General features: G+C 61.3%; 59 protein-coding genes and 1 tRNA gene (1 of these 60 only partly in view). 31 read left to right on the top strand and 29 right to left on the bottom strand.

The features are described from left to right. The first annotated feature begins 481 nt into the window (after window positions 1-481). From FHX11_RS09595 to FHX11_RS09615, 5 genes are all read left to right on the top strand, one after another. Entirely contained in the window at window positions 482-1795 is a 1314-nt protein-coding gene (locus tag FHX11_RS09595) for a L,D-transpeptidase family protein (RefSeq protein ID WP_184357327.1), read from the top strand. Between the two features lie 176 nt (window positions 1796-1971). After that, window positions 1972-3270, top strand: a complete 1299-nt coding sequence (gene glyA / locus FHX11_RS09600; protein ID WP_184357329.1) for a serine hydroxymethyltransferase — start codon at window positions 1972-1974, stop codon at window positions 3268-3270. 9 nt (window positions 3271-3279) lie between these two features. Beyond that, window positions 3280-3756, top strand: a complete 477-nt coding sequence (nrdR, locus tag FHX11_RS09605; protein ID WP_184357331.1) for a transcriptional regulator NrdR — start codon at window positions 3280-3282, stop codon at window positions 3754-3756. A gap of 2 nt (window positions 3757-3758) precedes the next feature. Next, entirely contained in the window at window positions 3759-4868 is a 1110-nt protein-coding gene (gene ribD / locus FHX11_RS09610) for a bifunctional diaminohydroxyphosphoribosylaminopyrimidine deaminase/5-amino-6-(5-phosphoribosylamino)uracil reductase RibD (RefSeq protein WP_184357333.1), read from the top strand. Continuing rightward, complete coding sequence (locus tag FHX11_RS09615; protein ID WP_184357335.1) at window positions 4868-5488, top strand: riboflavin synthase; 621 nt, start codon at window positions 4868-4870, stop codon at window positions 5486-5488. The genes ribD and FHX11_RS09615 overlap by 1 nt, the downstream gene beginning before the upstream one ends. A 56-nt stretch (window positions 5489-5544) precedes the next feature. Here the strand turns inward: FHX11_RS09615 and FHX11_RS09620 are convergent, their stop codons facing one another. Genes FHX11_RS09620 through FHX11_RS09630 form a run of 3 tightly spaced genes read right to left on the bottom strand, consistent with a single transcriptional unit; the run spans window position 5545 to window position 7134 of the window. Continuing rightward, on the bottom strand, window positions 5545-6024 hold the full coding sequence (locus tag FHX11_RS09620) for a GNAT family N-acetyltransferase (RefSeq protein ID WP_184357337.1): 480 nt from the start codon (window positions 6022-6024) through the stop codon (window positions 5545-5547). A gap of 32 nt (window positions 6025-6056) precedes the next feature. Further along, a complete protein-coding gene (locus tag FHX11_RS09625) occupies window positions 6057-6581 on the bottom strand; it encodes a GNAT family N-acetyltransferase (protein WP_184357339.1) in 525 nt (174 codons plus the stop codon). A 52-nt stretch (window positions 6582-6633) separates the two neighbouring features. Continuing rightward, the gene (locus FHX11_RS09630; RefSeq protein WP_184357341.1) at window positions 6634-7134 is read right to left on the bottom strand and encodes a cupin domain-containing protein; all 501 of its coding nucleotides are present in this window, start codon (window positions 7132-7134) and stop codon (window positions 6634-6636) included. Window positions 7135-7334: 200 nt separating this feature from the next. On the opposite strand from FHX11_RS09630, the gene ribH reads away from it, so the two are divergent. From ribH to FHX11_RS09645, 3 genes are all read left to right on the top strand, one after another. Next, window positions 7335-7790, top strand: coding sequence for a 6,7-dimethyl-8-ribityllumazine synthase (gene ribH / locus FHX11_RS09635; RefSeq protein ID WP_184357343.1), 456 nt, complete (start codon window positions 7335-7337; stop codon window positions 7788-7790). A 4-nt stretch (window positions 7791-7794) separates the two neighbouring features. Beyond that, complete coding sequence (nusB, locus tag FHX11_RS09640) at window positions 7795-8277, top strand: transcription antitermination factor NusB (protein ID WP_184357345.1); 483 nt, start codon at window positions 7795-7797, stop codon at window positions 8275-8277. Between the two features lie 247 nt (window positions 8278-8524). After that, window positions 8525-10663, top strand: a complete 2139-nt coding sequence (locus FHX11_RS09645; RefSeq protein WP_184357347.1) for a sodium-translocating pyrophosphatase — start codon at window positions 8525-8527, stop codon at window positions 10661-10663. Window positions 10664-10735: 72 nt separating this feature from the next. On the opposite strand, the gene FHX11_RS09650 is transcribed toward FHX11_RS09645, so the two are convergent. Continuing rightward, on the bottom strand, window positions 10736-11245 hold the full coding sequence (locus FHX11_RS09650) for an outer membrane protein assembly factor BamE (protein ID WP_184357349.1): 510 nt from the start codon (window positions 11243-11245) through the stop codon (window positions 10736-10738). A gap of 222 nt (window positions 11246-11467) precedes the next feature. Between FHX11_RS09650 and FHX11_RS09655 the strand changes: the two genes are divergently transcribed. The 6 genes from FHX11_RS09655 to FHX11_RS09680 all read left to right on the top strand — a co-directional run bounded on the left by FHX11_RS09655 (window position 11468) and on the right by FHX11_RS09680 (window position 16009). Beyond that, window positions 11468-12082 (top strand): ubiquinol-cytochrome C chaperone family protein, encoded by a 615-nt coding sequence (locus FHX11_RS09655; protein WP_184357539.1) that lies wholly within the window; start codon window positions 11468-11470, stop codon window positions 12080-12082. A gap of 9 nt (window positions 12083-12091) precedes the next feature. Next, window positions 12092-12649 (top strand): DUF177 domain-containing protein, encoded by a 558-nt coding sequence (locus tag FHX11_RS09660; RefSeq protein WP_184357351.1) that lies wholly within the window; start codon window positions 12092-12094, stop codon window positions 12647-12649. A 102-nt stretch (window positions 12650-12751) separates the two neighbouring features. After that, entirely contained in the window at window positions 12752-13798 is a 1047-nt protein-coding gene (plsX, locus tag FHX11_RS09665; RefSeq protein ID WP_184357352.1) for a phosphate acyltransferase PlsX, read from the top strand. Between the two features lie 19 nt (window positions 13799-13817). Next, the gene (locus FHX11_RS09670) at window positions 13818-14789 is read left to right on the top strand and encodes a beta-ketoacyl-ACP synthase III (protein ID WP_184357353.1); all 972 of its coding nucleotides are present in this window, start codon (window positions 13818-13820) and stop codon (window positions 14787-14789) included. Window positions 14790-14896: 107 nt separating this feature from the next. Continuing rightward, window positions 14897-15235, top strand: coding sequence for an integration host factor subunit alpha (locus tag FHX11_RS09675; protein ID WP_007692773.1), 339 nt, complete (start codon window positions 14897-14899; stop codon window positions 15233-15235). A gap of 225 nt (window positions 15236-15460) precedes the next feature. Beyond that, complete coding sequence (locus FHX11_RS09680; RefSeq protein WP_184357354.1) at window positions 15461-16009, top strand: MerR family transcriptional regulator; 549 nt, start codon at window positions 15461-15463, stop codon at window positions 16007-16009. Window positions 16010-16110: 101 nt separating this feature from the next. Here FHX11_RS09680 and FHX11_RS09685 read toward each other — a convergent pair whose 3' ends face one another. Further along, window positions 16111-16395, bottom strand: a complete 285-nt coding sequence (locus FHX11_RS09685; protein ID WP_184357355.1) for a hypothetical protein — start codon at window positions 16393-16395, stop codon at window positions 16111-16113. Between the two features lie 399 nt (window positions 16396-16794). Here FHX11_RS09685 and FHX11_RS09690 point away from each other — a divergent pair, with 399 nt between their 5' ends. Both FHX11_RS09690 and FHX11_RS09695 read left to right on the top strand, forming a co-directional pair. Continuing rightward, window positions 16795-17898, top strand: a complete 1104-nt coding sequence (locus FHX11_RS09690; RefSeq protein ID WP_184357356.1) for a porin — start codon at window positions 16795-16797, stop codon at window positions 17896-17898. 233 nt (window positions 17899-18131) lie between these two features. Further along, the gene (locus FHX11_RS09695; RefSeq protein WP_184357357.1) at window positions 18132-18455 is read left to right on the top strand and encodes a hypothetical protein; all 324 of its coding nucleotides are present in this window, start codon (window positions 18132-18134) and stop codon (window positions 18453-18455) included. 83 nt (window positions 18456-18538) lie between these two features. Here the strand turns inward: FHX11_RS09695 and FHX11_RS09700 are convergent, their stop codons facing one another. Then, window positions 18539-18799: a hypothetical protein gene (locus FHX11_RS09700; protein WP_184357358.1), complete on the bottom strand. Its 261-nt coding sequence runs from the start codon at window positions 18797-18799 to the stop codon at window positions 18539-18541. Window positions 18800-18972: 173 nt separating this feature from the next. On the opposite strand from FHX11_RS09700, the gene FHX11_RS09705 reads away from it, so the two are divergent. Together FHX11_RS09705 and FHX11_RS09710 are read left to right on the top strand one after the other, a co-directional pair. Further along, window positions 18973-19377 (top strand): BA14K family protein, encoded by a 405-nt coding sequence (locus FHX11_RS09705; RefSeq protein ID WP_184357360.1) that lies wholly within the window; start codon window positions 18973-18975, stop codon window positions 19375-19377. Between the two features lie 113 nt (window positions 19378-19490). Continuing rightward, window positions 19491-19567, top strand: a tRNA-Pro gene (locus FHX11_RS09710). Between the two features lie 36 nt (window positions 19568-19603). Here FHX11_RS09710 and FHX11_RS09715 read toward each other — a convergent pair. Beyond that, on the bottom strand, window positions 19604-20323 hold the full coding sequence (locus FHX11_RS09715; protein WP_184357362.1) for a thermonuclease family protein: 720 nt from the start codon (window positions 20321-20323) through the stop codon (window positions 19604-19606). Between the two features lie 92 nt (window positions 20324-20415). Next, window positions 20416-20808, bottom strand: a complete 393-nt coding sequence (locus FHX11_RS09720; RefSeq protein ID WP_184357364.1) for a hypothetical protein — start codon at window positions 20806-20808, stop codon at window positions 20416-20418. A 239-nt stretch (window positions 20809-21047) separates the two neighbouring features. On the opposite strand from FHX11_RS09720, the gene FHX11_RS09725 reads away from it, so the two are divergent. Beyond that, window positions 21048-21260: a hypothetical protein gene (locus FHX11_RS09725; protein ID WP_184357540.1), complete on the top strand. Its 213-nt coding sequence runs from the start codon at window positions 21048-21050 to the stop codon at window positions 21258-21260. Window positions 21261-21479: 219 nt separating this feature from the next. Continuing rightward, window positions 21480-22499, top strand: a complete 1020-nt coding sequence (locus FHX11_RS09730) for a PHB depolymerase family esterase (RefSeq protein WP_246780932.1) — start codon at window positions 21480-21482, stop codon at window positions 22497-22499. An 18-nt stretch (window positions 22500-22517) separates the two neighbouring features. Here the strand turns inward: FHX11_RS09730 and FHX11_RS09735 are convergent, their stop codons facing one another. From FHX11_RS09735 to FHX11_RS09770, 8 genes are all read right to left on the bottom strand, one after another. Continuing rightward, window positions 22518-22949 (bottom strand): type II toxin-antitoxin system VapC family toxin, encoded by a 432-nt coding sequence (locus tag FHX11_RS09735; protein ID WP_184357366.1) that lies wholly within the window; start codon window positions 22947-22949, stop codon window positions 22518-22520. Further along, window positions 22949-23194: a type II toxin-antitoxin system VapB family antitoxin gene (locus tag FHX11_RS09740; protein WP_184357368.1), complete on the bottom strand. Its 246-nt coding sequence runs from the start codon at window positions 23192-23194 to the stop codon at window positions 22949-22951. The genes FHX11_RS09735 and FHX11_RS09740 overlap by 1 nt, the downstream gene beginning before the upstream one ends. Before the next feature lie 69 nt (window positions 23195-23263). Further along, the gene (locus FHX11_RS09745) at window positions 23264-23554 is read right to left on the bottom strand and encodes a DNA-binding protein (RefSeq protein WP_184357369.1); all 291 of its coding nucleotides are present in this window, start codon (window positions 23552-23554) and stop codon (window positions 23264-23266) included. 94 nt (window positions 23555-23648) lie between these two features. Next, window positions 23649-24854, bottom strand: coding sequence for a glycosyltransferase family 4 protein (locus FHX11_RS09750; RefSeq protein ID WP_184357370.1), 1206 nt, complete (start codon window positions 24852-24854; stop codon window positions 23649-23651). Continuing rightward, a complete protein-coding gene (locus FHX11_RS09755; RefSeq protein ID WP_184357371.1) occupies window positions 24851-26113 on the bottom strand; it encodes an O-antigen ligase family protein in 1263 nt (420 codons plus the stop codon). Before FHX11_RS09755 ends, FHX11_RS09750 begins: the two co-directional genes overlap by 4 nt. Further along, window positions 26110-27672, bottom strand: coding sequence for an undecaprenyl-phosphate glucose phosphotransferase (locus FHX11_RS09760; protein ID WP_184357372.1), 1563 nt, complete (start codon window positions 27670-27672; stop codon window positions 26110-26112). Before FHX11_RS09760 ends, FHX11_RS09755 begins: the two co-directional genes overlap by 4 nt. A gap of 76 nt (window positions 27673-27748) precedes the next feature. Continuing rightward, a complete protein-coding gene (locus FHX11_RS09765; protein WP_184357373.1) occupies window positions 27749-28894 on the bottom strand; it encodes a glycosyltransferase in 1146 nt (381 codons plus the stop codon). 12 nt (window positions 28895-28906) lie between these two features. Next, on the bottom strand, window positions 28907-29482 hold the full coding sequence (locus tag FHX11_RS09770) for a polysaccharide biosynthesis/export family protein (protein WP_184357374.1): 576 nt from the start codon (window positions 29480-29482) through the stop codon (window positions 28907-28909). A gap of 193 nt (window positions 29483-29675) precedes the next feature. Here FHX11_RS09770 and FHX11_RS09775 point away from each other — a divergent pair, with 193 nt between their 5' ends. Beyond that, window positions 29676-31892, top strand: coding sequence for an exopolysaccharide transport family protein (locus FHX11_RS09775; protein WP_184357376.1), 2217 nt, complete (start codon window positions 29676-29678; stop codon window positions 31890-31892). Here FHX11_RS09775 and FHX11_RS09780 read toward each other — a convergent pair whose 3' ends face one another. Both FHX11_RS09780 and FHX11_RS09785 read right to left on the bottom strand, forming a co-directional pair. Continuing rightward, window positions 31893-33140 carry a GNAT family N-acetyltransferase gene (locus FHX11_RS09780; RefSeq protein ID WP_184357378.1) on the bottom strand — a complete coding sequence of 416 codons (1248 nt, stop codon included), beginning with the start codon at window positions 33138-33140 and terminating at the stop codon, window positions 31893-31895. Between the two features lie 135 nt (window positions 33141-33275). Further along, window positions 33276-33485 (bottom strand): DUF2842 domain-containing protein, encoded by a 210-nt coding sequence (locus FHX11_RS09785; protein ID WP_184357379.1) that lies wholly within the window; start codon window positions 33483-33485, stop codon window positions 33276-33278. Between the two features lie 113 nt (window positions 33486-33598). Here FHX11_RS09785 and FHX11_RS09790 point away from each other — a divergent pair, with 113 nt between their 5' ends. Then, window positions 33599-34702 carry a COX15/CtaA family protein gene (locus FHX11_RS09790; protein ID WP_184357381.1) on the top strand — a complete coding sequence of 368 codons (1104 nt, stop codon included), beginning with the start codon at window positions 33599-33601 and terminating at the stop codon, window positions 34700-34702. A 29-nt stretch (window positions 34703-34731) separates the two neighbouring features. On the opposite strand, the gene FHX11_RS09795 is transcribed toward FHX11_RS09790, so the two are convergent. The 9 genes from FHX11_RS09795 to FHX11_RS09835 all read right to left on the bottom strand — a co-directional run bounded on the left by FHX11_RS09795 (window position 34732) and on the right by FHX11_RS09835 (window position 43518). Further along, window positions 34732-36000, bottom strand: coding sequence for a DUF2778 domain-containing protein (locus FHX11_RS09795; RefSeq protein WP_184357383.1), 1269 nt, complete (start codon window positions 35998-36000; stop codon window positions 34732-34734). 377 nt (window positions 36001-36377) lie between these two features. After that, window positions 36378-37310, bottom strand: a complete 933-nt coding sequence (argC, locus tag FHX11_RS09800) for an N-acetyl-gamma-glutamyl-phosphate reductase (protein ID WP_184357385.1) — start codon at window positions 37308-37310, stop codon at window positions 36378-36380. A gap of 82 nt (window positions 37311-37392) precedes the next feature. Further along, complete coding sequence (speB, locus tag FHX11_RS09805; RefSeq protein WP_184357387.1) at window positions 37393-38346, bottom strand: agmatinase; 954 nt, start codon at window positions 38344-38346, stop codon at window positions 37393-37395. A gap of 90 nt (window positions 38347-38436) precedes the next feature. Then, entirely contained in the window at window positions 38437-38589 is a 153-nt protein-coding gene (locus FHX11_RS30120; RefSeq protein WP_348649693.1) for a hypothetical protein, read from the bottom strand. Window positions 38590-38842: 253 nt separating this feature from the next. After that, window positions 38843-40030 (bottom strand): CmlA/FloR family chloramphenicol efflux MFS transporter, encoded by a 1188-nt coding sequence (cml, locus tag FHX11_RS09815; protein WP_184357389.1) that lies wholly within the window; start codon window positions 40028-40030, stop codon window positions 38843-38845. A gap of 269 nt (window positions 40031-40299) precedes the next feature. Next, window positions 40300-40767, bottom strand: coding sequence for a 30S ribosomal protein S9 (gene rpsI / locus FHX11_RS09820; protein ID WP_184357390.1), 468 nt, complete (start codon window positions 40765-40767; stop codon window positions 40300-40302). Window positions 40768-40769: 2 nt separating this feature from the next. Further along, window positions 40770-41234, bottom strand: a complete 465-nt coding sequence (gene rplM, locus FHX11_RS09825; RefSeq protein WP_028753977.1) for a 50S ribosomal protein L13 — start codon at window positions 41232-41234, stop codon at window positions 40770-40772. Window positions 41235-41469: 235 nt separating this feature from the next. Further along, window positions 41470-42306, bottom strand: coding sequence for a DMT family transporter (locus FHX11_RS09830; protein ID WP_184357391.1), 837 nt, complete (start codon window positions 42304-42306; stop codon window positions 41470-41472). An 882-nt stretch (window positions 42307-43188) separates the two neighbouring features. Continuing rightward, window positions 43189-43518, bottom strand: coding sequence for a hypothetical protein (locus tag FHX11_RS09835; RefSeq protein WP_184357392.1), 330 nt, complete (start codon window positions 43516-43518; stop codon window positions 43189-43191). Between the two features lie 113 nt (window positions 43519-43631). Here FHX11_RS09835 and FHX11_RS09840 point away from each other — a divergent pair, with 113 nt between their 5' ends. From FHX11_RS09840 to pstB, 7 genes are all read left to right on the top strand, one after another. Continuing rightward, window positions 43632-44060: a CoA-binding protein gene (locus tag FHX11_RS09840; protein ID WP_184357393.1), complete on the top strand. Its 429-nt coding sequence runs from the start codon at window positions 43632-43634 to the stop codon at window positions 44058-44060. A gap of 157 nt (window positions 44061-44217) precedes the next feature. Beyond that, a complete protein-coding gene (locus FHX11_RS09845) occupies window positions 44218-45501 on the top strand; it encodes an O-acetylhomoserine aminocarboxypropyltransferase (RefSeq protein WP_184357394.1) in 1284 nt (427 codons plus the stop codon). 34 nt (window positions 45502-45535) lie between these two features. After that, the gene (locus FHX11_RS09850) at window positions 45536-45880 is read left to right on the top strand and encodes a cupin domain-containing protein (protein ID WP_184357395.1); all 345 of its coding nucleotides are present in this window, start codon (window positions 45536-45538) and stop codon (window positions 45878-45880) included. Between the two features lie 336 nt (window positions 45881-46216). After that, window positions 46217-47188 carry a phosphate ABC transporter substrate-binding protein PstS gene (gene pstS, locus FHX11_RS09855; protein ID WP_246780950.1) on the top strand — a complete coding sequence of 324 codons (972 nt, stop codon included), beginning with the start codon at window positions 46217-46219 and terminating at the stop codon, window positions 47186-47188. Window positions 47189-47263: 75 nt separating this feature from the next. Then, complete coding sequence (gene pstC / locus FHX11_RS09860; protein WP_184357396.1) at window positions 47264-48235, top strand: phosphate ABC transporter permease subunit PstC; 972 nt, start codon at window positions 47264-47266, stop codon at window positions 48233-48235. A 10-nt stretch (window positions 48236-48245) separates the two neighbouring features. Continuing rightward, the gene (pstA, locus tag FHX11_RS09865; protein WP_184357397.1) at window positions 48246-49097 is read left to right on the top strand and encodes a phosphate ABC transporter permease PstA; all 852 of its coding nucleotides are present in this window, start codon (window positions 48246-48248) and stop codon (window positions 49095-49097) included. A gap of 29 nt (window positions 49098-49126) precedes the next feature. Continuing rightward, window positions 49127-49963 (top strand): phosphate ABC transporter ATP-binding protein PstB, encoded by an 837-nt coding sequence (gene pstB / locus FHX11_RS09870; protein ID WP_184357398.1) that lies wholly within the window; start codon window positions 49127-49129, stop codon window positions 49961-49963. Window positions 49964-50075: 112 nt separating this feature from the next. Here the strand turns inward: pstB and FHX11_RS09875 are convergent, their stop codons facing one another. Further along, complete coding sequence (locus FHX11_RS09875; RefSeq protein WP_184357399.1) at window positions 50076-51320, bottom strand: cytochrome P450; 1245 nt, start codon at window positions 51318-51320, stop codon at window positions 50076-50078. A 41-nt stretch (window positions 51321-51361) separates the two neighbouring features. Next, window positions 51362-52615: a GGDEF domain-containing protein gene (locus tag FHX11_RS09880; protein WP_348649694.1), complete on the bottom strand. Its 1254-nt coding sequence runs from the start codon at window positions 52613-52615 to the stop codon at window positions 51362-51364. 411 nt (window positions 52616-53026) lie between these two features. On the opposite strand from FHX11_RS09880, the gene clpP reads away from it, so the two are divergent. Continuing rightward, on the top strand, window positions 53027-53659 hold the full coding sequence (gene clpP, locus FHX11_RS09885; RefSeq protein ID WP_184357400.1) for an ATP-dependent Clp endopeptidase proteolytic subunit ClpP: 633 nt from the start codon (window positions 53027-53029) through the stop codon (window positions 53657-53659). Between the two features lie 306 nt (window positions 53660-53965). Continuing rightward, window positions 53966-54909 carry the 5' portion of an ATP-dependent Clp protease ATP-binding subunit ClpX gene (gene clpX, locus FHX11_RS09890; protein ID WP_184357401.1) on the top strand. 334 nt of this gene lie beyond the right edge of the window, so 944 of the gene's 1278 nt are visible here — the first part of the coding sequence; its start codon is at window positions 53966-53968; its stop codon lies off the right edge, out of view.

Genomic DNA, 54909 nt, shown 5'->3' on the forward strand with positions numbered 1-54909 from the left:
CTCCAGTCTGACAAGCCGGATGCGTTCCCTGCGCATCCGGCCTGCATGCGTTTGAAGCGGGGCCGTCTGTGCGCTTTTTGCCACTCCCCGCCGCGACGTTGCGGTGCACACCGTGTATGCTGCATCTGCGCCTTGACGTTGGATCAACAGCCGCTATGAACCACGTTCATCTGGTGGTATTTTAGCAAATACAATATGCTGGTCTCCCGCGCCGGCAGGCTGAAGCAAGTTTCATGCCTGGCGACACGAATTGGCCATATTGCTATGACAGCGGAAACAAACGGCAAGCGGCGCCTACAAGTCTTGATCTTCACGCCTTGGCGCCTCGGGCTCGCAACATTGTGAAGCTCCGTGGCGAACTTGTGTGATGCGTAAAGATCGCGGCTTGATACTGACTGCGATGCCTGGCGCAAGCTGAGGTATTTACTGCTTCCTCTCTTGGCTGCGGATGAAATCGGTCGCAGCGTCGAACGGTAGGGATATGTCGAAGAAAAACGGAATTGAACCTTTCTCGCGCCGCTCTTTCCTGCGGTCTGCGGCAACTTTTGGCGTGGCCGCTTTGGCAGCCCCGGCTTTTGCACAGGACCAGACGCCTCTCGATGCGCTGATCAACAATCGCGCCCGCGGCAACTGGGATGATCAGTTCGACGCGAAGGCGGCTGCCCGCACCGCGGCGGCGGTCGTTTCCAATACACCGATCCTCGGCCCCGATTCCGTACCGAATATCCAGCAGGCGATCACCCAATATCAGGGCATCGTCGCCAATGGCGGCTGGCCGCAGATCAGCCCCGCCGGCGATCAGCCGTTGCAGCTTGGCGCCACTGCTCCGGCCGTGCAGACGCTGCGCCAGCATCTGATGATAACGGGCGACCTGCCGAAGGAAGCCGGCATGTCTTCCGCCTTCGATTCCTACGTCGACGGCGCGGTCAAGCGCTTTCAGGCTCGCCATGGCCTGCCGGCGGATGGTGTCATCGGCGATTTCACGCTGAAGGCGATGAACATCCCCGCCGATGTCCGCTTGCAGCAGCTCAACACCAACCTCGTTCGTCTGCAGACCTTCCCGTCCGATCTCGGCCGTCGTCACGTCATGGTCAATGTCCCGGCGACCTATGTCGAAGCCGTGGAAGACGGCCAGGTGGCGCTGCGCCACGAGGCGATCGTCGGCCGCATCTCGCGTCCGACGCACCTCATCAATTCGAAGATCTACGAGGTCATCCTCAATCCGTACTGGACGGCGCCTCGTTCCATCATCATCAAGGATATCGTGCCCTTGATGCGCAAGGACCCGACCTATCTGACGAAGAACAACATCCGTCTGTTCGACGGCAAGGGCCAGGAAGTGCCACCGGAATCGGTCGACTGGAATTCGGACAAGGCGCCGAACCTGATGTTCCGTCAGGATCCGGGCAAGACCAACGCCATGGCGTCCACGAAGATCAACTTCCATAACCCCAACAACGAATATATGCACGACACGCCGGAGCAGGGCCTGTTCAACAAGCTGATGCGCTTCGACAGCTCGGGCTGCGTGCGCGTTCAGAACGTGCGCGACCTGACCAACTGGCTGCTCGCCGAAACGCCCGGCTGGCCGCGTCAGCGCATCGAGCAGGTCATCGCCAGCCGCGTCAACACGCCGATCACGCTCGCGACGGAAGTGCCTGTCTATTTCGTCTATATCTCCGCCTGGAGCGCTGCCGACGGTATCGTGCAGTTCCGCGACGATATCTATCAGCTCGACGGCAATCCCGAGCTCGCTCTGGACACGACCCAGGGCATGGAGCAGCCGGTTCAATAATCGGGCCGTCGATCGACGATATGCACAGAAAGCCGCATCTCCGGATGCGGCTTTTTCGTTTGTGGGCGTCGCTCATCGTAGAATGCCCAGCAAATGTCGCTGATCGTATTGCTCTCGGGCGACCCTGACGCTAATACCGTCCCATTGCCGATCCGGCCCGTTCAGGAGCTTCCACCATGACCATTGCTTCCACCGAACCTTTCTTCAATCGCTCGCTCGCCGATACCGATCCGGAAATCTTTGGCGCGATCGGCAAGGAACTGGGTCGCCAGCGGCATGAGATCGAATTGATCGCCTCGGAAAACATCGTTTCCCGCGCCGTGCTGGAAGCGCAGGGCTCGATCATGACGAACAAATATGCCGAGGGTTATCCGGGCAAGCGCTATTATGGCGGCTGCCAGTTCGTCGACATTGCCGAAGAGCTCGCGATCGAACGCGCCAAGAAGCTGTTCGGCGTCAACTTCGCCAACGTCCAGCCGAATTCCGGCTCGCAGATGAACCAGGCCGTCTTCCTGGCGCTGCTGCAGCCGGGTGACACCTTCATGGGCCTCGATCTCAATTCCGGTGGTCACCTGACGCACGGTTCGCCGGTCAACATGTCCGGCAAGTGGTTCAACGTCGTGTCCTACGGTGTGCGCGAAGGCGACAACCTGCTCGACATGGACGAAGTGCAGCGCAAGGCCGAGGAAACCAGGCCGAAGCTGATCATCGCCGGCGGCACCGCCTATTCCCGCATCTGGGACTGGAAGCGCTTCCGCGAGATCGCCGACAGCGTCGGCGCATACCTGATGGTCGACATGGCCCATATCGCCGGCCTGGTTGCCGGTGGCCAGCATCCGTCGCCGTTCCCGCATTGCCATGTCGCCACCACCACGACGCACAAGTCGCTTCGCGGCCCGCGCGGCGGCATGATCCTCACCAATGACGAGGATCTGGCCAAGAAGTTCAATTCGGCCGTCTTCCCCGGCCTGCAGGGCGGTCCGCTGATGCACGTCATCGCCGCCAAGGCCGTTGCCCTCGGCGAAGCGCTGCAGCCGTCCTTCAAGGACTACGCCGCCCAGATCGTCAAGAATGCCAAGGCTCTCGCCGAGACCCTGATCTCCGGCGGCGTCGATGTCGTTTCCGGCGGCACGGACAACCACCTGATGCTGGTCGACCTGCGCAAGAAGAACGCCACCGGCAAGCGCGCCGAGGCGGCTCTCGGCCGCGCCTACGTCACCTGCAACAAGAACGGCATCCCCTTCGACCCGGAAAAGCCCTTCGTCACGTCAGGCGTCCGCCTCGGCACGCCGGCCGGTACGACGCGCGGCTTCAAGGAAGCCGAGTTCCGCGAGATCGGTAACCTCATCATCGAAGTGCTCGATGGTCTGAAGGTTGCCAACTCCGACGAAGGCAATGCCGCCGTCGAGGCTGCCGTACGCGAGAAGGTGGTCAAGCTGACCGACCGTTTCCCGATGTATGGCTACCTGGGCTAAGGAGAGCGCATGCGCTGCCCCTATTGCGGTTCAGAAGATACCCAGGTCAAGGATTCGCGCCCGGCGGAGGACAACACGTCCATCCGCCGTCGGCGCATTTGTCCGGATTGCGGCGGCCGCTTCACCACCTTCGAGCGCGTGCAGCTGCGCGAGCTGATGGTCATCAAGAAGACCGGCCGTAAGGTGCTGTTCGATCGGGACAAGCTGGTGCGCTCTTTCGAGATCGCCCTGCGCAAACGCCCGGTCGATCGCGACCGTATCGAACGCGCCGTTTCCGGCATCGTCCGCCGTCTGGAAAGCTCCGGTGAAACGGAAATCAGCTCGGAACAGATCGGCCTTCAGGTGCTGGAAGCCCTGAAGAGCCTCGATGATGTCGCCTTCGTGCGTTATGCCTCCGTCTATCGCGATTTCTCGCATGCGGAGGATTTCGAGCACGTCATCACCGAGATCAACGCCAAGATCGCTCGCGATCCGCTGGACCCCTGACCATGGCGACGCGGCCTGACGACGAGCGCTTCATGGCCGCGGCTATCCGCCTGTCGCGCAGGCATCTCGGGCTGACCTCCACCAATCCTTCCGTCGGCTGCCTTGTCGTCAAGGACGGCGCCGTCATCGGCAGCGCCGTGACGGCGGTCGGCGGTCGGCCGCATGCCGAACCGCAGGCGCTTGCCGAAGCCGGCGAGGCGGCGAGGGGAGCGACGGCCTATGTCACGCTGGAACCCTGCTCCCATTACGGCAAGACGCCGCCCTGCGCCGAGGCGCTCATCGCCTATGGCGTGGCGCGTGTCGTCATCAGCGTCACCGATCCCGACCAACGTGTTTCCGGGCGTGGCATCGCGCTGCTGCGGGATGCGGGGATCGAGGTCGATACCGGCATTCTGGAGGAGGAGGGCAGGCGCTCGCTTGCCGGCTATCTCATGCGCCAGACGAGAAACCGGCCCTATGTGACTCTCAAGCTTGCCGTTTCCGCCGATGGCATGATCGGTAAGACGGGGGCTGGGCAGGTGCGCATCACCGGCGATATCGCCCGCGCCCAGGTGCAGGTCCTGCGCGCTGAAAGCGATGCCATTCTGGTCGGCATCGGCACGGCCATCGCCGACGATCCGGAACTGACCTGCCGGCTGCCGGGCCTGGAGGAGCGCTCTCCGCTGCGCATCGTCATCGACGACGATCTCCAGCTTCCGCTGGACGGCAAGCTGGTCAGGACGGCGCGGCAATATCCTGTCATCGCGGTTGCCGGCCATCCGCCGTCCTTCGACGAAAATACCGACAAGGCTTTCCTGAGCCGCCGCGCCGCGCTGGATGCTGCCGGCGTCGAGGTGCTGCAATCCGGGACCAGCCAGCCGGGAGAGTTGCTGGAGGCGCTGGGCACGCGCGGCATTTCTTCGCTTCTGGTCGAGGGCGGGGCGCGCACGGCGCAGCGTTTTCTCGAGGCGGATCTGGTTGACCGCATCCTTCTGTTCCAGGGGCCGGATGCGATCGGCGAGGGCGGTATTGAATCGCCGGTCACGAAGACCAATATCCCTGCGAGTTTCAGGCATATCCGCGCGAGCCAGTTCGGCAACGATCGCTGCGACGAATTTGAAAGAGGTTTTTGATGTTCACCGGAATTGTCACCGACATCGGCAAGGTCGAATCCGTGTCTCCTCTCAAAGAGGGCATCAAGCTGCGGGTCGCCACCAATTACGATCCGGCGACTATCGACATGGGCGCCTCGATCTCCCATTCCGGCATCTGCCTGACGGTGACCGGTCTGCCGGAAACGGGAAGCAACGGCCGCTGGTTCGAGGTTGAGGCCTGGGAAGAAGCCCTGCGGCTGACCACCATCGGCACATGGCAGGCCGGCAGCAACATCAATCTCGAACGCTCGCTGAAGATCGGCGATGAACTCGGCGGCCATATCGTCTCCGGCCACGTCGACGGCAAGGCGGAAATCCTTTCGGTGACCGAGGAGGGCGACGCCACCCGCTTTCGCCTGCGCGCGCCCGAACATCTTGCCAAGTTCGTCGCGCCCAAGGGTTCGATCGCCCTCGACGGGACGTCCTTGACGGTCAACGCCGTCGACGGCACCGATTTCGACGTGCTGCTGATCCGCCATACGCTCGAGGTGACGACCTGGGGAGATCGCAAGGCCGGCGATTTCGTCAATTTCGAAGTCGATACCATGGCTCGCTATGCCGCGCGGCTGGCGGAATTCCCGGCCCCCAAGGCGAGCTGACTTGATTTGGGTTAAGCCGGGCGTCGCTGCCCGGCTATAGCCGAAATCCCGGCCCCTCAGGCGAGGTGTTTTTCCATGCGGAAATTCGCAAGCCTCTGCCCACGCTTTTCGACCGTCTGAGCGGCCAGGACGATAAACCCCTTTCGTTCGAAAAAGGGTCGGGCGGTGAGGCTGGCCTCGGTGAAGACCCGCCGGAGCCGTTGTTCTCTGGCAGCCTTTTCCACGGTCGCGAGAAGCAGGCTGGCGACACCCTTGCCCTGATGCTCCGGATGCACGAACATCATGTCCAGACAGCCATCCGGCGTCAGGTCGCTGAAGCCGACGGGTGCGCCATCGCAGATCGCCAGCCAGGTCGGGCGGCTGGCGCGCCACTGCGCCCAGACCCTGGCATCGTCGACCTTCGCCCAGGCATCGATCTGCGCGGGCGTATAGTCCTTCGAGGCGACGTCCCGGATGGCTCTTAGAAAAATATCGATCGTCGTTCCCGCGTCAGCGGGTTCATAGTCTCTTATGCTGAGGCGATGTGGCTGGCTCATGGGCATGACATACCTTCGACGATCGCGCCGTCCTATTTCCAGCGCTCGAGCATGACGTTCGTTGAGCCCTTGTAGAAGGTTTCGCCGATCCGGCGGAAGCCGACCTTTTCGGCGACCCGTAGCGACGGCGTGTTGTCCGGATCGATGATGCAGGTCATGCGCCGGTCGGCGAAGGTGCGGTCGGCCCATGCAATGGCTGCCCGGATGGCTTCCGTTGCATAGCCCTTGCCTTGCAATGACGGCGAGATCGCCCAGCCGGTCTCCAGCGTGCCTTCCGTCGTCGGATTCATGTCGCGATGGGAATCCAGAAAGCCGGCCTCGCCGACGATGCGGCCGCTGCCGCGTTCCTCGATGGCAAAGAAGCCGAAGCCGAGATGATGCCACATGCCGGTGTAGCGCAAAAAACGCGCCCATGTCTGTTCGCGCGTCGGCGGTTCGCCGCCCACGAAGCGCATCAGCTCCGCCTGGTTCCAGAACGCGGCATAATCCTCGAATTCGTCCAGCCGATGGGCGCGCAGGATCAGCCGTTCCGTCGTCAAGGTGGGGATAGTAGTCATGGTGGGAGCGATTTCCTTCCTTCAGGGCATTGCAGCATTCAGGAGCGTCGTGTCATGCGCCCGGTTCACCGTCCCAATAATCCATGGGATCGCCATCGCGGCCGATGAAACGGAAGGGTTTCGAAGCGTCGGTCCGATTGGTCTTGGCCAGGAATTTGCCGGAGTCGGGATATTCGACGATCTCCGTCTTCGCCTTGGTCGATATGACGAGATAGGTCAGTACGCCGGGACCGGTATTGATGAGCTGATGGGCGGTCTCATGGCCGCCGGCCGGTGCTCCGAGCACATCGCCTTTCGTAACGGCAATGCGCTCCGTGCCGAAGCGATATTCGCCGTCGCCGTCGAGGATGACGAAGAGCTCCTCCTCGACATGATGATTATGAAACGGACAGCCCGATTTGCCCGGAGGCACTTCGTTATAGCTGATGCCGAGATCCTTCAAGCCGATCAGCGCGCCGAAGGAGATGTCGCTGCCGGCGAAAAAACGTCCCTGCTGCCAATGGTCGAGCTGGAGTTCGCCGGTGTTGACCGCGAATTTGGTTTTCTCTGTCATCTGGCCCTCCCGCTGCCGGTGGCAAATTATTATCGAAGCGGGAGTGACGGTGGAAGATGCAATTTCCGGCAAAGCCCGTTCGTCCCCAAAACCGGGCCAGAATCGCGGCGGCGGCCGAAAAACACTTGCCAAGCGCGGCCCGCCGTGGTTTGACCCGCCGTTAAACGGTACTGCCCGCCCTCTCATTTCGCAGGTGACGTATGTCCAGCTCCAGCAATGCCCATATCCTGATCGTCGAAGCTCGCTTCTACGACGACATGGCCGATGCCCTTCTCGACGGCGCCAAGACCGCGCTCGAAGAAGCTGGCGCGACCTATGACATCGTGACCGTGCCCGGCGCGCTGGAGATTCCGGCGGCGATTGCCATGGCGCTCGACGGCGGCGACAATGGCGGTATCATCTATGATGGCTATGTCGCCCTCGGCATGGTCATCCGCGGCGAAACCTATCATTTCGATATCGTCGCCAATGAATCCTCGCGTGCGCTGATGGATCTGTCCGTCAGCGAATCCCTCGCGATCGGCAATGGCATTCTGACCGTCGAAAACGACGATCAGGCCTGGGCGCGGGCGCGCCGTTCGGACAAGGACAAGGGTGGCTTTGCCGCCCGCGCAGCGTTGACGATGATCGCGCTGAAACAGAAGTTGGGTGCATAAATTCATGAGCAATCAGGATAACGAGCGGCCGGCAAAGACGGCGAACCAGCGTGGGGCAGCCCGCCTTGCCGCGGTTCAGGCGCTCTATCAGATGGATGTCGGCGGAACCGGCGTATTGGAGGTGGTGGCCGAATATGAGGCGCATCGTCTCGGACAGGAACTGGACGGCGACACCTATCTGAAGGCCGACGCGTCCTGGTTCCGTTCCATCGTCTCGGGTGTCGTGCGCGAGCAGACCCGGCTCGATCCGCTGATCGGCTCGGCCCTGCAGGACGATTGGGCACTGTCGCGCCTGGACAGCACCGTGCGCGCTATCCTGCGTGCCGGCACCTTCGAGCTTCTCGACCGCAAGGATGTGCCGGTGCCGGTCATCGTCACGGAATATGTCGAGATCGCGCATGCCTTCTTCGAAGAGGATGAGCCGAAGCTCGTCAACGCCGTGCTCGACCGAATCGCCAGGCAGGTCCGCGGCGAAGCCAAGAAATAAGCCGCGATAGCGGCGCCGGTAACGGTGCCGCCGGCTTTCGTTTCCTTCGTTCGCGTCTGATTTCATCTACGAATCTTCTTTTGAACCTCCTTCGGGTGTTTTACCCGCGGGCGGTCTTGACGCGACGTTTTCCCAAACGCAATCTCAGTTTGCATGACTGCCGGCCGCCGAGGAGGAGGGGGGCCGCCGTCGTGCAGGCGGCCGGGGGAGGAGTAAACCGCCGGCTTTTTTGGAGGGAAAAAGCGAAATGTCGATTCTTTTAGGAGTTATCGCGTGCGGATTGCTCTCGGTGATCTATGCCGTCTGGGCAACCCGATCGGTCTTGTCGGCCGATCAGGGCAACGCGCGCATGCAGGAGATAGCCGGTTATATTCGCGAAGGCGCGAAGGCCTATCTCGCTCGTCAATATAGAACCATCGCCATTGTCGGCGTCATCGTTTTCATTGCAGCCTGGCTGCTATTGTCCGCCGAAGCCGCTTTCGGTTTCCTGATCGGCGCCATCCTGTCCGGCGCTGCCGGTTTCATCGGCATGCATGTCTCCGTGCGCGCCAATGTCCGCACCGCGCAGGCCTCGTCGCACAGCCTGTCGGCCGGTCTCGACATCGCCTTCAAATCGGGCGCCATCACCGGCATGCTGGTCGCCGGCCTGGCGCTGCTCGGCGTCTCCATCTATTTCTACGTGCTGACCGGCGTTCTCGGCCATGAGCCGGGCTCGCGCGATGTCATCGATGCGCTGGTGTCGCTCGGCTTCGGGGCTTCGCTGATTTCGATCTTCGCCCGTCTCGGCGGCGGCATCTTCACCAAGGGCGCCGATGTCGGCGGCGATCTGGTCGGCAAGGTGGAAGCCGGCATTCCCGAGGACGATCCGCGCAATCCCGCCACCATTGCCGACAACGTCGGCGACAATGTCGGCGATTGCGCCGGCATGGCGGCCGACCTGTTCGAAACCTATGCGGTCTCCGTCGTCGCCACCATGGTTCTGGCCGCGATCTTCTTCGCCGGCGCGCCGATCCTCGCCTCCGCCATGATCTATCCGCTGGCGATTTGCGGCGCCTGCATCATCACCTCGATCATCGGCACCTTCTTCGTCAAGCTCGGCGCCAATGGCTCGATCATGGGCGCGCTCTACAAGGGCCTGATCGCCACCGGCATCCTGTCGATCATCGGGCTCGGGGCCGCCACTTCGCTGACCGTCGGCTGGGGTTCGATCGGAACCGTCGCCGGCTTCGACATTACCGGCGCGAAGCTCTTCACCTGCGGCATCGTCGGCCTGGTCGTCACGGCACTGATCGTCGTCATCACTGAATACTATACCGGCACGAACAAGCGGCCGGTCAACTCCATCGCCCAGGCGTCGGTCACCGGTCATGGCACCAACGTCATTCAGGGTCTCGCCGTTTCGCTTGAATCGACGGCACTGCCGGCGATCGTTATCGTCGGCGGCATTCTTGCCACCTATCAGCTCGGCGGCCTGTTCGGCACCGGCATCGCCGTCACCGCCATGCTCGGCTTGGCCGGCATGATCGTCGCGCTCGATGCTTTCGGCCCGGTCACCGACAACGCCGGCGGCATCGCCGAGATGTCGCATCTTCCGCCGGAAGTGCGCAAGTCGACGGATGCCCTGGACGCGGTCGGCAACACCACCAAGGCCGTGACCAAGGGCTATGCCATCGGTTCGGCCGGTCTTGGCGCGCTGGTGCTGTTCGCCGCCTATTCGAACGACCTGCAATATTTCGCCGCCCATGGCGATCAGTTCCCCTATTTCGCCAATGTCGGAACGATCTCCTTCGAACTCTCCAATCCCTATGTCGTCGCCGGCCTGCTGTTCGGCGGCCTCATTCCCTATCTCTTCGGCGGCATTGCCATGACGGCGGTCGGCCGTGCGGCGGGCTCGATCGTCGAGGAGGTGCGCAAGCAGTTCCGTGAAAAGCCGGGCATCATGCAGGGCACGGAACGTCCCGATTACGGCCGCGCCGTCGATCTTCTGACCAAGGCCGCCATCCGCGAGATGATCATCCCGTCGCTGCTGCCGGTATTGGCGCCGGTCGTCGTCTATTTCGGCGTGCTGCTGATTTCCGGCTCCAAGGCCTCGGCCTTTGCGGCACTCGGGGCTTCGCTGCTGGGGGTCATCATCAACGGCCTGTTCGTCGCCATCTCGATGACGTCGGGCGGTGGTGCCTGGGACAATGCCAAGAAGAGCTTCGAGGACGGCTTCGTTGACAAGGACGGGACGCGCCATCTGAAGGGTTCGGAAGCGCACAAGGCGTCGGTGACGGGCGATACCGTCGGCGACCCTTATAAGGATACCGCCGGTCCGGCGGTCAATCCGGCGATCAAGATCACCAATATCGTCGCGCTGCTGCTGCTTGCCATTCTCGCCGGATAAGGACGAGAGCGTAACCAATGAAAAACCCGCGGGGCTCGCGCCTCGCGGGTTTTTTGATGCGATCTATCCGGCTTATTGGCCCGGATTGAGATTGTTGAGGAAGTTCCTCGCGCCGTTGATGCCGTTGCCGCCGCCCTGCAGGATCTGCTGCAGGAAGGTGATGTCGCGGCCGCCGGTCGGCGTGGTGCGGCTGATCATGTCGAAGACCTTGCCGTCCTTCAGCGTGTAATTGGCTTCCTGCTTCACGATGCCGTCCTTGTCGAAATAGATCGCCAGGATGTTCTGGTCGACCAGCTTCGGCTTCATGAAGGCCACGGCGCGGGTGCGCTTCTGGGAGATATAGTAAAAGACTTCGCCATCGAAGGTTGCCGTCGTCGACGGCGTGCCGAGAGACAGCAGCACCTGCTCGCGGCTCGAACCAACAGGCACGAGATTGAGCGATTGCTGGTCGAAGATGTAGCCGTTGTTCATGACCTCGCTGGTCTTGCAGCCTGTAAGTCCCGCTGTTGCGATCACCAGAGTGATGGCGGCACTGCTGATGAAAGTTCTGTCAGACTTGAAATACCGCCTCGTCAACGACATCTCATCTCCCCTAATGAATCAAACCGATGGCCAAGCGGCCGATATGATCTTGCTGTGCACATCATTGTGGCCTTTCCGCGATGGCGGAAGGTTCAACAATGTTGTTCGGCACTCTTCATCACCAATCATGCACAGCGTGACGACAGGTCGGGGCGGGGCCTTGAAGCGGGCACAAACGGCATTGCAATTCGCGCCTGCTTCGGTAAACCAGCTTTCACATGGATGCAACAAGGCCGAGCGCGACCGGGCTCTCTGAATGAGCCAATTCCGGGAATTTTCATGATTTTTGGGCTCTTCCGAAAAAGAAATCACAATCAGATCATCGTCGTCAGGCAATATGAAACCCTGACCGCGATGGCGCGCCAGCCGGTTTTTTATACCGATTACGACGTGCCGGACACGGTCATGGGGCGTTTCGAGCTGCTGTCGGTGATGATGATCCTGTTTTTTCGGCGGACGCGTTCGTCGGCAACCAGTGGCCAGGAACTGGCGCAGGAAATTGTCGATGCCTTTTTCGAGGATATCGATTATTCGATCCGCGAACTTGGAATCGGCGACAACAGCGTACCGAAACGGATGAAGAAGCTGGCGGGCATGTTCTACGGACGGCTTGAGAGCTATGCTGCCGCCATGGACGCGAGCGATCGCGAGGCACTGGCGGCGGCCCTTCGGCGCAACATCCATCCCAAGGCCGGCGAGGGGGCTCCCACCATGCTCGGCCTGGCGGATTGGATGGTAACCGCGGAAGCGCATCTCGCCGATGTGACCGAGGCCGAGATCGCCACTGGTTCGGCAACTCTGCCTCTGCCCGATGGGTTTGGCAAAGACGTAGCTTAGGAGACAAGAATGAAAAAACACAACTCCGACGAAACACCCTTTTCCTATCCGGTGAAGGTCGGTCACATCTCCGCCAATCCGGTGGAGGTGCATGTCGAGGCCGACAACCGGGAGCTTGCCGGCCTTGCCAAGCTGTGGGACGTCCTTTCGGTGGAGAAGCTTGAGGCGGATCTCAAGATTTCCCGCTGGAAGCGTGATGGCATTCGCCTCAAGGGCAATGTGCGCGCGAAGATCGTCCAGGCCTGCGTCGTGACACTCGATCCTGTGGAATCGCAGATCGACGAGGATTTCGAGCAGATCTTCGTGCCGGAGGATTCCAAGCTGGCCCGCGCACCGTCGACGGATGCCGGCGAAATGGTGCTCGATCCCGACGGTCCCGATCTTCCGGAGACCTTTACCGGAGATACGATCGACGCCGGCGCCGTCGTCGCCGAATTCGCCGCGCTTGCCATCGATCCCTATCCGCGCAAGCCGGGCATCGCGTTTGAAGACCATGTCGAGGACACGGGCGAAGATGACAAGAAACCCTCGCCATTCGCGGTCCTGAAAGACTGGAAAAAGGAATAGACCCCCCTGGCAATTGAACACAATTCAGTTGTAACGCGGGGAGAAACCGGTATTTTGACGCCAAATTCGCCAGGCCCGGCGGACAAGAAGGACCAGGGACGCGTGATCAGAATTTCTCTTGACCTAATGGGTGGCGATTTCGGCCCTGAGGTTGTTATTCCCGGCGCGGCCAAGGCGCTGGAGCGGCATCCCGATATTACCTTTATCATGTACGGCATGAGGGATCGCTGCGAGGCGATCCTCGCAAAATATCCGAAGCTGCGCGACAAATCCGTCTTTCACGAGTGCGACGTCGCCATCAGCATGGACGAGAAGCCGAGCCAGGCGCTGCGCCGCGGCCGCTATGTTTCCAGCATGTGGCGTTCGATCGAGGCGGTGAAGGTCGGGGATGCCGATGTCGTCGTTTCCGCCGGCAATACCGGCGCGCTGATGGCCATGGCCAAGTTCTGCCTGCGCACCATGGCCAATATCGAGCGTCCGGCGATCGCGGCGATCTGGCCGACGCTTCGCGGCGAAAGCATCGTTCTCGATGTCGGCGCGACGATCGGCGCCGATTCGCAGCAATTGCTCGATTTCGCCCTGATGGGCGGCGCCATGGCCCGCGCCCTCTTCGAGATCGAGCGCCCGTCCATCGGTCTTCTCAACGTCGGCGTCGAGGAGATCAAAGGGCAGGAAGACGTCAAGGAGGCCGGCCGCCTGATCCGCGAGGCCAATCTTGAATCGCTCGACTATTTCGGCTTCGTCGAGGGCGACGATATCGGCAAGGGCACGGTCGACGTGGTGGTGACGGAAGGCTTTTCCGGCAATATCGCGCTGAAGGCCGCCGAAGGCACGGCCAAGCAGATCGGTTCCTATCTGCGCGCGGCGATGACGCGCACCCTGCTTGCCCGCATCGGCTACATCCTTGCCAAGGGCGCTTTCGACCTCTTGCGCGAGAAGCTCGATCCCAGCAAGGTCAACGGCGGTGTCTTCCTCGGCCTCAACGGCATCGTCATCAAGAGCCACGGCGGCGCCAATGTCGAAGCTTTCGCGGCCGCCATCGACGTCGGCTACGACATGGCCAAGAATGGCCTGACACAAAAAATCGAAAATGATCTGAAAAAATATCATGCCAGACGGCAGCCGCCGATCGGACCGGAAGCGGCATGAGCGACGGGGTATACTAGGAATGATCCGTTCAGTTGTTCGCGGATTTGGCGCAGCGCTTCCCAAGCGCGTCATGACCAATCGCGATATGGAACAAGTCGTGGACACCAGCGATGATTGGATCGTCCAGCGTACCGGCATCCACCAGCGCCATATTGCCGGCGAAGGGGAAACCACCGCTTCGCTCGGTGAACAGGCGGCGCGGGCAGCCCTTGCCAATGCCGGGCTGACGGCCGACGATCTGGACCTGATCATCGTCGCCACCTCGACGCCGGACAACACCTTCCCGGCAACGGCGGTAAACATCCAGAACCGGCTCGGCATGCATCATGGCTTCGCCTTCGATGTGCAGGCCGTCTGTTCGGGCTTCGTCTATGCGGTGACGACCGCAGACGCCTATATTCGCGGCGGCGTTGCCAGGCGCGTGCTCGTCATCGGCGCCGAAACCTTTTCCCGTATTCTCGACTGGACCGACCGCACGACCTGCGTGCTCTTCGGCGACGGCGCCGGCGCGCTGATCCTCGAAGCGGGCGAGGGCACGGGCGCCAACACCGATCGCGGCGTGCTGACGGCAAGCCTGCGCTCCGATGGCGCCCATAAGGACAAGCTCTATGTCGATGGCGGGCCGTCAACGACCGGCACGGTCGGCGTGCTGCACATGGCGGGCCGCGAAGTGTTCAAGCATGCGGTCGGCATGATCACCGACGTTATTGAAGCGGCTTTCAAGGCCGCCGACGTGACCGCCGACGATCTCGATTGGCTGGTGCCGCATCAGGCCAACCGCCGTATCATCGACGGCTCGGCCAAGAAGCTCGGAATCGCGCCGGAAAAGGTTGTCATAACCGTCGATCTTCACGGCAATACCTCGGCCGCATCGATCCCCCTGGCGCTTGCCGCCGCCGCCGGCGATGGCCGGATCAAGAAGGGCGATCTGGTGATGCTGGAGGCCATGGGCGGCGGTTTCACCTGGGGCGCGGTTCTGCTGCGCTGGTAGGCCAAGTCTCTAAAAGCCGATTCCGAACAAGAGCTTGACCGTTTGGAGCAAGGGCAATAGTCTCTTGCAACTTCAATAGTATTACGCAGCAATTTGGGCGGGGAACCATGACGGGCAAGACAGTGACGCGCGCAGACCTGGCGGAGTCGGTATTCCGGAAAGTCGGCCTCTCCCGAACAGAATCGGCGGAACTCGTGGAGACCGTCATCGATGAAATTTGCAATGCCATCGTGCGTGGCGAAACCGTAAAGCTCTCCTCCTTCGCGACGTTCCAGGTTCGCGACAAGAACGAGCGAATCGGCCGCAATCCGAAGACCGGCGAGGAAGTGCCGATCTCCCCGCGCCGCGTCATGACGTTCAAGGCATCCAACGTGCTGAAGACGCGTATCCTGAAGGCCCATGCCAGCCGCAAGGCCAAGGCTCGACCGGCCAATCCTGCTTCCTGATCTCATTTTCGACGAATATCGGCATGATTTCCGCCGGCGCGGAAATGCCGTTTTCGGGCCTTTCGGGGGCATTTTTCGGCTTGCCTGTGCAACAACCGAAGAGACGACTTGAATTTCTCCCGGCAAACCGTTGAAATATGATGAGTCGTATCGCGCTGAGGCGCGATGCCGATATCCGGTTTTGCATGGCCCGGCCCGCGTGTGCCGGCAGCTTGCTGTAGGAGTATGACGATGGACAAGAGCCCAGACGCATTTCGCACCATCAGCGAAGTCGCTGAGGACCTTGATCTGCCGCAGCATGTCCTGCGCTTCTGGGAGACCCGTTTCCCGCAGATCAAGCCGATGAAGCGGGGCGGGGGCCGGCGTTACTACCGGCCCGAGGACGTCGACCTGCTGAACGGCATCCGCCATCTGCTCTATGATCATGGCTATACGATCAAGGGCGTGCAGAAGCTTCTGAAGACCAATGGCAACAAGTTTGTCATCGCTGTCGGCCATGGCGATCTCGCCAGTGTCGAGGCGCTTGCCGCCGCAGCGCAGGAACCGGCTCCGGCCGAGCCGCGCGTCGCCTCCGGCCATCCCGACGAGGATCAGATCGTCGGCCGTGCCAAGGCGCCGATCAGCCGTCGTTTCTTCAATTTCGTAAGCGGCGAGGACGACATGCCTGATGTGTCCATCGGCAAGTCGAGCGTCGGCAAGGAAGATCGCGCGCTGCTGCAGGAAACGCTCTATGACCTGCTCGAGTGCAAGCGTTTGCTTGACCAGGTGCGGTAAGCGCAGCCTTTCCGTTTAAATTTGTGCGGATGCCGCCGCGTCCAGGGCCAGAAGCTGCTGCACCACAAGACATTGCAGGCCGTGCTTTCGCATTTTGTGAATCAATTGCACTTGCGCGGAACGACCGGATTGGCCTGGCTCGGCGCGACGATCGATTTGCCATCGGCGGAGCGGGGCAGGGTCCAGCAGGCGTTGGGGTCTTTTTCGTCGCTCGTGGCGGCATCACCCCGATCGACAATGGTGCTGCGATAGTTGCCACTGTCTTCCGCGCCTGGGCTGTCGCCCCAGCCACCCCGGTCGCCGCCGCCACGGCCGCCGGAAGAGGCCATGGCCGTCGTGGCCAAGCCCGCGGCGAGGAGACACGCACTCAAGAATTTGAAAGACATGGGCTTTTCCTCCAAAGCAACCCGCCGCCATCGTGTTCGATTGCGGTCCTTTCCTGATCCCGGCCCTTAATTCTATTCATTTATCCCCATCGTTCAATATGACGCGGATGCCGTATCGTCCGGGCGAAAAGCAGCTTGCCGATGCCGTCTTCGGCGATGGCGTTTGGTTGCCGGCAGCGTACGTGATATTTTTGTCACGTCAACAAAGCTAGGTAGTGATGATAATTAGCTTGCTACGTTTATTGGCTTGCAAGCGGCCAACACCAGGTTCAGCTTGCGATGGTGAAGCGTCGCTGCTTCGTTCCCGACACGGGAAGACGTCATATCAGGCAGTGGGGCGGTATGAGATCGTCTACCGTGAAAGCTCCATTCCCTGATGGATATTCGAATGGAGACATCATGAACATCAAGAGCCTTCTTCTCGGCTCCGCCGCCGCTCTGGCAACGGTGAGCGGCGCCCACGCGGCCGATGCCATCGTTGCGGCCGAGCCCGAGCCGCTGGAATATGTCCGCATCTGCGATGCCTACGGCACCGGCTATTTCTTCATTCCGGGCACCGAGACCTGCCTGAAGATCGGCGGAAAGGTTCGTACCGAGGGCGAATGGTACGACGCCTATAATCCGTCGAACAAGGTCGGCACGCTCTGGCATGAACGCGTCGAGCTGAATGTCGACACGGCGACGGATACCGAATACGGCCCCTTGAAAACCAACATGATCCTGCGTTGGGAGTGGAACGACGGAGGCGCCACCGCCGAGAAGCTGCTGTTCGCCAATATCAGCCTCGCCGGCTTTACCGTCGGTAAGCTCGACTCGCAGTATAATCTTTATGCCGGCTATGCTGGCGACGTCATTAACGACGATGCGATCTATGACGGCCCGTACGAACTCAATCAGCTGACCTATAAATATGATCCCGGCAACGGCTTCTCCGCCGTCATCTCGCTGGAAGACAGCAATTCTGGATCGGATTCCGACAGCTATGGTGGCGCCTGGGTCACGTCCAAGGCCGATCATTACGCGCCCAACGTCGTTGCCGGGCTGGGCTATACGACGGACACCTTCGGCTTCAAGGTCGTGGGTGGTTACGACTCCATCGTCGAGGAAGGCGCCATCAAGGCCCGTATCGATGCCAAGTTCGCCGGCGGCGTGGAAGCTTTCCTCATGGGCGGCTGGAACACGGATGGCGACAAGCTCAACCAATATGCCGGCTCCTATCAGGATGAATCCGCCTGCACGACTTCCGATGGCGTCGTCCATGGCGCCAAGTGCGGCTGGGGCGACTGGGCCGTCTGGGGCGGTGTGGGTGTGCCGATCAACGACAAACTGAAGTGGAATCTGCAGCTCGCCTATACCGACTCGAAGATTTTCGAAGCCACGACCAATGTGAAGTTCAACCCGGTCAAGAACCTGCTTATCGAGCCGGAGCTGACCTACATGCATTATGACTTCATCAACGACGACACGGTTGCCGGCATTCTTCGTTTCGAGCGGAATTTCTGATCGGATACGGCTCCGCCGGTCCAGGTGCCGGGTCGGGGTCAGGAGAATGCGAGAGGGGCTGGCGCCGTGCCGGCCCTTTGTCTTCTGTCCGTCTTGCCGGCATATGCCTGCCCGGAATGCATCCATTTTCGGTGTCTTCTTATTAACTAGTTGGTAATGAACGGCTTGCGTTAACTTACCTTTGGCTGTATTCCTCAACTCCGGGACAACACTTTAGATTGCTGGAGAGAATTATGCGCATACGTGCTGCCATGGCGCTTGGCCTTTTTGCTATTTCGACCATTTTGACGAGCTGCCAGACACCGGAACAATCCGCCACGAACGCCGAAATGACCTGCCAATCCCAGGGCTTGCGTCCGGGCACGCAGCGTTACAGCCGTTGCGTCGGCGCCACCTATCAGGCCAATCGCGCTCAGGTGCAGCAGGCTGAGAACCAGGCTGCCGCGGGTATCGCCGCCGGCGTCATCGGCGGTGTTCTGGTCGGCGCCGCCGTCAGCGATCATCACCGCGGCTATTACGGCCGACCCTATTACCGTCGCTGCTATCGCTGCTGGTAAGCCGAGCGATCATTGTACCTGAACGTAAAAACTCCGCCGAGCCCGCGCCGGCGGAGTTTTTCGTTGGAGAGACAGAAGCCGCGCTACAGCGGGCGGGTCATCACCTGCCGGCTGACGAGCCTCAGGCTGCGGTCCGGCTGGACGATATAGGTCTCATAGACATCCTCGCCCCATTGGTTGGTGAAATGATGCGGCAGGCGCGTGCCCGGTGGCGATTGCGTCAGCTTCATCTCGGGCTGCCCGCGATAGGTGATGCTGCCGGGAATTGGTTGTAGAGACTGTTCACTCGTGGTGCACGCGGCAAGCAGCGGCGTACATAGGAGGAGGGCGATCAGGGGCTTCATCGGCCAAACTTTCCAATCACGTCTTGTTCAACGAAAATGCATTTGCAGGGCGGAAAGGCACCTGTGAGCCCGGCGCGAACCTACTATATAAAGCTAATATCGGAACCACCGGCGGCAAGTTCATTCACGCATATGTGCTTGGATTCTCTGCCCTGGATTTGCAGGAGTGACAGATGCGAACGATCTCCAGGTCGATAGCGGTTGCGGGGCTTGGCCTCTTGCTGGCGGTGAGCGCCACCATGCCCGCTGGAGCCATCACCATGCCCGCGCTTTCGGTGCCGCGGCAATCCGACATCAACCGGGCCGACGTCATTCAGGTCCACGATCACGGGCATCGGCACAGCCACAATCGTTGGCGCGGCGGCCATAAGCACCATGGGTTCGATGGCTATTACGATGACGATTCAGACAGCGGCGTGCTGTTCAAATCCTTCGTGACCGGCACCCTGTTCTACAGGCAGCGCGTGCAGGCCTATTATGACGGCCACGCGCGGAACTGCGCCGGCCGCTACAGCTCCTATCGCGCCTCGGACAACAGCTATCAACCAAGCGAGGGGCCGCGCCGGTCCTGCCGTTGAGCTTGGGGCGGACGGTTTTCTCGCTTCATATGCCATTTTTCTGCCGACGGCTTATTTTACCCCTTGCGCTGTCATGTCCGACAGACTAATGCAAACAGGCCTTTTAGGCGGGTCGGGGCGTAGCGCAGCCCGGTAGCGCACTTGACTGGGGGTCAAGGGGTCGTCGGTTCAAATCCGGCCGCCCCGACCATTTAAATCCTTGAACTCCCAATCAAATTTTTCTTGATCAACCGCACCAGGAAGCGGTCTGGCCTGTCCAGCGGCGGGCAAGCCCCTCTGCGACCAATTGATCGCCGATCGAGCGACCGGCACGCATGGCGATGAGAAACTTGCTGCCGTGCTGATCCTCGCCGCGCGCGCTGCCCGAAAGGGCGAAAGTGCCGTCATTGAGTAGGGCCTGCAGCCGCAGCCTGGCCGCCGCTGCCTTTTGCCGGTCGCCGGCGCAACGGGATGGATCGCTGTCCGGCACGTCGATATCCGCAAGGCGAATCTTCACGCCGTTCTGCCAGAAGGTGCTGCCGTCGACGACGCAGTTGGCCCCCGCCGCGCCGCCGCAGAGACCGAATCGGCCGCCGTTCTCGCGTCGCGGCGCCACCGTTGGGGCCGGGGCGAGCGGCTGCACGGAGGCGATGCGATGTTCCGCCGGCAAGGAGACGGGAATGGCGTTGGGCGGAATCGGCATCGACGCGCCGGGGCGCTCGGGAACGACGCCGGCTGCCTTGATCTTCGGCTTCGCCACCGGCGTCACAGTTTCCTGCGCTACATGCCTGATATCGTTCCTGACATCGCTGATGCCGGCATTGGCCAGCAAGGACGGCATGTCCCGGCGATGCTCATAGGCGAAAATGCCGGCCACGGCCGCAAGGCCGGTGAAGCCCCATAGCCACATAGAGCTGCCCGCCTTGGACTGTGGCTTGCGCCGCGTGCGTCGTTTCGCTTTTGCCATGGTGTCACCCTTCAGATTGCGGGCGGATTATCACCATGATTTCTTACCGATCCGTTGGCTTTCGGGTCGGTCGGCGGCATATGAACCAATTCTTATTTTGCCGCACTGTCCGTCGGACGCAGTTTTACCGACATGGTCACCTGTCCGCTGACGGTCAGTCTCGTTCCTCGGCTGTCGAGATTGTTGGCATTGGTGTTGCTGGACATGCCGCTGATCTCGCAGGCTTCGGCCACGGTATCGAGCAGCACGGCGCAATTGCTACCGGCGATACGGTAAAAGGTCTTCAGCGCATCTTCCTGCTGCTTCTGATTGTCGCCGTCCGGCAGCGGGAAGGAGATCGATATTCCCGACTGCACGGAGATATAGCCTTCGGGAAGCTGGCGTGGGTTGCGCAACGGCAACGCCGAGAGGGATTGGGCAAGGACGGGCTCGGCCGCGCCGAGCAGGAGGATGCAGAGTGTTGCCGAGATCGCGCGCATGTTCATCAGGAAGTCTCCGTTTCTCGCTCCCTTATGGCAGGCGCCCGTCAATGTTTGGTGATTGTGCTGCCTAAAATTGTAACTCTTACAGAAGTTGTGTCTGTGGCATTTGCCCGATGCGACCGACAAAAGCTTTCTTGCCAAGGTCCAGGCCTGAGCGCATAGTCGATTTCGATATCGCCGGTATGATGCGGGCCTCGGCGAAGGTGTTTGCGTGGCTCTGCCCGACGGACGAGGCGACGCGTATGTTGGAGACCTCCATCCATCCACAGGATCTGCCGCTTTTTTCAGATGATCTCGATCTTTTGGAAAAAGTGCTGGGTGCCGTTTGTTTGGATCGCGGCATCGATGATCGCGGCCCGGAGGCGGAGCGCATCGGCGCGCTGATCATCCAGCTTTATCGCCAGGGTGTGAAGGAAGATGCCAAGCTTCTCGCGCTTGCGAGAGCTTATCTCTGACGCATCGGCGCATTTTTCGATACATTATCTAATCGATTCAAGCTGATTTCACATAGCAGCAATGATGCTTTGTGCATGTTCGAATCTCTTTCTCCGCCCTATATTTGCTGCATCGCACAAGCAGAGTCGATTGCTCTATAGCGTCCCTGTGGGGCCGGAGTGCGGTCGCGATCCGCCGAATAAGATCAACAATGGCGAGCGCGAATGATTGAAAGGCCCATGATGAATTTCAAAGTTCCAAGCCGGCTTCGCCGTTTGCTCATCGACTCCGTCGATCTGCCGCAACTCAAGTTTCCCGTAACGCGGCCACGATCGCAGCCGGCGCGTCAGCGCGTATCCACGCAGCTCGTGCCGCAGCAGCTGACGGAAATCCTGTGGTTCGGCCGCAATCCCGGCGATCTGCGCATGCTGGAATATGTGCCGCCGGGTGCCGAAGGGCCGATGCCGCTCGTCGTGGTCCTGCATGGTTGTCATCAGAATGCCGAGGATTTCGATCGCGCCAGCGGCTGGACGGCCCTGGCCCGTCGTCATGGCTTTGCCGTGCTTTATGCCGAGCAGAAAGCGTCCAACAATCCCAATCTCTGTTTCAACTGGTTCCGTCCGAGCCTGGTGACGCGCGATCGTGGCGAGCTGGGCTCGATCCGCGAGATGATCGATTTCAGCCGCAAGCTGCATGAAATCGATGACAAGAGAATTTTCGTCATGGGCCTTTCGGCCGGTGGCGCCATGGCGTCCGCGCTGCTGGCCACCTATCCGGATCTGTTTGCTGCCGGCGCCATCGTCGGCGGCTTGCCCTTCGGCGCGGCCCGCGACGCCATGTCGGCGCTGGATGTGATGAGCAGGGGTGCGGCGCGCCCAGCGGAAAAATGGGGAGAGCTCATTCGCGAGGTATCCCCGGATGCGACGCGTTTTCCGGCAGTTTCCATCTGGCATGGCGCGGATGACAATGTCGTCTCCTACGCCAATGCCGAGGCTTCGGTGGCGCAGTGGCTTGCCGTGCGCGGCCGTCCGCAGACGAAGGGGCGGCTGCGGCTGTTCGAAGGCGGCGAGCGGCGCGAATGGCGCGACGATTACGGCGACAAGGTGCTGGAACTGGTCACTTTGACGGATTTCGGCCATGGCCTGCCGGTGCGCTCCGCCGTCGAGGGCAGGGAGCCGGCCAACGATAGCGAGCGCTTCATCCTCCCGGCCACCATCTCCGCACCGGAGCAATTGGTGCAGAGCTGGGGATTGGCTTGATGCAGATTGTCCAGACCGTCAGGCTAGATCGGTCCGGGCAAAGTCATCGCCCTTGTAGAGAAGGCCGCTGCCGTGGGCCTTTGCACAAGCATAGGCAAAACAATCGCCGAAATTGAGATCGGCCGGATGGCCGATCGCTTTCCCATAACGGGCGGCTGCGTCCATCGCTCCGTCGCCAATGGCGTTTGTGATGGTGATTTCGCTCGCGCCGATTTCGGTGATGAGATTATCCACCAGTCTGCGCGCTTCAAGCAAGATTGCCGGGTCGGGTTTAACCTCCGGCCCATGCTGCTTGCGAACCGCAGCCCGCGCGATGCCCAACATCGCCTCGAAGCGGACAAGCGGCGAGACGGTGCAGTTGTTCTCGATGTCCGAAAGTCGTTTGGCAAGTTCCTGCCAGCCCGGTTCTTGATTGAGGATGGCGACAATGACCGATGCATCGATGAACATCAGGTGTCATCCCACATGTCATCGGTGAAAGCCTTGAAGTCGAAATCCGCATTGGGCAGGCCAAGCTTCGTCGCTTCGGTTTGAATTTTGGCGATCCTGTCCCGCAGGGGCATGGTTTTGCGCATGCGGTCGATTTCGTGGCGAAGCGCGGTGCGTACGGCCTCGGTTTTTGTGCGCGCCTTGCTTAATGCCTGGAGCTCGACTGCCAGGGCATCGATATCGTCATCCCTGATGTAAAGGGGCATTTGCATATCCCGCAGTGAATATTTGAATATACACTACCGAATATTCAAGCGTGGGGCAATGCGGGTGGCTCAATCGTCGTTGGTGGCGTTCAGGTTTTCCGGCCGGATGCCGCCATCGTCGGCCCAATGCTTGAAGCGGATGCCGGCGCCGCCGCTTCCGTCGCTGCCATTGGCCAGGAACAGCACGCCGTGCGCTTCAAGCACCGATCGCAGCGCAGCCAGAGCCCTGGCATCGGCCGCATTGGTATCCATTTCCAGCGCTTGGATCGTCGTTACCGGCAATTTGCTTTCGGTGGCGAGCGTCTCCGCTGTCAGTCCGAGCATGGCGCGTGCACCGCGTAATTGCGCTGATGTGATCATGATCGGAATCTAACGCAAAACCCGCAAAACCGAAACTGGTTTCGGATGAAATTCACCAGCAAGTTTATACGGCTGGCCTATCTTCGCGCACCGTTTACGATGCGCTTCGCAGGATGATTTCCTCCGGCTTGGGCAAGGGGGCCGGGGCTGGATAGCCGAGCAGCTCGAAGTAGATTTTCTCCGTCGCGTCGGCCATGCCGGCAAGCGTATAGCCATCCCTGCGGTGACGCGCCGCGATCGTGAAGCGTCTCAAGAGGCTGGGCTCCGCAAAGCGCGCCATGGCCATGGCGAGTTCGGCGGGGTCGTCGCTGTTGGCGACGATATAGCCGTTCCTGCCGGGCTCCAGCACCGTGCGGGCGCCGCCGACATCGCTCAGCAGCAGCGGCTTGCCGCCGGCAGCGGCTTCCAGCATGACATAGGACATGGCTTCATAGCGGCTCGGCATGACGACGATGTCGAAGGCGTCGATGGCGGTCGCTCCGGGGATCGCGTCGTCGAGATGGGCGCGGCCTTGGAGGCCGGCGGCGGCGATCATGTGGCGGACGGTGTCGGCCAGCGGTCCGACGCCGATCATCAGCAGATGTGCCCGCGGCATGATTGCCGCGATCCGGGCAAAGGCGGCCACGAGGCGCTCCGGTGCCTTTTGCGGCGTCAACCGGCCGACGAAGCCGAAGAGCAATGCATGTTCCGGTATTCCGTAGCGGGCGCGGATGGCGGTGCGCTGGCCGGCGGGCGGTGCGCCGACGCCATTGACGACGATGCGCAGACGATCCTCCGGAATGCCGAGCGACAGCGCATGGTTATATTCGTCGCGGGAGACGCAGATCAGCCGATCGGTCAGCCAGTTGCCGAGCAGGCGTTCTATGCCGCCATAGATCATTCGGCCCTTGGAGCCGAGCGTCGGGTCCATGGTCCGGAATGCATGCGGGGTGTAAATGACCGGCACATGCAGCCCCGGCAGCTTGAGGCGCGTCAAGGCGCCGGCTTTGGAGCTGTGGCCGTGGACCAGATGAAACGGTCCATGCTCCCCCATGATCCGGCGAAGCCGCCACCAGGCGGAGATATCCCAGGGTCCCGGTGCGCGCCGCATGGCGAGGGGGATGACGCTGTGGAGACCCATGCCCTCCAGCTCCGCGACAAAGGCGGCTTCGGCGCGCACTGGCGAATAGACCGCCGTCACCGAATGGCCGCGGCGCTGCATCGCGCGGCAGAGATCGAGGAAATGCCGCCCGGAACCGCCGCCGCTCGGCTCCAGGACCTGCAACAGCGAGAGGCGCTTGGTGGCGATGTTGATGGTCATGGTGCAGCCCCCCTCCGGGCAAGCCCACGCTGATGATTTTGCTCCAGCGCTCCGCAGCCCCAGACGATGCCGATCAGCATGTAGAGATGGCGCCAATGGTCGGTATCGATGACGTTGCCGATGCCGACATGGCCGAGGATGACGATCCAGGCGATCATCAGATAAGGTTGCCAGGGCCGCTCCCGCAGCAGGCCGCGGAAGCCGATATAGATCGTCCAGCAGATCATGCTCACCCAGCAGAAGAAGCCGAGCCAGCCGTAAGTGGTGAGCGTCTTCAGCCAGATATTGTGTTCGTCCTCGCGAAAGAGCGTGGAAAAGACCAGAGGGCCGATGCCGAGCGGCTTTTCCATCGACATCATGAAGCCGAGGCGATGGCGCTCGAAGCGGCCGAGATGGCCGCCGTCGTAGTCCTGCACGAGCTGCGTGCGGGTCGAAAACAGATCGCTGACCTGATGGAACTGCAGCGCCACGATCAGCATGACGACCATGAGCACGACCGCGGTCAGCGACATGACCAGGATACGCAGCCTGAAGGCATTGCTGCGATGCTTCAGCAGCATGCAGAAGATCAGCATTGCCGAGGCAAAGGCGAACAATGCCCAGGCCGCGCGCGAGAAGGACAGGAAGATGCCGAAAGCCAGAACGGCCAGGCACAGCGTCTTCAGAGGAGCCTTCTTGAGGTCGCCGATCAGGATGCCGTGCATGAGATAGATTCCGGGTGTCACCAGATAGGGACCGAAGACGTTCGGGTCCTGGAAAGCCCCCATGGCGCGATCGTAGCGGGTGAAGATGCCGAAGCCCGGGACGGCATGGAAATAGCCGAGGATGCCGAGGCTCGCCGTGATCAGCGCGGCAAAGACCCAGATGTTGAAGATCAGCTTCAGCCGCTTCTCGCTGTCCTCGATGATGGCGGCATAGAACACGGCGCTGAGCGCCAGGAAGGTGGAGACGGCGACATAGACCGGCCCGTCGAGATGATCGCTGGCGCCGAGATCGCGCATTTGTGTCAGCGACAGCATGCCGCCGACATTGAAGGTCAGGAACAGGGCCAGGAGTGGCGCTGTGCTGCGCGAGATCTTCAGCCCAAGGAGAAACCAGACGCCGATCAGAAAGGCGAGCCAAAGCTCATAGGGCGCCGGCTCGGCGATGACGAAGCCCGACAGGAATACGCCGAAGGCGACGCATGCCGTGCCGATCAGCCGAAGCGTGGCAAGCTGTGGCCGCTCGACGCGCGCAGAGGGGAAATCGATCGCGCTCAATAGGCATTTTCCGTGTTGAGAAGGCGGAAAGGCGTCAGGAGCAGGATCTTCAGATCGAAGAACAGCGACCAGTTCTCGATGTAGTAGAGGTCATAGGCCGTGCGGAACTTGATCTTGTCGTCGCTGTCGATCTCGCCGCGCCAGCCGTTGATCTGGGCCCAGCCGGTCACGCCCGGCTTGACGCGGTGGCGGGCGAAATAGCCTTCGACTACGTCGGCGTAGGTGCGGTTGTGGCTCGCCGCCAGCACGGCATGCGGGCGTGGGCCGACGAGCGACAGATTGCCGATGAGCACATTGAAGAGCTGAGGCAATTCGTCGATCGAGGTCTTGCGGATGAAGCGCCCGACGGGCGTCACGCGGGGATCGTTCTTGGTAACGGCGTTGCGGGCGGTCGGGTCGCTCAGGTGCGTGTACATAGAGCGGAACTTCAGGACCTTGATGATCTCGTTGTTGAAGCCGTGGCGCTTCTGCATGAAGAAGATCGGCCCTCTCGACGTCACCTTCACGGCGATCGCCGCGGCAAGCATGATCGGCCAGAGCAGCAGCAGCGCGAAGAGGCTGAAGAAGACATCGAAGATACGCTTGGCGACGCCGTCCCAGTCACGGATGGGCTTGTTGAAAATGTCGAGCATCGGCACGGCACCGACATGCGAATAGGCGCGCGGACGGAAGCGCAGCTTGTTGGCATGCGCCGCGAGGCGAATGTCGACGGGTAGAACCCACAGCATCTTCAGAAGCTGCAGGATGCGGTCCTCGGCGCTGATCGGCAATGCGATGATCAGCATGTCGATGCGCGTCAGCCGCGCGAATTCCACCAGTTCGGGCACGGTGCCGAGCTTCGGATAGCCGGCAACCATGATCGGCGAGCGCTTCTCGCCGCGATCGTCGAAAATACCGCAGATGCGGATATCGTTGTCAGGCTGGTGTTCGAGCGTGCGGATCAGTTCCTTGGCCGGTTCGCCGCCGCCGACGATGACGGCGCGCCGTTCCATGATGCCGTTGCGGGCCCAGTTGCGGATGGCATAGGCGAAGGCGAAGCGTGCGGCGATCAGGAAAAGCGCACCGGCCGCGAGCCATATGCCGAGCAGCCGGATCGAATGGATATCCTTGATGCCGAAGGGCAGGAGAGCGATGGAGGTTGCGGCGCAAGCGGCCACCCATGGCGCCAGAATGCGCTGCGGAAAATGATGCGGCGCGCGCAAGACCGGGATCTGGTAGGCGTCGCTCACCTGCAGGAAGACGACCGCGAGGGCGCTGAGCGCGATCGTGACCGCCGCCTTCGTCGGAAACGGGTAGTCGCCCGGAACGGTCTCAAAGAAGAGAACGGTAAGTCCGACGGCCAGCAGCGACAGGAATTCGAAGAGCCGATATTGCCCGAGAATGATGGCGGGCGTCTGGTTACCGTCGCGAAACTGCTCGGCGATCTGGCGGGCATAGGCGTTGATGTCGCCGGCCTGTTGATCACCGCTTCGTTCCTCGGTGCCGCGGGTGCGGATTTCCGAAACCTGCTTGCGAATATTGTCCAAGTTTAACTGCTCGGACTGCTCGATAGGGCTCATGGCAATTCATCCGGTCGTTACCGGATATCGCCTAGCAGGTATGAGCTAAGAAACGCTTACAAGACTAGTTTGTATTCTAACGATCGGCGCCTGGAGCAAGTATAGTGTAATATAGGCTGACAGTATCCCGTGCCATTTTGGACGCGGAAAACGCGCTCCGGATTGTCCCGATATCGGGCATGGCCTGGCGGGCCCATTGCGGCTCGGCGATCGCCGCCGCCATGATGCGGGAAAGATCGTCGGCGTCGCCGGGAGCGGCAAGCGCGGCGCTGTTTTCGCCCAACGCTTCGGGAATTCCGCCGACGCGCGTGGCAATCACGGTCTTTTCCGCCGCCAAAGCTTCCAGAACGATATAGGGCATGGCTTCGGCGCGCGAGGGAACCACGACGTTCTGCGAGAGGGCGAAAGCCTCGCGCACGCGCATGGCCGGCAAAAGACCGATACGCCGGCCGAGGCCGCTTTCGATCATCATGCTGCGGTATTTGTCCCGATCCGGGCCATCGCCGATCATCAGCGCCGACAACGGCCGGCCGATGCGCCGTTCGGTCTTGGCGAAGGCCTCCACAAACAGATCGGGACCCTTGAGGTCCCGCAGCATGCCGATATAGACGAAATGCACTGAGTCCGATCGCGCGGGTATCACCCCGAAATCCCGCTCGCTGATGCCGTTGTAGATGAGGGCGGCGCGGGTGCGCGGCTTGCCGATCTTGCGCTCGTAGGCCTGACGCTCGAAGTCGCAGATGAAGATCAGGCCGTCGGTGACGAGTTCCAGCAGCCGCTCCAGGCTGTGGACCAGAAGGCCCTGCAATGAGCGGCGCGGGAAATGCAGGCTGCCGCCATGCGCGGTATAGAGGCGGGCTACGCGATACCTGTTCACCCGCAGGACTGAGCCGATGATGCGCGCAAGCAGGCCGCCCTTGGCGCCATGCCCATGCAGCACATCCGGCCGCAAACTTTTGATTGTCTTATAGCTTTCCCAAAGCGTCGTCGCATCCGACAGGCTGATGTGACGCCGGATCGGCAGGCGCGTCACGCCGAGCCCGAGGAAGGGCATGACGTCGTCGAACAGCCGATCCTCATGCGCTCCGCCGGTCAGGCTGTCGCAGAGAATGCCAACCTGGTGCCCCGCCTTGCTCTGCTCCTCGGCCAGATCGCGGACATGGCGGAAGATCCCGCCGACCGGTGACCTGAAGCAATGAAGGATGCGGAGCGGTTCGGTCATGATCGGGAACGGTCAGAACAGCCGTTCGCGGACATAGATCGTATCGCCCGCCAGCACCGGATCGGAAATGCCGACCCGTCCGGTCATGACGTGACCGTTGATCTTGCGGGTTACGTCGGCGTTCGACTGGTTGGCGCGGCTGGTGAAGCCGCCGGCGACCGCGATGGCGTTCTGGATCGTCATGCCGGGCACGTAGGAATATTGGCCGGGCTGTCCCACTTCGCCCATGATGTAGACGGAGCGGTAGCGATCGATATCGATGGTGACGTCGGGGTCGCGGATATAGCCCTGGCGGAGCTTCTGGGCGATCTGGCCGGAGAGTTGCTGCAGCGTGCGGCCGCGGGCAGGGACCTGGCCGATCAGCGGAAAGGCGATGTAGCCGGCCTGGTCGACCGTATAGGTGTTCGTCAGGCCTTCCTGATCGAAGACGGTTACGCGCAGGCGGTCGCCGCTATCGAGCATGTAAGGCTGGATCGTCGCTTCGCTGAAGGCCTTCGGTGCGGGCTGATAGGTGTTGCAGCCGCCGAGCGCGGCGCTCATGGCGGCCATGGCAAGTGCCAGGGCTATCTTTGGCTTTGCGAAGGGCATTTCGCGCTCACGGACGAGGAAAATCACTGCCGTCGTTATCGATCCGTTAGGGTTAACGTCCGGTAAAGACCAAAGAAAATTCCATGTCATTGCATTAGTGATTTCGAAAATAATACTGGAAAATACTATTAACGCTTGGGTTACTATAGTCGTTTACGATTAACTTCGCCTTTATATTAAGGAGTTCTTGTATATGTCCGGCGTCAACAATAGCCAGCAGGATGTCGATATTGATCTTGCGTCGCTTTTTCGCGCCGTATGGCAGCGTCGGCTGCGCGTTGTCGCCATTACGCTCGCGGGCGCCTGCGCGGCCCTGGTGGTCGCCAAGGTCGTCTCTCCGGAATATCGCAGCGAAACGCGTATCCTGATCGAGCAGCGCGCGCCGGCCTTCGCGACGACGACGCAGAACAACGATGCCAGCCAGGCGCCATTGCTCGACGAACTCAATATTGCCAGCCAGGTGCAGATCCTGCAGTCGGCCGACCTCATCAAGCAGGTGATCGGCAATCTGAAGCTCTATGAGCGCCCGGAATTCGACGCCGCCGCCAGAAGCTCGGCTTTCTCCGATCTTCTGGTGATGCTGCATCTGAAGAAGAGCTCGCTCGACAAGGCGCCGGAAGAGCGGATGCTCGATGCTTTCACCAATCGGCTGCAGGTCTACCAGATCAACAGTTCCCGCGTGATCGGCGTCAGCTTCACCTCCCGCGATCCGGATCTGGCCGCCAGCGTTCCGAACGCGATGGCGCAGGTCTACCTGTCGATGCAGAGCGGTGCCAAGCTCGATTCCAACAGCGAGGCGACGCGCTGGCTCGAGCCGGAAATCGCCAATCTGCGCGAGAAGGTCAGCGAAGCGGAGAAGAAAGTCGCCGATTATCGCTCCGCCAATGGCCTGCTGCAGACCAGCGATAACAATACCTTCGCGACGCAGCAGCTCGCCGATATCTCCGGCCAGCTCGCGCAGGTGCGCGGCGACAGGGCCAATGCCGAGGCGCGCGCCCAGGCCGTGCGCAGCGCGCTCGCCACCGGCCGCTCCACCGACACGCTTGCCGACGTCTCCGGCTCGCAGGCCATTCAAAGGCTGAAGGCGACGCAATCCAGTCTGGAATCGCAGATCTCGGATCTGTCCACCAGCCTCATGGACGGGCATCCGCGGCTGAAGAGCCTGCGCGCTCAGCTTGCCGACATCCGCCAGCAGATCGACCGCGAGACCCAGAAGATCCTTGCCAGCATCGAGAACGAGGCCAAGGTCGCGCAGCTGCGCGAGCAGCAGCTCGTCGCCCAGTCCAACCGGCTGAAGGCGGACAGCGCCAGGGCAGGGCAGGACGAGGTGGGTCTCAACGCGCTGGAGCGCGAAGCCGCCGCGCAGCGGCAATTGCTGGAAACCTATCTCGCCCGCTATCGCGAAGCGGCGTCGCGCGCCGACAGGAATTCCAGCCCGGCGGATGCCCGCGTGGTTTCCAAGGCCGTCGAGCCTGTCGATCCCTATTTCCCCAAGGTCGGGCCGATCGTCGTCGTCGCGGCGGTTGCCTCCTTTCTCCTGACCTGCATCGTCATCATGCTGATCGAGCTCTTCAGCGGCCGCGCGCTGCGCCCGGTCGGTCCGGCCGAGCAGGGAGCAGGGCGCCGCAAGCTTGTTGCCGCCTCCGACAACGTCGCGATCGACGCGGCGCCGACCCGCGGCATGGCGACGGCACAGGCCGGCGGTGTGCCCGCCAGCCTGCTGTCGGTCGCCGCCGACGAAACCCTGGCGCGGGAGATGGAAGACGCTGTTGATCTCCATCAGCCGCAAGAGATTGCGGAAGAGGCGGAAGACGGTGAGGATTTCTCCATCCAGTCGGTCTCCGACTATCTGATCGAACGCGATTCCCGTATCGTCATCGCCATATCACCGACCGGGGACAATGGTTCGACCGCAACCGTGATGCTGGCCCGCACCATTGCCGATGCCGGCTCTCGGATCGTGCTTGTGGATATGACGGGAACGGCCTGCCCGTCGCGGCTGATGGCCGAAACCGAAGGATTGTCGGGCATAACGGACCTGTTGTGCGGCGAGGCGGCCTTTGCCGACACCATTCATCCCGACCGCCTCTCCGACGCTCATCTCGTGCCGCAGGGCACCAGCGATGTCAGCCGTGCCATGCGCGGCGCCGACCGCCTGTCTCTGATCCTCGATGCGCTGAGTTCGGCCTATGATATCGTCCTGGTGGAATGCGGCGCGGCCGACGTCGCCGGCGTTGCCCGGCTGACGCGCAGCAAGGATACGGAGATCATCCTCTCCATGCCGCAGCCGGACGAGGATCATTTCATCGCGGCGATGGCGGAGTTCCAGAAAGCCGGATATGAGCACATCATCCTGATGTCCGGCTGGCGCGAGACGGGACATGCCGATGGCCGCCAGCATGCCGCCTGATCAATCCCCATCGCTCTCAGGCGCCGCTGCGGCACCCTGCCGGGCGCGATGCCGCTGGATGAGGCTGTAGAGCCGGGGATTGGCCTTGATGGCCATCTTGGCGCGAGTGACGCTTTTCTGCACGAAGGCTGCGACATGGCCGATGCGCGAAATCGGCAGGATGAGATCGTGCTGTGTCGTTTCCACCGGACACCAGGATCGCTTATAGCCCTGATCGCCGATGCCGAAATCGAAGAGGGCGGCACCCTCGCTGTGCAGCCGCTCGATCATCAGCCAGAACAGCAATTCGCCGGGGCTTGCCTCGGCGACCAATGTTTCGTCGATCGAGGCGAACTGGCAGATGACATGCTCGCCCTTGCGCGATAGTGCGGCGATCGCCGGTATATGTCCCTTATGCTGGCCCTTCAGCCGCAATGCATGCATTTCCAGCACGGCACGGCCTCCTCGGCGCTTCAGCAGCCGGTGCAGGACGGCTTGCGTCGGTGGGTCACGGAATATATCCGGCAGGCCCGCCGCCTTGAAGCGAACGGCTTTCTGCCGGAAGAACAGATCGAGGAGCACATGCTGCTCGTCGGGCGCCGCGATCACATAGTCATAGCCGCCTTTTTCATTCAGGATGCGGCTCTGATGCTTGAATTTCTTGCGCCGCCGTTTCGCATTCACCTGTTTCAGGGTTTCTTCGAAAGAGCCGAGGAAGGGCAGTTGAAAGGCGCGGTTCTGGTTCTCGACGGCCGGCAGCGCGGCGAGGGGGCTCTCGCGGCCGCGCCAGGCGAGCGGCACATTGCGCAACAGCATCAGATCCGCCTTGCCGCGCAACGCCTGCGCAATGGCGGCATGATGCGATGCCGTCAGGCCGTTACCGAAGGTCTCCAGAAACGCTTTTGAGAACAGGCCGGTATTGATGTTGCTATGACGCGCGCCGATGAATTCGGCGCGGCGCGCGCCCTTGTCCCGGATGATTTCCAGCGGCAGCAGGAAGGCGGTCTGGCCATCGAGGATGCCCCGGACGATGGCCAGCGGATATCGGAACGTCTCCACCCAGGCGGAACACCAGTCGTAGCTTTGGTGAAGCGAGGCGAGATCGTCCTGTTCCAGCAGGCGCCATTCGCTCTCCAGCGGCGCCATGCCGTCATGAATCTCGACCTGCAATATGCCTGCCGAAGACGGCTTTGCGACGGCGGACGCGGCATCTGCCCGCGCCGCGCCTGTGGCGGGCACATCGGCGATATCGAGCTTCCGTATCTGCATTGAGGCGTCTCCGGTCGAGCGGCGTTCGCACGCAGTTTTCCGGCAGGCGTCTTATTTTTGATTTAAGGCGGGCGGATTGCGCGAAACTCCCGGCGATCACGGTTATCCCGGCGTTAATTCCGGATTGCCCGGCGCTCATCGCGGGCGCGGCCCGGCCATCCACTTGATGATTCCCATCGCCGGCAGCACCCAGATGATGCCGCTTACGAAGAAATACAGGAAATGCACCCAGCCCGGCTGATCGCCGAGCGTGCGCACGGCCACGATCATCGCCACGATCGCATAGATGACGACCAGCAGGACAAGCAGGATCATGCCGACAAATTTGCGCAGGCGAAGGGGCACGGGGTGGTCTCTCCTCTTACGACGACATGCCGCGACGGCATGCCGCAAACTCCCGGGACTTGTTTTGCACGCCCCCATCAGGCAAATCAACAGGTGTAATGAAGGGAGACACCATGGTTGCCGCTAATTTGACGTCGGAGCAGGCCGTTTTGAACGAGGTGGCCCGTCAGGATCGCAATCGCCGGGCCATCCGCGCCTGGCTTGCCTGCGTGCTTCTCGTGCTCTTCTGCCTGGTCTTGGTCGGCGGCGCGACGCGGCTTACGGGCTCCGGCCTGTCGATTACCGAATGGAAGCCGATCCATGGTGTCATCCCGCCGCTCAACGCGCAGGAATGGCAGGAGGAATTCGACCTCTACAAGCGCATCCCGCAGTTTCAGCAGTTGAACAGGGACATGACGGTCGATGAGTTCAAGGGCATCTTCTGGTGGGAGTGGGCGCACCGGTTGCTGGCGCGCGGCATCGGTGTCGTGTTTGGCGTGCCACTATTGTTTTTTGTCTTGACGGGCCGGGTCGAACCCAAGCTGCGTCTGCCCCTGGCCGGTATTTTCCTGCTTGGCGGCCTGCAGGGCGCGATCGGCTGGTGGATGGTCTCGTCCGGCCTGGAGGCGCGCACCGATGTCAGCCAGTACCGTCTCGCTACCCATCTCGTCACCGCCTGTCTGATCTTTGCCGGCTGCATGTGGTTCATGCGCGCCCTGTCGCCGCATTCGAACGAGCCGCCGCCGACCCGCTATTCGGCGGCCCTTGCCGGCCTCATCGCCGTCATGGCGCTGTTTCAGATCTATCTCGGCGCGCTCGTTGCCGGCCTCGATGCCGGCCTCTCCTACAATACCTGGCCGCTGATGGATGGTGCCGTGGTGCCGGGCGGATTGTTCGCGCAGTCGCCGGGCTGGATCAATTTCTTCGAGAACCCGAAGATGGTGCAATATGTCCATCGCCTCGGCGCCTATGCGCTCTTCGCCGTGGTCGCGATCAACATGATCGTCTCGCTGAAAGCGGCGGCGGACACGACGCACGCCCGCCGTTCGGTCGTGCTTTTCCTGCTGGTGCTGATCCAGGCTATCCTCGGCATCACGACGCTGCTGGCGCAGGTGCCGCTGCATCTGGCGCTCGCCCATCAGGCCGGGGCGCTCATCGTCTTCGGCTTTGCGGTTGCCAACTGGCGCGGTTTCTATGGAGAATATCCGCGCCAGACGGCCATTGCCGTGAGGGATTGATCGGCTCGCCCCGGAATATATGATGCGATCTAGCGCGAGGCGACGGCTGCGGACGACGACAGACGCGCCACGACCTGCAGGCGCTTGAATTCGCCGCGCTTGAAGGCAGCCAGGAAGCGGGCGTAATCCTTGAAGACCACGCAGCCATTCGATTCGCCGCGGCCTCCTCTGAGCATGTACGAATGCGTCAGCAAGCCGTCGCGGCCATAGACGCGGGCGCCGTTCGCGGGTGTCAGGCGCAGCGCCTGCACGCCATGGAACAGGCTTTCCCTATAGGTCAGATTATAGGTTTCCGGTGGTGTCGGGCCGGTGTTCTTGCGGTCGACATAGCGGGGATTGTCACGCATGTGGCCGAGACCGGAATGCGCCTCGAGGCGTTCACCACTCGGCAGATAGACGGTTCCGGCCGAAATATCGTAGATCGCGGTGGCGCTGCCGCCGCGCGGGCTGATGGCTGCGAAGGGGTTGAGGAAGGGCTTCGGTTTGCTGCTGGTTTCCTCGTTGGGCTTGGCATAGGCCAGTAGATGCGAGGGCGGCGCTACGGCTGTGTCATCGTTCTCCGGCTTGGCCGGCGCATCGGGCTCGGCGACGGTCGCTCTTGCGACGATATGCGCGGGGCGGGCGAGCGGGATGACGGCCGGCAGGACTTCGGCAACCGGCAGATCCGTATCTTTCATCGGCAGCGGGACGACGTCGATTGGTGTTGGTATGACGTCGACAGGCACGGCCGATGCGACCTCGACAGGCGGCGGTGCTGCCTTTGCCTGGTCGGCGGCTTCCTGCAGGGAGGCCAGCGCGTCTTTCGTTTGCGCCAGCGACTGCACCGTGGTGGCAAAATTGAGGGCGATGACCTTGCGCAGATGGTCGACAGCGGCCGGTGAGGCGGCAATGACCGGACGTCCGCCTCGGACGACCTGGGCGGCCTGAAGCTCGGTTGCCTGCTGGGCAAGGGCACTGGCGAGCTGCGCCCGCGCGGCGCTCGCGCCGTCCGTCTGACGATGCTGCGCATATTGGGTGCCGACTGAACCGGAGAGGCGGGCGATGTGCGAGGCATGCCCCTGCGGCACGATGAAGGCCGACGCTTTCGGCGTCAGCAGATCCTGCGCCGGGATATCGGCGCCGGGCAGCGACAGAACCATGGATTGGGCGGTGAACAGGGTCGCCGTCACCCAGGCAAAGCCCACCACCGCGATACCGGTGACGATGGTGCCGGGGCGAATTCCTTGGGATTTTTTCCGGCGCGGGGCATAGCCGGAGCGGGAATTGATGTTACCGAACGTCTCGGCCGCAAACGCCATGATACTCTTGATCCAAACTACATACACGCCATGCCGGCTCACAAGAGTATCGGTGCTCGAACGCATCATCTGCGTCTGGGCGCCACTCTGCCGGCTGTCGGAAAGCATGCCGAATTATGGTAACCAATTCCTTTACGCCGGCTCGATCGTGAAAATTGCTTTATGAGCTACGATCGCGGCCGCTCTGTCCCGGAACGGTTGATGAGGCCGTAGGGAGCGAATGTGGCGTAATTATCACATGCAAACAAAATTTTATCTTTTGATGCATTGATTTCAGCGGGCAAGCCGGTCGCTCGAAGGTAAGCATGCTCCAAATGCATTCGGCGGCCGGAATGGAATTCCGGCCGCCGAATGGTGAAAAATACTGCTGAAAGTTCTCAGGCGGAAAGCATGAGGTCCATGTTCTGGACGGCCGCACCCGAAGCGCCCTTGCCGAGATTGTCGAGCAGGGCGACGAGGTTGACCTGTTCCGTGCCCGGCGTGCCGAAGACGAAGAGCTTCATCGTGTCCTTGCCGGCGAGCTCGACGGCATTGATGCGGGGCAGGGCGCGGCTGTCGGCAAGCGAAACGACCTGCACGATGTCCTGGCCTGCATAATGGGCGACGAGTGCCGCATGGATGCTTTCCAGCGTCGCGCCTTCGGCGAGGTCGCCGAGATGCAGCGGCACCTGCACGATCATGCCCTGCGGGAAGCGGCCGACGGAAGGCGAGAAGATCGGCGCGCGATCGAGCTGCCCGTGGATCGTCATCTCCGGCACATGCTTATGCTTCAGCGTCAGGCCGTAGAGGAAATGCGGCGCGGTGATCGCATCCGGATGGTCGGCGCTCTCCATCTGCGCGATCATCTGCTTGCCGCCGCCCGTATAGCCGGAAACGGCGTTGACCGTCACCGGATAGCCGTCCGGAAGGATACCGGCGGCGCGCAGCGGCCGGATGAGGGCGATGGTGCCCGTGGGATAGCAGCCGGGATTGGCGACGAAACGCGCGCCGGTGATCTTGCCGCCCTGCTCCTTGTCCATCTCGGCGAAGCCATAGGCCCAGTCGGGATGCACGCGGAAAGCGGTCGAGGTGTCGATGACACGGACATTGTTGTTGGCCGAGACCATCTTCACCGCTTCCTTGGACGCATCGTCGGGAAGGCAGAGAATGGCGATGTCGGCGCTGTTCAGCATGTCCTCGCGCATGGCGGCATTGCGCCGCTCCGCTTCCGGAATGGACAGAAGCTCGACGTCGCGGCGGCCGGCCATGCGCGTGCGGATCTGCAAGCCCGTGGTTCCGTGTTCGCCATCGATGAAGATCTTCGGTGCCATTTTATTCCTGCTCTTTCAAAGGGTTGAGAATGATTCCGGACTCAGTTTGCCATGAAGTTGATTCAAAATGATAACGGTCGGCTCAACGGCCGTTCGCACGCCTTTCGGCATGGAGACCGAGCATATACATCGCTACCGTCGCTCCCGCAATGGCGGTGATGTCGGCGTGGTCGTAGGCCGGGGACACTTCGACGACATCGCCGCCGCGAATATCGAGCTGATGCAGGCGCTGTAGTACGGACAGGACCTTGGCACTCGACGGGCCGCCGGCGACCGGCGTTCCCGTACCGGGCGCGAAGGCCGGGTCGAGGCAGTCGATGTCGAAGGTCAGATAAACGGGCGCGCCCCTGGTGTGGGCGATGATGGTCGACGCGATATCGGCCGCGCTCATATCCTCGACCTCGTGGCCGTAGAGGATGCGAAGCCCGCAATCCTCCGGCGCATGCGTGCGGATGCCGATCTGGATGGAGCGATCCGCGTCGATCAGCCCGTCGCGGGCGGCGCGGGCAACGAAGGATCCATGATCGATGCGCCTGCCGTCGTCGTACCATGTGTCCTGATGGGCATCGAACTGCACGAGCGCCAACGGGCCGTGCCTGGCGGCATGCGCCTTCAAGAGCGGCCATGTGACGAAATGATCGCCGCCGAGCGTCAAGAGGAAAGCGCCACTGTCGAGGATCGCATTGGCTTGGCGTTCGATCGCTGCCGGTGTCTCCTGATGATTGCCATAGTCGAGCAGGCAGTCGCCATAGTCGATGACCGACATCTCGGCGAAGAGATCGCGCTGGAAGGGATATTGCGGATCATTGTCGAAGATCGCCGAGGCACGGCGGATCGCCTGCGGCCCGAAGCGCGTGCCCGGCCGGTTCGACGTGGCGGCGTCGAAGGGGATACCCCAGACGACGGCATCGGCACCCTCGAGCGATTTGGTGAAGCGGCGGCGCATGAAGGAGAGCGCGCCGGCAAAAGTCGGGTCGCTGGCCGCCGATGTCAGGCTGGTCGCTGTAAAGGCATGATCGATCGACGTGCTCGGCACGACATTCTCCTTCGGTTAGGCTGAAAGCGTAGGCTCGTCCGATGCGCACAAGCGCCCATGCTGCAAGGTTTCAGGCGGTTCTCATCGTCGTTATTTGCTGGCCGGGGCCGTGCATTGATAGGCCTGTTTGACGCAGGCGATCTGCGGTGTCGAGCATTCGGCTTTTCCGTCGGCGACGGTGCAGATCGAGCATTGATCGGTGAACTCCTTGCAATCGGGATTGGTCTGCATGAATTCCTTCATGCTTTCCATCCGTGCTTGCTCTTCTGTCGGCGGCTGTGGCGTGTCCGCGGAAAAGGCAGGCGAGATGCTCGAGATCGCGAGCAAAAATGGCAGGATCAATCCAGCTATCGTCCGTGTCATCCTGAGGCTCCTCCATGGGTATGCGCGAGTGTGCCATAAAAAGTGTGATTTGCCTGCAAGGCGAGGCCAAATCTGTCAAAAAACACCAGGAAAAACAAAAAGGCCGAGCAGAGCCCGGCCTTTCGCCGTCGTTTCAGCTTTTCTTTTGCAGATGCCACAGGCAGAGCAGCGTGATAAGCGCCATGACGGCGCAATAGCTTGCCAGCGGCCATGCCGTGTCGCCCCCGAGGAAGACGACGAACAGGGTGCCGAGCAGACCGACGATCAGGCTTTCGACGCAAAAATAGAGCGCGACCGCCGTTCCCGCCGTATCGCCGAAGGCTCGAAGCGCGCCATTTGCCGTGACGGCTGTCGTAAAGACAATGCCGATGGCAATGACCCACATCGGCAGAACGAAGCCGACGAAAGACGGGGCTAGAAACCGCTCGCCGGCGACGAGCAGCAGGGCGCCGATGAGCAGCATCATCATTCCCCTGGCCAGGCTGCCGGCTGCGCCCCATCGCTTGACGAAGCGTCCGGCGAAACGGGCCGTCACCAGCATCACCACGGCTGCCGTCGCGAAGGCAAGGCTGAAGGTGAGGCTGGAGAAACCGGCCCGATCGATCAGCACGCGTGGCGCGGTGGAAAAGAACATGAAAAAGGCTCCCATGGCCGCGCTGAAGCCGATCGTATAGGTCCAGAAAGAGAAATCTTTCAGGATCGTTCCAAAGGCGATTTTCGGTCTCGAAACGATTGCCGGACGGGTCTCGTCCCATCGCAAAGCCGCATTGAGGATTGCGGCGAGTGTCAGGATGCCCAGCGCCAGGAATATGGCGCGCCATCCGAAATGGTTGGCAATCAGCGCGCCGGCAATCGGGCCGAGTGCCGGGACGAATGAGAGCATGGAGCCAAGAAGGCTGTAGATCACCGCACCTTCCGGACGTTCGGCATAGACATCGCGGACCGTGGCAAAGGTGGCGACAAGAGCCGCGGAGGCGCCGATCGCCTGCAGTAGGCGCAATGCGACGAACAGACTGGCGGAGGAGGTGCCGGCCAGGAGGAAGGAAGTGGCCGCAAACAGTGCCGCGCCGCCGAGGAGTACGGGACGACGTCCGGCGATATCGGAAAGCGGACCGAAGACGATCTGCCCCGCGCCGAGTATCAGCATGTAGAGGCTGAGGGTCAGCTGGATGACGCCTGGCGACGTGTCGAGCGCGCGCGGCATGGTGGGGACGACGGGGAGATAGATATCCATCGCCAGCGAGGTGAGGATATCGAAAGGCGCCATCAGCAGCAGCGCTGCCGGCAGGCGATAGTTCCACGTTGGATTTCTTGAAGGCATGGGAAAACATCCGCTCAAATAACTGGATTTGGCGGCGGCCTGTCTTTTCGTCACGATCAGATTGGCTGGGACAGACGCCGCAACAACAAAAAGTCGCTGCGGCCTATCTGTCTGCTGACGGAGTATTTCCCATCATGTGTTCCTGTCTGCGGCCTCGGTCATTGTGGAGGCATGGCGACGGTCTATCAGCATCGCTCCAATGCGACAATGCGCAAAACAAAAAGGCCGGGCAGAGCCCGGCCTTTCCAAAATCCACTCTCGGATAGCGATTAACGCTTGGAGAACTGGAACGAACGACGTGCCTTCGCACGGCCGTACTTCTTGCGTTCGACGACGCGGCTGTCGCGGGTCAGGAAGCCGCCCTTCTTCAGGACCGAGCGCAGGCCCGGTTCGAAGTAGGTCAGAGCCTTGGACAGGCCGTGACGAACGGCACCGGCCTGGCCGGAGAGACCGCCGCCGGCAACGGTGGCGATGATGTCGAACTGGCCGTCACGGGCAGCGGCGACGATCGGCTGACGCAGGATCATCTGCAGAACCGGACGGGCGAAATAGGCCGTGTAGTCCTTGCCGTTGACGATGATCTTGCCGGAGCCGGCCTTGACCCAAACGCGGGCGACGGCGTCCTTGCGCTTGCCGGTCGCGTAGGAACGGCCAAGCGAGTCGACCTTGCGGACGTGAACCGGAGCTGCAGCTTCCGATGCCGTGCCGAGATCCTTCAGGGAAGAGAGATCAGCCATTATCAGGCGCTCCTTACGTTCTTCTTGTTCAGCTTGGCCACGTCGAGAACGACCGGCTGCTGGGCTTCATGGGGATGGTTGGAGCCGGCGTAGACGCGCAGGTTCTTCATCTGGCGACGGCCGAGCGGGCCGCGCGGAACCATGCGTTCGACAGCCTTTTCGAGAACGCGCTCCGGGAAGCGGCCTTCGATGATCTGACGAGCGGTGCGCTCCTTGATGCCGCCGGCATAACCGGTGTGCCAGTAGTAAACCTTGTCTTCGTACTTCTTACCGGTGAAGACGACCTTGTCGGCATTGATGACGATGACGTTGTCGCCGTCGTCGACGTGCGGCGTGAAGGTAGCCTTATGCTTGCCACGCAGACGCATTGCGATGATAGAAGCGAGACGGCCAACGACAAGCCCTTCGGCGTCGATGAGAACCCACTTCTTCTCCACCTCTGCAGGCTTCTGGGAGAAGGTTGCCATGTTGAATACTCTCTTTTGGAACCCTGGACCCGAAGGCGTCAGGGCGTTTCTTGTTGCTTGGTTTGGCGAGCGAAACGCGCGCCAAAAAGAAAGCAGCCCGGAAAGGCTGCGATCTGCGCTGGCTTATAGAGGGAATGCGTGAGGAGGTCAATAAAGCGATTTCGGGCGATCGCAAAAATAACCTATGAAAATCAACAGGTTGATTATGTGGTGTCAATGTACCACAATTTATACCCTATGCCAGCTTCAAAATCAGAACGCCCGCGGCGATGATCGCGCCGGCAATATAGCGCCAGATGCTCGAGCGTTCCTTCAAGATGACGACGGAAATCACCAGGGCGAACAGGATCGAGGTTTCGCGCAGCGCCGCGACGGTGGCGACCGGCGCCTTGGTCATGGCCCAGAGTGCCAGGCCATAGGAGGCGATGGACCCGGCGCCGCCGATGAGGCCGCGCCACCAGTTGTAACGGACATGGGCGGCGACGGCGCCCACGCCGCGCTGCGAGATCGCCCAGGTGAACAGGAGGACCGGCGGCAGTAGCGACATCCAGAGCGTATAGGAGATGGAATTGCCCGACAGCCGCGCGCCGATGCCGTCGACATAGGTATAGCTGGCGATCACCACGGAATTGGACAGCGCCAGTACGATGGCCTTTCTGCCGCCTTTTCGCGCCTCGAAGGCCAGCGTCAATATCCCCGCGCAAATGGTAATCGTGCCGAGGAGCGCGCCGCCCGACAGCGCCTCCTTGAGGATGAAGCCGCTGGTCGAGGCGATGATCAGCGGTGCGAAGCCGCGCATGAGGGGGTAGACGACGCCGATGTCGCCGGCACGATAGGCAGCCGCCACCAGCTGGAAATAGGCGAATTGCAGGACCGCGGATGCGGCTATGAAGGGCCATGCGGAGGATGCCGGCAGCGGCAGGAAGGGCAGGAAGGGCAGGGCAGAGGCCGCGCCGCCGGCTGCAACCAGTGCTGCATCCAGCGATTTGTCGGTTCCAGCCTTGATGATCGCGTTCCAGGTCGCGTGCAGCAGCGCGCCGAACAGGACAAGGGCGATGACGTCGAGCGACACGAAAACCTCGGATGAATGGATATTGGCGGCCAGAATCTTGGCATTTTGTGGCTATGTCCCGCCATTTGATCCTCAATGCGCCAAAAAGCAACAGAAACCGCCGCCGAAGACCTCTCCATCCTATCGCGGCCCGAAACACGGCGAGCAAAAGGGCGGGATTTCCCCGTTTTCCATTTGTTCCGTTTGTGCCGCGCAACCATGAGGTGTTTCTAATGGACGTGGGTATGAAGCGAGAACAAAAATTGGATGCCAAGGGAACGCTGGAGGATCGGCGGTTGTCGGTGCTCGGCCAAAGCGCTTTGAAAGCGAGAGGGGAGAACAAGGTTAAGCGACTTTGCGCTTCCGGCCCCGACGCAATCCTCGACAAGCGGCCTTCGACGGCTCGGTTGGAGGAGCCTAGTCGAGGGGTGCTTCCTCGGTGAAGGCCGGCCATGAGGGCGCAAACGCTGCAATGCTGGCATTTTGTGGGAAAATCGCGTAGTATTTGATATTGAGCCATAAAAAGTAATATTATTTGCGGAAAATTCGACTTTTGATTGCGATTTTCTCCGCCGTGGATTTATGTTCCAGCATATATTTTGCGTTCGCACTCAGTTCTCATTTCCGTAAATCATTATAAGAATTGGCTAATTAACCTCTGAATGAATAGTGAACAAAAATCGCATTTCAGGGGAACGTCCTTGCTCGAATGGCTTGGACCTCTTTGAAAGCGCTGTGAGAAAAACGTTCAAAATTCCATGCGTGGGAAAGCATCTCCCGCCGCGCGTTTCCTGCGGGCAGATGGCATCAGGCGCGCGATCGAGGGCGCGGCAGTCCACGTGCGAGGATGGCTCGAAATATTCGAAAGACCGCCCCCGCTATGATCGATCCGGAAAGATCCGATCACCGCCGGAAGAAAATCGTGTCGTCGTCGTCGAAGTCGGTCGACGGACGGCAGGTATAGACGGGGCAGCTGGCCCGGTCCTTGGTCGGCATATACTCCTGATAGGCATAGTAGCCGACATCGCAGGCGTTACTGCCGGAAACGAAGCGATCGTAGAGCGTCATGTTGCGCACCCTCGAGGATGGATAGCGCATGATGACGGCCCGTTCGCGGTTGATCACGGCCCTGGCTTCGGCGCAGGTGAAGCTCATGGAGTTGTAACGCGAGATCGCGAGCGCCGGCGTCGCGGCTGCCGCCATGAGCAGCGCCAACAGCAGGATTTTTTTCATCGGGGCAATCCTCCCTGAAACTGTTATAATCTCTATATATACATCGAAATGAGCCGCTGCGATTTCCAGATGTGTGACAAACGCAGGTGTGATGGAACGGGAGGAGATCCGTGATGAACCATGACAGCTATGATGATTCCTATATCGCCGATATTCTCTTGTCCGTGCGCACCATCGCGCTTGTCGGCGCGTCCCCCAATCCCGCGCGCCCGAGCCACGGCGTCATGGCCTATCTGATGGCGCGGGGCTATCGCGTCATTCCGGTCAATCCTGGACAGGCCGGCAAGGAAATCCTCGGCCAATGGGTCTTCGGCCATCTGTCCGACATTCCGGAGCCCGTCGATATGGTCGATGTCTTTCGTGCGCCGGAATATCTGCGCTCGGTGGTCGAGGAGACGATCATGATCGAGCCGCGCCCGCCCGTCATCTGGGGGCAGCTCGGCGTGCGCGACGATGCCGCCGCCGCTAGAGCGGAGGCAGCCGGCGTCAAGGTCATCATGGATCGCTGCCCGGCAATCGAATATCCGCGTCTGGTCGCCTGAAGTCTCAGGTCGCTTTCGGCATGTCCTTGGTTTTGCCAATGAAAGCGGCAGGCTTTTCTGTGTGCGCGGGGTCGTTCGGCAAAGTTCGCGGTTAACTTTCATCTCCGAGACGCTATGATCCCGTCGCGACAAGAATGATCCGACGGGAGGAAAGACCATGCCGGCCAACAATCCCGGTTTCGACACGCTGGCCATCCACGCGGGCGCGCATCCCGATCCGGCGACGGGTGCCCGCGCGACGCCGATCTATCAGACGACTTCCTTCGTCTTCCAGGATACCGACCATGCCGCGGCACTCTTCGGGCTGCAGCAGTTCGGCAATATCTACACGCGCATCATGAACCCGACCCAGGCCGTACTGGAGGAGAGGGTGGCCGCTCTTGAGGGCGGCACGGCGGGCCTTGCGGTCGCCTCCGGCCACGCCGCCCAGATGATCGTCTTCCACACGATCATGCAGCCCGGCGACAATTTCGTCGCCGCCAGGCGGCTCTATGGCGGCTCGGTCAACCAGTTCGGCCATTCCTTCCAGAATTTCGACTGGCATGTGCGCTGGGCGGATTCCGATGATCCCGCCAGCTTCGAGGCCGAGATCGACGGGCGCACCCGCGCGATCTTCATCGAAAGCCTCGCAAATCCCGGCGGCACCTTCGTCGACATCGCCGCGATCGCCGCCGTCGCCCGCAAGCACGGGCTGCCGCTGATCGTCGACAACACCCTGGCCACGCCCTATCTCATCCGGCCGCTGGAACATGGCGCCGACATCGTCGTGCATTCCCTGACCAAATTCATGGGCGGCCATGGCAATTCCATGGGCGGCATGATCATCGACGGCGGCACCTTCGACTGGTCGGCGTCGGGCAACTATCCGATGCTATCGACGCCGAGACCGGAATATAACGGCATGGTGCTGCACGCGACCTTCGGCAATTTCGCCTTCGCCATCGCCTGCCGCGTCCTCGGCTTGCGCGATCTCGGTCCCGCCATTTCGCCCTTCAACGCGTTCCTCATCCTGACCGGCATCGAGACGTTGCCCTTGCGCATGCAGCGTCATTGCGACAACGCGATCGCCGTCGCCCGCTGGTTGAAGGGCCACGACAAGGTCGCCTGGGTGAATTATGCCGGCCTGGAGGACGATCCGAACCACGCGCTGCAGCAGCGCTATTCCCCCAAAGGGGCGGGCTCCGTCTTCACCTTCGGCCTGAAGGGCGGTTACGACGCAGGCAAGGGATTGGTAGAGGGGCTGGAACTCTTTTCCCACCTCGCCAATATCGGCGACACCCGCTCCCTGATCATCCATCCCGCCTCGACGACGCACAAGCAACTCAGCGACGACCAGAAGATCGCCGCCGGCGCCGGCCCCGACGTCGTGCGCCTGTCGATTGGCATCGAGGACGTGAAGGACATCATTGCCGACCTTGAGCAGGCGTTGGACAAGGTTTGAGCCAGGGCGCTTCAGGCGCGACCGAGAGGGTTTTATGACAACCTATTTGCGATTGGACACTGACGGTATCGCGCCGGAAGCGGGCGTTCCCGCCGGGGATCGCGTCATTTCCGGTGCGCCGGAATTCCGCACATGGAATGTCGACGAGGCCGATGGCGGGCTGTATGCGGGGGTCTGGGAAGCCACGCCCGGCAAATGGAAAATCGTCTATGACGAGTGGGAATACTTCCACATCCTCTCCGGCCATTCGGTGGTAACGGCCGAGAATGGCGAGACTTTTCATCTGCGCGCCGGCGACCGCATGATCCTGAAGCCGGGCTTCAAGGGAACCTGGGAAGTCATTGAAACGACTCGCAAGGATTATGTCATCCGCCTTTGACCGCCTTGCCGCTTTCCAGGCTGGAACCAGTTGAATCAAAACATGAAGACCGGCATTGCGGCACGCCGCTCCAGGCTCGATCGTGCGGGCCGCCGGGTGGGCCACACCATTCGCGCAAGTTGTGTCACCGGCCTTTCATTAAACTGTCATCAAACTGAAACATTGCGAGATTAGAGGCATCACTGTCGCCAGGAGAATGAGGTGGGGGTTGCTAACCGATGGGACACTCCACGCTATCTCTTGCTCGCCATCCTTTCATCACTCTGGGAAGTGAGTTCAATGATGTTGAATCAAAAATTTCGTTCGCTTTGCCTGACTGCAGGCTTCATCGCGGCTATGTCCGTTTCGGCCTCGGCTGCGGATATCACGGGCGCCGGCTCGAGCTTCATCGCGCCGGTTCTGTCCAAGTGGGCCGAAGGCTACAAGGCTGCGACGAATAATGTCGTCAACTACCAGTCGGTCGGTTCGGGCGCCGGCATCAAGCAGCTCCTCGACAAGACCATCGTCTTCGGCGCTTCGGACAAGCCGATGAGCGACGCCGACCTCGAGAAGAATGGCATTGCCCAGTTCCCGATGATCTCCGGCGGCATCGTCGTTTCCTATAACATTGAAGGCGTAAAGCCGGGCGAACTCGTTCTCGACGGCAAGACGCTGTCCGACATCTTCCTCGGCAAGATCGCCAAGTGGGACGATGCGGCCATCAAGGCCCTCAACCCCGACGTCAAGCTGCCTTCCACGCCGATCTCCGTCGTTTATCGCGCCGACAGCTCGGGCACGACCTTCAACTTCACCGACTACCTGGCCAAGGTTTCGCCGGAGTGGAAGGAAAAGGTTGGTTCGAACACGGCAGTTGAATGGCCGGTCGGCTTCGGCGCCAAGGGTTCGGAAGGCGTTTCCACCACCGTCAACCAGACGGCTGGTTCGATCTCCTACGTCGAATATTCCTACGTCGTCGCCAACAAGATCGGCTTCGCGAAGATGAAGAATGCTGCCGGCAAGGTCATCGAGCCGAGCCTTGAGACGTTCAAGGCTGCCGCTTCCAACGCCGATTGGGCCAATGCCAAGAACTTCAACCTGATCATCACCAATCAGCCGGGCGACAAGAGCTGGCCGATTGCAGCGTCCACCTGGGTTCTGCTCTACAAGAAGCCGGCAGATGCTGCTAAGAACGAAGAAGCGCTGAAGTTCTTCAAGTGGTCCTACGAGCACGGTCAGAAGGACGCGACGGCGCTGTCCTATCTCGCGATCCCGGACAATGTTGCCGCGGTTGTCGAGAAGTCCTGGGAAAAGGACTTCGGCGCGAAGTAAGTCGTGTTGGGTGAAAAGTTACGGCGGACAGGGTATGACCCTGTCCGCCTTTCGTGACAGGACAAGGGGAAATCGATGGCTGACGCGACTCAGACGGCTGGCTTCCAGGCAATCAATACCACCGCCGTCACCAGAAAATTCCGGATGCAGGATCGGATTTTCTATTTCATGACGCTTGGCTCGGCGGCTCTTGTCGTGCTTCTGCTGCTGGCAATCATCGTGGTTCTTATCATCGATGCCCTGCCGACCTTCCAGACCTTCGGCTTGTCATTCCTGTGGGGCACGAAGTGGAGCGCTCCCGCCGATATCTATGGCGCTGTGCCCGCCGTGGTCGGTACGCTGGTGAGCTCGCTCATCGCCATGCTGATTGCCATTCCCCTGGGCATAGGTATCGCCATTTTCCTCACGGAACTTTGCCCCGGCAGCCTGCGCCGTCCGATCAGCACGGCCATCGAGCTTCTGGCCGGTGTTCCCTCGATCATCTACGGCATCGTCGGCCTGTTCATTCTCGTGCCGTTGATGCAGACCTATATCCTGCCTTTCCTCATGATGACGGTTGGCCTGGTGCCGGTGATCGGCCTGCTGTTCCAGCCGCCGGCGCCGGGCGTCGGCCTGTTGACGGCAAGCCTCGTGCTCGCCGTCATGATCTTGCCGTTCATCACCGCGATCGCCCGCGACGTGTTCAGCACGGTGCCGCCGATGCTGCGTGAATCCGCCTACGGCATGGGCATGACCACATGGGAAGTGGCGCGCCACATCCTGATCCCCTATACGCGCCGCGGCCTTGTCGGCGGCATCATGCTCGGCCTCGGCCGCGCGCTTGGCGAAACCATGGCCGTCACCTTCGTCGTCGGTTCGGTGAGCCGCCTGCAATCGTCGATCATTTCGCCGTCCACCACCATTTCCGCCCAGATCGCGAACAATTTCGGCGATGCCGACGGTCTGCAATTGTCGAGCCTGATTGCGCTCGGCCTGCTTCTGTTCGTCCTCTCCTTCTGCGTGCTTGCAGTGGCGAGGTGGATGATCGGCCGCGGCGACTCGCTCTGAGGGAAAAACCATGGAAAATGCAATTCGCCAGAATCTCGTGTCGAGGCGCTATGCGAAGAACCGGGTGATGATGGCCTTGTCCTTCCTCGCGGCCGTCCTCGGCATATTCTTTCTCAGCGTGATCCTTGTGACCCTGCTTTATCGCGGTGTATCGGCACTCAGCCTCGACGTGTTCACCATGTCGATCCCGGCCCAGGGCTCGCGGGGCGGCCTGATCAACGCAATCTACGGCACCGTGCTGGTGACGGGCTGCGCCATCCTGATCGCCGCGCCGATCGGTATTCTCGCCGGCACTTATCTGGTGGAGTACGCCAACGGCACCAAGCTTGCCGAGTTTGCCAAGTTCATCAACGACATCCTGCTGTCTGCACCCTCGATCATCGTCGGGGTGTTCGTCTACGGCGCCGTGGTCGTGCCCATGCACGGCAACTCTGCCATTGCCGGCATTCTAGCGCTGGCGCTGATCGCCCTTCCGGTCGTCAACCGTACGACACAGGACATGCTGCTGCTGGTGCCGAATGCGCTTCGCGAGGCGACCGCCGCGCTCGGCGCGCCGCGCTGGAAGTCGATGATGATGGTGATCTACCGTTCCGCCTGGACGGGCATTCTCACCGGCATCCTGCTGGCCGTCGCCCGTATCAGCGGCGAAACCGCGCCGCTTCTCTTCACGGCCGGTTATAGTAAATTCATGAATGCGAGCCTGACCGGTCCAATCGCCACGCTGCCGGTTGCCATCAATACGCTCGCCGCCGATGCTGGCGAGGATCTCAAACAGCTGGCCTGGGCTGGAGCGCTGATCATCACCGTTGCCATCCTTGCCCTCAACATCCTTGCCCGTGTCTTGAGTGGGCGCCGCCAATGACGCAGCTGCCGAACCATAGGAATGAGACCATGAACATGAGCGATAGCAATTTCCAGAGCGTCAATGCACAGCCGGGGAAGGACGCCGTTTCCCAGTCGGGTCTCGGCACGCTCGCGAAACTCGAGGTCAAGAACCTCGATTTCACCTATCAGAACGGCCATCGCGTTCTGAAGAGTGTGAACATGAACATCCGCAAGAATGCGGTCACTGCCTTCATCGGCCCTTCGGGTTGCGGCAAGTCCACGCTGCTGCGCACATTCAACCGCATGTATGATCTCTATCCGGGTCAGACGGTCGCGGGCGAGATCCTGCTGGATGGCCGCAATATCCTCACCAAGGACGTCGATCTGAACGATCTGCGCGCCAAGGTCGGCATGGTGTTCCAGAAGCCCACGCCGTTCCCGATGTCGATCTATGAAAACGTCGCTTTCGGCATCCGGCTTTATGAGAAGATCTCCAAGGCGGAAATGGACGTGCGCGTCGAAGCGGCGCTGACGGAAACGGCGTTGTGGAGCGAAGTGAAGGAAAAGCTGCACCAGAGCGGACTTGGCCTTTCAGGCGGTCAGCAGCAGCGCCTCTGCATCGCCCGCGCCATCGCGCTTCGCCCGGAAGTCCTGCTGCTCGACGAGCCGACCTCGGCGCTCGACCCGATCTCGACCGCCAAGGTCGAGGAGCTGGTGTCGCAGCTCAAGGGCGAGTTCACCATTGTCATCGTGACGCACAACATGCAGCAGGCGAGCCGCATCTCCGACAACACCGCCTTCATGTATCTTGGCGAGCTGATCGAGTATGGCGCGACCGAGCAGATCTTCCAGGCGCCGAAGGTCAAGCGCACGGAAGACTACATCACCGGCCGTTACGGCTGATATCCGAGCAAGGCCCGATTGCTATTTTGCGATGGCGCGCCGGTCGGGCGCGCCATTTTCGTTTGGCCTGCAATCGAAGCGGTGGGAGGAGGCATCCGCCGGCAAGAGGGTGTCACCAGCTTAGTTCGAGCTTGTCGAGACCGTGGAAGTGATAGACGTCCTTGACTTGCGGCGGCGTCTTGAGTTTCAGGCCGGGCAGGCGCTGGAACAGGATTGGCAGCACCACATTCAGCTCCAGCCGTGCCAGCGGCGCACCGATGCAGAAATGGATGCCGGCGCCGAAGGAGAGGTTGGGTGCTTCATTGCGGTCTGGCTTGAAGGCGAGGGGATCGGAGAATTTCGTCGGATCCAGATTGGCGGCCGCCAGGATCATCGCCACCTTGTCGCCGCGCTGGAAGGAAATGCCGTCGATCTCGGCCGGCTCCAGGCACCAGCGCTGGAAGATATGCACCGGCGCGCAGATGCGCAGCGATTCCTCCACTGTGCGTTCCGTCGTCGCTTCGTCCTTGAAGAGGTCCGCTGGCGCATAGCCGCTTTCCAGGATGACGCGGACGGAATTGCCGATCTGATGCACCGTCGCCTCGTGCCCGGCATTGAGGAGCACGATCGTGGTCGAGACCAGCTCGTCCTCGGTCAGGTACTGGCCCTTGTGCTCGGTAGTGATCATATGGGTGAGCAGGTCGTCGCGCGGATCGGCGCGGCGCTCGCGGATGACGGACTTCACATAATCGGCAAATTCCTTCGCCGCCTGGTCGGCCGCCTCCTCGTCGGCGCGCGTCCGGCCGAACATGTACATGCGGACATAGGCGTGCGACCATTTCAAGAGCTGCGGCCCCATCTCATCCGGAATGCCGATCATCCGCGCGATCATGGTGACGGGAATGATGTCGGCGAAGGCGGCCAGCAGCTCGACCTCTCCCTCCTTTTCGAACCTGTCGATCAGCCGGTTGGCGAGCTCGGCCAGTTCCGGCTTCATCTTCTCCACATGGCGGGAGACGAAGGCGCGGTTGACGAGGGTGCGCAGGCGCGTGTGCTCCGGCGGCTCGATCTCGAGCAGGGAATGCTGCTCGGCGAGATCGAAATGCTTCAGATGCGGCAGCGGCGCGGGCATGCCGAGTTCCTCGCGGCTGGCGATATGCAGGATTTGCCGTCCGAATCGGCGGTCGCGCAGCAGGCCGTTCACATGGTCGTAGCCGGTAAAATACCATTGCCTCTGCTCTTCCCAGTAGAAGGTCGGACATTCGGCATGCAAGGCGGCGTAGACCGTGTTCGGATTGGTGTAGAAGGCCGGATTGCGGCCGTCGAGGGAGAGGCGGCGGGCCGCAGGATCGAGGGAGAAGACGGAGGATATGGTCATGGAAGGAGGATTATCGGAATAAATCGAATGGGAAAAGGCCGTTACATCTTCGCCAGCGTACCAAGGCGGCGCAACGCGTGGATCTGGTCGTCGAGCGTCGGCACCAGCGCGCCCCCGTCCGGATCGAGCGGCTGGTCACCGGCCATTGCCGCCTCCATCTCGTCGAAGACGATGGTGCAGTTGCGGCCGGAGCGCTTGGCGGCATAAAGAGCGCGATCGGCGGCGGAGACCAGCCGGTCCCAGGTGGCGATGTCGCAGGGCATGATCGCCAGGCCGATGCTGACGGTCGCCGGCACCATCGACCGACCGGCGGGCAGCGGGGCTCGGCAGAAATCCGCCCGCACCGTCTCGGCGACCGCTTCGGCCTCCGCCTGGTCCTGGACGGCGATGAAGGCGATGAACTCCTCCCCGCCCATCCGGCCGAACACGGCTCCGCGGGGCATGAATTGCCGCCCGATACGGGCAAATTCGGCAAGCACGACGTCGCCGCTCTGATGGCCGTAGCGATCGTTGATCGCCTTGAAATGATCGAGATCGAACAGGAGGGCGGCGATCTTGCGCGACTCCCTGGCGGCCTTTTCGGCGACCAGCGGGAAATAATTCTGCAGGCCGCGCCTATTCAGGACGCCGGTCAGCATGTCCGTGATCGAGACGGTCCGCCAGCGGCGTTCGGAGCTTTCCATCAGCAGCCGGCCGCTGAGCGCAATTGCCGCGGTGATCAGCAGGGCGCAGCCGAGGGCGGAATAGGCGCGATAGACAGGCGCCAATTCCGGACCGGGCTGCAGAAGCAGCATCGACAGTGACGAGGCAAGGCAGAGGCAGGCAAGGGCGGTGAAGACGAAGCAGAGCTGCCGGCGCACGGGTTCGCGCCGGCCTTCCGTCGGGCGCACGGCGCCGGCAAGCAAGGTCGCGCCGACGGCGCCGGCAAGATCGTAGAGGAAGACGCGGTTGGCGAAGCTCTCGTGAATCCACGGCAGCCCGATGCCGGCCAGCCAGATCGCCGGCGGCAGCAAGGACGACCATTCAAGCCTGCGCTTGTCCATGCGATGGAAGCCGGCGATCCAGGCGCTCTCGCCGAGCAGGGCCACGGCGTTGGCGATCTCGATCGACAGCAGGTCCGGAACGAGGCCGCGCGCCGCGACAAGCCCGAAACCGACGGCGCTGAGGGCAAAGCCCAGCGCCCATGCCAGATAGGCGGATCGCTGGGCGTCATGCCGCCAGGCGAGAAACAGCACGGCCGCAAGCGTCATCGCTTCCGTACACCAGATGATCAGCCCGATCGTGAAAGTCTGCACAGTATGCGGTTCTCTTCTTGGCGGCGCCTGTCGCGCCGGCGCAAGCGACACGGCAACGCTTGCAATCGCTCTATCCTCGCCGAATAAGATGGTGAGTTTATTAAGCCGGTTGGTAAATTTTGCCCACGCATGCGCGGCGGTCTGTGCCGATATCGTTCGGCTTCATCCTTCCTTCACCTTTCGGTCGGGAAAAACGGTGAGTTGCGTGTACCGCGCCGCCGGATTGATTGGCATCGCAAAATCGATGGATAGAAACGCTTGTTCAATACCTATTGAGGCATTAGGCCTTTTTGAGGTTATCCCTTCGCGCGTCTTGAAGTACAGGGCAGTCACACTCTATGTAGGGGTAAAGGATTTTTATTCGATTCCCGGCGTTATCGCCGTCGGGGGCAAGCTTGGTAAAGGACGCACATGAGAAATCCAGTCGATACAGCTATGGCTCTGGTGCCGATGGTTGTTGAGCAGACCAATCGCGGGGAACGGTCCTACGATATCTATTCCCGCCTGCTGAAGGAACGCATCATCTTCCTGACCGGCCCGGTCGAAGACCATATGGCGACGCTGGTCTGCGCCCAGCTTCTCTTCCTGGAAGCGGAAAACCCGAAGAAGGAAATCGCGCTCTACATCAATTCGCCGGGCGGCGTCGTGACCGCCGGCATGGCGATCTACGACACCATGCAGTTCATCAAGCCCGCCGTGTCGACGCTTTGCATCGGCCAGGCCGCGTCCATGGGCTCGCTGCTTCTGGCGGCCGGCGACAAGGACATGCGCTTTGCAACGCCGAATTCCCGCATCATGGTTCACCAGCCTTCGGGCGGTTTCCAGGGGCAGGCTTCGGACATCGAGCGCCACGCCCGCGACATCATCAAGATGAAGCGCCGCCTGAACGAAGTTTACGTCAAGCATTGCGGACGGACCTATGAAGAGGTCGAACAGACGCTCGATCGCGACCATTTCATGTCTGCGGACGAGGCCAAGGATTGGGGTCTGATCGACAAGGTGCTGACGTCGCGTACTGAAATCGAGGGGGAAACCGCCGCGTGATTCCCCGCGCAGCGGTGTCTTCCGCGCCACAGTTCTATCCCATTTGTGATCGAATAGGGGTTTAATGTGGAGCGGAACTCGCTAATAGTAGTTGGCATTTATGCTGTGTAGCGTTTTTATGACATCATAGCATTCGGCATTCGAAGGGGGATTCGTTGCCAACGCAGTCTGGTTCCGATGGGTCGGGCTGCGTACAGTACCCCGAAGGGCGCTGCGATCTGCTGAAACGAGGGGCGGGTCCGGCGGGCGCATTAAGTGGACCGCGGTTTCATATCGAAACTCGCGGCGTGCTGGAAGGAAAGTGATATGAGCAAAGTCAGCGGCAGCAACGGCGGCGACTCTAAGAACACCCTGTATTGTTCATTCTGCGGCAAGAGCCAGCATGAAGTCCGGAAGCTTATCGCCGGACCGACCGTCTTCATCTGCGATGAATGCGTCGAATTGTGCATGGACATCATCCGCGAGGAAAACAAGTCCTCGATGGTCAAGTCCCGCGATGGCGTGCCGACGCCGCAGGACATCATCAAGGTTCTCGACGAATACGTCATCGGCCAGAGGCAGGCGAAGAAGATCCTGTCGGTGGCGGTGCACAATCATTACAAGCGCCTCGCTCACGCCTCCAAGAACGGCGATGTCGAACTGGCGAAGTCGAACATCATGCTTGTCGGTCCGACCGGTTGCGGCAAGACCTACCTGGCGCAGACGCTCGCCCGCATCATCGATGTTCCCTTCACCATGGCCGACGCGACGACGCTGACCGAAGCCGGCTATGTCGGTGAAGACGTCGAAAACATCATCCTGAAGCTGCTGCAGGCTGCCGACTACAACGTCGAGCGCGCCCAGCGCGGCATCGTCTACATCGACGAAGTCGACAAGATTTCCCGCAAGTCGGACAATCCGTCGATCACCCGCGACGTTTCGGGCGAGGGCGTCCAGCAGGCCCTGCTGAAGATCATGGAAGGCACGGTCGCTTCCGTCCCGCCGCAGGGCGGCCGCAAGCATCCGCAACAGGAATTCCTGCAGGTCGACACGACGAACATCCTGTTCATCTGCGGCGGCGCCTTTGCCGGTCTCGACAAGATCATCTCCGCCCGTGGCGAGAAGACTTCGATCGGCTTCGGCGCCACCGTCAAGGCGCCGGATGACCGCCGCGTCGGCGAAGTGCTGCGCGAGCTGGAGCCGGAAGATTTGGTCAAGTTCGGCCTCATCCCGGAATTCATCGGTCGTCTGCCGGTTCTGGCGACGCTGGA

This window comes from Rhizobium sp. BK602 (assembly GCF_014195095.1).
Taxonomy (GTDB): Bacteria; Pseudomonadota; Alphaproteobacteria; order Rhizobiales; family Rhizobiaceae; genus Rhizobium.

Bases quoted from the DNA above. Each gene is read 5' to 3' on its own strand.
- pstA (WP_184357397.1), top strand. From the start codon at position 48,246: ATGGAAAATGCAATTCGCCAGAATCTCGTGTCGAGGCGCTATGCGAAG.
- FHX11_RS09715 (WP_184357362.1), bottom strand. From the start codon at position 20,323: ATGGCAAAAGCGAAACGACGCACGCGGCGCAAGCCACAGTCCAAGGCG.
- rpsI (WP_184357390.1), bottom strand. From the start codon at position 40,767: ATGGCTGATCTCTCTTCCCTGAAGGATCTCGGCACGGCATCGGAAGCT.
- FHX11_RS09875 (WP_184357399.1), bottom strand. From the start codon at position 51,320: ATGACCATATCCTCCGTCTTCTCCCTCGATCCTGCGGCCCGCCGCCTC.
- FHX11_RS09725 (WP_184357540.1), top strand. From the start codon at position 21,048: ATGTTGGAGACCTCCATCCATCCACAGGATCTGCCGCTTTTTTCAGAT.
- FHX11_RS09685 (WP_184357355.1), bottom strand. From the start codon at position 16,395: ATGTCTTTCAAATTCTTGAGTGCGTGTCTCCTCGCCGCGGGCTTGGCC.
- nusB (WP_184357345.1), top strand. From the start codon at position 7,795: ATGAGCAATCAGGATAACGAGCGGCCGGCAAAGACGGCGAACCAGCGT.
- FHX11_RS09780 (WP_184357378.1), bottom strand. From the start codon at position 33,140: ATGCAGATACGGAAGCTCGATATCGCCGATGTGCCCGCCACAGGCGCG.
- FHX11_RS09730 (WP_246780932.1), top strand. From the start codon at position 21,480: ATGATGAATTTCAAAGTTCCAAGCCGGCTTCGCCGTTTGCTCATCGAC.
- clpP (WP_184357400.1), top strand. From the start codon at position 53,027: ATGAGAAATCCAGTCGATACAGCTATGGCTCTGGTGCCGATGGTTGTT.
- FHX11_RS09720 (WP_184357364.1), bottom strand. From the start codon at position 20,808: ATGAACATGCGCGCGATCTCGGCAACACTCTGCATCCTCCTGCTCGGC.
- argC (WP_184357385.1), bottom strand. From the start codon at position 37,310: ATGGCACCGAAGATCTTCATCGATGGCGAACACGGAACCACGGGCTTG.
- FHX11_RS30120 (WP_348649693.1), bottom strand. From the start codon at position 38,589: ATGAAGGAATTCATGCAGACCAATCCCGATTGCAAGGAGTTCACCGAT.
- rplM (WP_028753977.1), bottom strand. From the start codon at position 41,234: ATGGCAACCTTCTCCCAGAAGCCTGCAGAGGTGGAGAAGAAGTGGGTT.
- pstS (WP_246780950.1), top strand. From the start codon at position 46,217: ATGTCCGTTTCGGCCTCGGCTGCGGATATCACGGGCGCCGGCTCGAGC.
- FHX11_RS09660 (WP_184357351.1), top strand. From the start codon at position 12,092: ATGAAAAAACACAACTCCGACGAAACACCCTTTTCCTATCCGGTGAAG.
- FHX11_RS09795 (WP_184357383.1), bottom strand. From the start codon at position 36,000: ATGGCGTTTGCGGCCGAGACGTTCGGTAACATCAATTCCCGCTCCGGC.
- pstC (WP_184357396.1), top strand. From the start codon at position 47,264: ATGGCTGACGCGACTCAGACGGCTGGCTTCCAGGCAATCAATACCACC.
- ribD (WP_184357333.1), top strand. From the start codon at position 3,759: ATGGCGACGCGGCCTGACGACGAGCGCTTCATGGCCGCGGCTATCCGC.
- FHX11_RS09790 (WP_184357381.1), top strand. From the start codon at position 33,599: ATGGTTGCCGCTAATTTGACGTCGGAGCAGGCCGTTTTGAACGAGGTG.
- FHX11_RS09695 (WP_184357357.1), top strand. From the start codon at position 18,132: ATGCGCATACGTGCTGCCATGGCGCTTGGCCTTTTTGCTATTTCGACC.
- ribH (WP_184357343.1), top strand. From the start codon at position 7,335: ATGTCCAGCTCCAGCAATGCCCATATCCTGATCGTCGAAGCTCGCTTC.
- FHX11_RS09655 (WP_184357539.1), top strand. From the start codon at position 11,468: ATGCAACAAGGCCGAGCGCGACCGGGCTCTCTGAATGAGCCAATTCCG.
- FHX11_RS09760 (WP_184357372.1), bottom strand. From the start codon at position 27,672: ATGAGCCCTATCGAGCAGTCCGAGCAGTTAAACTTGGACAATATTCGC.
- FHX11_RS09735 (WP_184357366.1), bottom strand. From the start codon at position 22,949: ATGTTCATCGATGCATCGGTCATTGTCGCCATCCTCAATCAAGAACCG.
- FHX11_RS09775 (WP_184357376.1), top strand. From the start codon at position 29,676: ATGTCCGGCGTCAACAATAGCCAGCAGGATGTCGATATTGATCTTGCG.
- FHX11_RS09680 (WP_184357354.1), top strand. From the start codon at position 15,461: ATGACGATGGACAAGAGCCCAGACGCATTTCGCACCATCAGCGAAGTC.
- FHX11_RS09670 (WP_184357353.1), top strand. From the start codon at position 13,818: ATGATCCGTTCAGTTGTTCGCGGATTTGGCGCAGCGCTTCCCAAGCGC.
- FHX11_RS09645 (WP_184357347.1), top strand. From the start codon at position 8,525: ATGTCGATTCTTTTAGGAGTTATCGCGTGCGGATTGCTCTCGGTGATC.
- FHX11_RS09835 (WP_184357392.1), bottom strand. From the start codon at position 43,518: ATGAAAAAAATCCTGCTGTTGGCGCTGCTCATGGCGGCAGCCGCGACG.
- pstB (WP_184357398.1), top strand. From the start codon at position 49,127: ATGAACATGAGCGATAGCAATTTCCAGAGCGTCAATGCACAGCCGGGG.
- FHX11_RS09620 (WP_184357337.1), bottom strand. From the start codon at position 6,024: ATGAGCCAGCCACATCGCCTCAGCATAAGAGACTATGAACCCGCTGAC.
- FHX11_RS09700 (WP_184357358.1), bottom strand. From the start codon at position 18,799: ATGAAGCCCCTGATCGCCCTCCTCCTATGTACGCCGCTGCTTGCCGCG.
- FHX11_RS09765 (WP_184357373.1), bottom strand. From the start codon at position 28,894: ATGACCGAACCGCTCCGCATCCTTCATTGCTTCAGGTCACCGGTCGGC.
- FHX11_RS09840 (WP_184357393.1), top strand. From the start codon at position 43,632: ATGAACCATGACAGCTATGATGATTCCTATATCGCCGATATTCTCTTG.
- glyA (WP_184357329.1), top strand. From the start codon at position 1,972: ATGACCATTGCTTCCACCGAACCTTTCTTCAATCGCTCGCTCGCCGAT.
- FHX11_RS09595 (WP_184357327.1), top strand. From the start codon at position 482: ATGTCGAAGAAAAACGGAATTGAACCTTTCTCGCGCCGCTCTTTCCTG.
- nrdR (WP_184357331.1), top strand. From the start codon at position 3,280: ATGCGCTGCCCCTATTGCGGTTCAGAAGATACCCAGGTCAAGGATTCG.
- FHX11_RS09750 (WP_184357370.1), bottom strand. From the start codon at position 24,854: ATGACCATCAACATCGCCACCAAGCGCCTCTCGCTGTTGCAGGTCCTG.
- FHX11_RS09690 (WP_184357356.1), top strand. From the start codon at position 16,795: ATGAACATCAAGAGCCTTCTTCTCGGCTCCGCCGCCGCTCTGGCAACG.
- FHX11_RS09650 (WP_184357349.1), bottom strand. From the start codon at position 11,245: ATGTCGTTGACGAGGCGGTATTTCAAGTCTGACAGAACTTTCATCAGC.
- FHX11_RS09630 (WP_184357341.1), bottom strand. From the start codon at position 7,134: ATGACAGAGAAAACCAAATTCGCGGTCAACACCGGCGAACTCCAGCTC.
- FHX11_RS09770 (WP_184357374.1), bottom strand. From the start codon at position 29,482: ATGCCCTTCGCAAAGCCAAAGATAGCCCTGGCACTTGCCATGGCCGCC.
- FHX11_RS09705 (WP_184357360.1), top strand. From the start codon at position 18,973: ATGCGAACGATCTCCAGGTCGATAGCGGTTGCGGGGCTTGGCCTCTTG.
- FHX11_RS09625 (WP_184357339.1), bottom strand. From the start codon at position 6,581: ATGACTACTATCCCCACCTTGACGACGGAACGGCTGATCCTGCGCGCC.
- FHX11_RS09740 (WP_184357368.1), bottom strand. From the start codon at position 23,194: ATGCCCCTTTACATCAGGGATGACGATATCGATGCCCTGGCAGTCGAG.
- cml (WP_184357389.1), bottom strand. From the start codon at position 40,030: ATGCCTTCAAGAAATCCAACGTGGAACTATCGCCTGCCGGCAGCGCTG.
- FHX11_RS09615 (WP_184357335.1), top strand. From the start codon at position 4,868: ATGTTCACCGGAATTGTCACCGACATCGGCAAGGTCGAATCCGTGTCT.
- FHX11_RS09845 (WP_184357394.1), top strand. From the start codon at position 44,218: ATGCCGGCCAACAATCCCGGTTTCGACACGCTGGCCATCCACGCGGGC.
- FHX11_RS09745 (WP_184357369.1), bottom strand. From the start codon at position 23,554: ATGATCACATCAGCGCAATTACGCGGTGCACGCGCCATGCTCGGACTG.
- FHX11_RS09675 (WP_007692773.1), top strand. From the start codon at position 14,897: ATGACGGGCAAGACAGTGACGCGCGCAGACCTGGCGGAGTCGGTATTC.
- FHX11_RS09850 (WP_184357395.1), top strand. From the start codon at position 45,536: ATGACAACCTATTTGCGATTGGACACTGACGGTATCGCGCCGGAAGCG.